The 56,773-nt window shown below is 57.7% G+C and carries 54 protein-coding genes, 1 tRNA gene and 1 pseudogene (2 of these 56 only partly in view); 29 read left to right on the forward strand and 27 right to left on the reverse strand.

Annotation, left to right across the window (positions count from 1 at the left end; genetic code table 11):
* The 3 genes and pseudogenes from K8R57_00545 to K8R57_00555 form a co-directional block, all read left to right on the forward strand.
* Positions 1-17, forward strand: partial view of a DUF2721 domain-containing protein gene (locus tag K8R57_00545; protein ID MCE9586789.1) — the end only. The gene continues 451 nt to the left of window position 1, outside the view; the window shows 17 of its 468 coding nt (coding positions 452-468); the start codon falls outside the window, past its left edge; it ends in the stop codon at positions 15-17.
* Between the two features lie 193 nt (positions 18-210).
* Entirely contained in the window at positions 211-1,548 is a 1,338-nt protein-coding gene (locus tag K8R57_00550; protein MCE9586790.1) for an amino acid permease, read from the forward strand.
* Positions 1,549-2,621: 1,073 nt separating this feature from the next.
* Positions 2,622-2,702: pseudogene (locus K8R57_00555) on the forward strand (energy transducer TonB).
* Between the two features lie 311 nt (positions 2,703-3,013).
* On the opposite strand, the gene ubiA reads toward K8R57_00555, so the two are convergent.
* From ubiA to K8R57_00575, 4 genes are all read right to left on the reverse strand, one after another.
* Positions 3,014-3,898 carry a putative 4-hydroxybenzoate polyprenyltransferase gene (gene ubiA, locus K8R57_00560; GenBank protein ID MCE9586791.1) on the reverse strand — a complete coding sequence of 295 codons (885 nt, stop codon included), beginning with the start codon at positions 3,896-3,898 and terminating at the stop codon, positions 3,014-3,016.
* A gap of 69 nt (positions 3,899-3,967) precedes the next feature.
* On the reverse strand, positions 3,968-4,549 hold the full coding sequence (gene pyrE, locus K8R57_00565; protein MCE9586792.1) for an orotate phosphoribosyltransferase: 582 nt from the start codon (positions 4,547-4,549) through the stop codon (positions 3,968-3,970).
* Between the two features lie 113 nt (positions 4,550-4,662).
* A complete protein-coding gene (locus K8R57_00570; protein ID MCE9586793.1) occupies positions 4,663-5,481 on the reverse strand; it encodes a ParA family protein in 819 nt (272 codons plus the stop codon).
* A gap of 5 nt (positions 5,482-5,486) precedes the next feature.
* On the reverse strand, positions 5,487-6,728 hold the full coding sequence (locus K8R57_00575) for an N-acetylmuramoyl-L-alanine amidase (protein MCE9586794.1): 1,242 nt from the start codon (positions 6,726-6,728) through the stop codon (positions 5,487-5,489).
* Positions 6,729-6,783: 55 nt separating this feature from the next.
* Between K8R57_00575 and K8R57_00580 the strand changes: the two genes are divergently transcribed.
* Both K8R57_00580 and K8R57_00585 read left to right on the forward strand, forming a co-directional pair.
* The gene (locus K8R57_00580) at positions 6,784-7,572 is read left to right on the forward strand and encodes a YmdB family metallophosphoesterase (GenBank protein ID MCE9586795.1); all 789 of its coding nucleotides are present in this window, start codon (positions 6,784-6,786) and stop codon (positions 7,570-7,572) included.
* Between the two features lie 101 nt (positions 7,573-7,673).
* A complete protein-coding gene (locus K8R57_00585) occupies positions 7,674-8,162 on the forward strand; it encodes a peptidylprolyl isomerase (GenBank protein ID MCE9586796.1) in 489 nt (162 codons plus the stop codon).
* 195 nt (positions 8,163-8,357) lie between these two features.
* Here the strand turns inward: K8R57_00585 and katG are convergent, their stop codons facing one another.
* On the reverse strand, positions 8,358-10,544 hold the full coding sequence (gene katG / locus K8R57_00590; protein MCE9586797.1) for a catalase/peroxidase HPI: 2,187 nt from the start codon (positions 10,542-10,544) through the stop codon (positions 8,358-8,360).
* A gap of 167 nt (positions 10,545-10,711) precedes the next feature.
* On the opposite strand from katG, the gene K8R57_00595 reads away from it, so the two are divergent.
* From K8R57_00595 to K8R57_00625, 7 genes are all read left to right on the forward strand, one after another.
* The gene (locus K8R57_00595) at positions 10,712-11,656 is read left to right on the forward strand and encodes a tRNA-dihydrouridine synthase family protein (protein ID MCE9586798.1); all 945 of its coding nucleotides are present in this window, start codon (positions 10,712-10,714) and stop codon (positions 11,654-11,656) included.
* 163 nt (positions 11,657-11,819) lie between these two features.
* Entirely contained in the window at positions 11,820-13,094 is a 1,275-nt protein-coding gene (gene hflX, locus K8R57_00600) for a GTPase HflX (GenBank protein ID MCE9586799.1), read from the forward strand.
* 79 nt (positions 13,095-13,173) lie between these two features.
* Positions 13,174-15,447: a hypothetical protein gene (locus K8R57_00605; protein MCE9586800.1), complete on the forward strand. Its 2,274-nt coding sequence runs from the start codon at positions 13,174-13,176 to the stop codon at positions 15,445-15,447.
* Complete coding sequence (locus K8R57_00610; GenBank protein ID MCE9586801.1) at positions 15,419-16,219, forward strand: methyltransferase; 801 nt, start codon at positions 15,419-15,421, stop codon at positions 16,217-16,219. The genes K8R57_00605 and K8R57_00610 overlap by 29 nt, the downstream gene beginning before the upstream one ends.
* Complete coding sequence (locus K8R57_00615; GenBank protein ID MCE9586802.1) at positions 16,164-16,853, forward strand: methyltransferase domain-containing protein; 690 nt, start codon at positions 16,164-16,166, stop codon at positions 16,851-16,853. Before K8R57_00610 ends, K8R57_00615 begins: the two co-directional genes overlap by 56 nt.
* A gap of 144 nt (positions 16,854-16,997) precedes the next feature.
* Positions 16,998-17,354 carry a four helix bundle protein gene (locus tag K8R57_00620; GenBank protein ID MCE9586803.1) on the forward strand — a complete coding sequence of 119 codons (357 nt, stop codon included), beginning with the start codon at positions 16,998-17,000 and terminating at the stop codon, positions 17,352-17,354.
* 45 nt (positions 17,355-17,399) lie between these two features.
* On the forward strand, positions 17,400-19,556 hold the full coding sequence (locus K8R57_00625) for a copper-translocating P-type ATPase (GenBank protein MCE9586804.1): 2,157 nt from the start codon (positions 17,400-17,402) through the stop codon (positions 19,554-19,556).
* Positions 19,557-19,701: 145 nt separating this feature from the next.
* Here K8R57_00625 and K8R57_00630 read toward each other — a convergent pair whose 3' ends face one another.
* The 8 genes from K8R57_00630 to K8R57_00665 form a co-directional block, all read right to left on the reverse strand.
* Positions 19,702-20,109, reverse strand: a complete 408-nt coding sequence (locus tag K8R57_00630) for a putative toxin-antitoxin system toxin component, PIN family (protein ID MCE9586805.1) — start codon at positions 20,107-20,109, stop codon at positions 19,702-19,704.
* Positions 20,106-20,369, reverse strand: coding sequence for an AbrB/MazE/SpoVT family DNA-binding domain-containing protein (locus K8R57_00635; protein ID MCE9586806.1), 264 nt, complete (start codon positions 20,367-20,369; stop codon positions 20,106-20,108). Before K8R57_00635 ends, K8R57_00630 begins: the two co-directional genes overlap by 4 nt.
* A gap of 395 nt (positions 20,370-20,764) precedes the next feature.
* The gene (locus K8R57_00640) at positions 20,765-21,664 is read right to left on the reverse strand and encodes an HAD-IIA family hydrolase (GenBank protein MCE9586807.1); all 900 of its coding nucleotides are present in this window, start codon (positions 21,662-21,664) and stop codon (positions 20,765-20,767) included.
* A 196-nt stretch (positions 21,665-21,860) separates the two neighbouring features.
* Positions 21,861-22,157: a DUF971 domain-containing protein gene (locus tag K8R57_00645; GenBank protein MCE9586808.1), complete on the reverse strand. Its 297-nt coding sequence runs from the start codon at positions 22,155-22,157 to the stop codon at positions 21,861-21,863.
* 174 nt (positions 22,158-22,331) lie between these two features.
* On the reverse strand, positions 22,332-23,246 hold the full coding sequence (gene argF, locus K8R57_00650; protein ID MCE9586809.1) for an ornithine carbamoyltransferase: 915 nt from the start codon (positions 23,244-23,246) through the stop codon (positions 22,332-22,334).
* A 300-nt stretch (positions 23,247-23,546) separates the two neighbouring features.
* The gene (gene lnt / locus K8R57_00655; GenBank protein ID MCE9586810.1) at positions 23,547-25,232 is read right to left on the reverse strand and encodes an apolipoprotein N-acyltransferase; all 1,686 of its coding nucleotides are present in this window, start codon (positions 25,230-25,232) and stop codon (positions 23,547-23,549) included.
* Positions 25,229-25,762 (reverse strand): hypothetical protein, encoded by a 534-nt coding sequence (locus K8R57_00660; GenBank protein MCE9586811.1) that lies wholly within the window; start codon positions 25,760-25,762, stop codon positions 25,229-25,231. Before K8R57_00660 ends, lnt begins: the two co-directional genes overlap by 4 nt.
* On the reverse strand, positions 25,762-26,355 hold the full coding sequence (locus tag K8R57_00665) for a hypothetical protein (GenBank protein MCE9586812.1): 594 nt from the start codon (positions 26,353-26,355) through the stop codon (positions 25,762-25,764). Before K8R57_00665 ends, K8R57_00660 begins: the two co-directional genes overlap by 1 nt.
* Positions 26,356-26,423: 68 nt before the next feature.
* Between K8R57_00665 and K8R57_00670 the strand changes: the two genes are divergently transcribed.
* Positions 26,424-27,236, forward strand: a complete 813-nt coding sequence (locus K8R57_00670; protein ID MCE9586813.1) for a hypothetical protein — start codon at positions 26,424-26,426, stop codon at positions 27,234-27,236.
* A 98-nt stretch (positions 27,237-27,334) separates the two neighbouring features.
* On the opposite strand, the gene K8R57_00675 is transcribed toward K8R57_00670, so the two are convergent.
* Positions 27,335-27,829: an SRPBCC family protein gene (locus K8R57_00675; protein MCE9586814.1), complete on the reverse strand. Its 495-nt coding sequence runs from the start codon at positions 27,827-27,829 to the stop codon at positions 27,335-27,337.
* 107 nt (positions 27,830-27,936) lie between these two features.
* Between K8R57_00675 and K8R57_00680 the strand changes: the two genes are divergently transcribed.
* The 3 genes from K8R57_00680 to K8R57_00690 all read left to right on the forward strand — a co-directional run bounded on the left by K8R57_00680 (position 27,937) and on the right by K8R57_00690 (position 30,096).
* Positions 27,937-28,182: an acyl carrier protein gene (locus K8R57_00680; protein MCE9586815.1), complete on the forward strand. Its 246-nt coding sequence runs from the start codon at positions 27,937-27,939 to the stop codon at positions 28,180-28,182.
* Between the two features lie 165 nt (positions 28,183-28,347).
* A tRNA-Phe gene (locus K8R57_00685) sits at positions 28,348-28,420 on the forward strand.
* A 41-nt stretch (positions 28,421-28,461) separates the two neighbouring features.
* Positions 28,462-30,096 (forward strand): C39 family peptidase, encoded by a 1,635-nt coding sequence (locus K8R57_00690; protein MCE9586816.1) that lies wholly within the window; start codon positions 28,462-28,464, stop codon positions 30,094-30,096.
* 16 nt (positions 30,097-30,112) lie between these two features.
* Here K8R57_00690 and thiD read toward each other — a convergent pair whose 3' ends face one another.
* The 3 genes from thiD to K8R57_00705 all read right to left on the reverse strand — a co-directional run bounded on the left by thiD (position 30,113) and on the right by K8R57_00705 (position 32,992).
* Positions 30,113-30,901, reverse strand: coding sequence for a bifunctional hydroxymethylpyrimidine kinase/phosphomethylpyrimidine kinase (thiD, locus tag K8R57_00695; GenBank protein MCE9586817.1), 789 nt, complete (start codon positions 30,899-30,901; stop codon positions 30,113-30,115).
* A gap of 150 nt (positions 30,902-31,051) precedes the next feature.
* Positions 31,052-31,735 (reverse strand): zinc metallopeptidase, encoded by a 684-nt coding sequence (locus K8R57_00700; GenBank protein MCE9586818.1) that lies wholly within the window; start codon positions 31,733-31,735, stop codon positions 31,052-31,054.
* A gap of 78 nt (positions 31,736-31,813) precedes the next feature.
* The gene (locus K8R57_00705) at positions 31,814-32,992 is read right to left on the reverse strand and encodes a Xaa-Pro peptidase family protein (protein ID MCE9586819.1); all 1,179 of its coding nucleotides are present in this window, start codon (positions 32,990-32,992) and stop codon (positions 31,814-31,816) included.
* A 118-nt stretch (positions 32,993-33,110) separates the two neighbouring features.
* Between K8R57_00705 and rpsN the strand changes: the two genes are divergently transcribed.
* Entirely contained in the window at positions 33,111-33,380 is a 270-nt protein-coding gene (gene rpsN, locus K8R57_00710; protein ID MCE9586820.1) for a 30S ribosomal protein S14, read from the forward strand.
* A 144-nt stretch (positions 33,381-33,524) separates the two neighbouring features.
* Positions 33,525-34,928, forward strand: a complete 1,404-nt coding sequence (locus K8R57_00715; protein ID MCE9586821.1) for a hemolysin family protein — start codon at positions 33,525-33,527, stop codon at positions 34,926-34,928.
* Positions 34,929-35,255: 327 nt separating this feature from the next.
* Here the strand turns inward: K8R57_00715 and K8R57_00720 are convergent, their stop codons facing one another.
* Both K8R57_00720 and mqnC read right to left on the reverse strand, forming a co-directional pair.
* Positions 35,256-36,293, reverse strand: coding sequence for a serine protease (locus tag K8R57_00720; GenBank protein MCE9586822.1), 1,038 nt, complete (start codon positions 36,291-36,293; stop codon positions 35,256-35,258).
* A 10-nt stretch (positions 36,294-36,303) separates the two neighbouring features.
* The gene (mqnC, locus tag K8R57_00725; GenBank protein MCE9586823.1) at positions 36,304-37,392 is read right to left on the reverse strand and encodes a dehypoxanthine futalosine cyclase; all 1,089 of its coding nucleotides are present in this window, start codon (positions 37,390-37,392) and stop codon (positions 36,304-36,306) included.
* Positions 37,393-37,467: 75 nt separating this feature from the next.
* Here mqnC and K8R57_00730 point away from each other — a divergent pair, with 75 nt between their 5' ends.
* Positions 37,468-38,922 (forward strand): type II secretion system protein GspG, encoded by a 1,455-nt coding sequence (locus K8R57_00730; GenBank protein ID MCE9586824.1) that lies wholly within the window; start codon positions 37,468-37,470, stop codon positions 38,920-38,922.
* A gap of 23 nt (positions 38,923-38,945) precedes the next feature.
* Here the strand turns inward: K8R57_00730 and K8R57_00735 are convergent, their stop codons facing one another.
* Genes K8R57_00735 through K8R57_00750 form a run of 4 tightly spaced genes read right to left on the reverse strand, consistent with a single transcriptional unit; the run spans position 38,946 to position 41,812 of the window.
* The gene (locus K8R57_00735) at positions 38,946-40,118 is read right to left on the reverse strand and encodes a TonB family protein (protein MCE9586825.1); all 1,173 of its coding nucleotides are present in this window, start codon (positions 40,116-40,118) and stop codon (positions 38,946-38,948) included.
* 6 nt (positions 40,119-40,124) lie between these two features.
* Positions 40,125-40,553, reverse strand: a complete 429-nt coding sequence (locus K8R57_00740) for a biopolymer transporter ExbD (GenBank protein MCE9586826.1) — start codon at positions 40,551-40,553, stop codon at positions 40,125-40,127.
* A gap of 20 nt (positions 40,554-40,573) precedes the next feature.
* Complete coding sequence (locus tag K8R57_00745) at positions 40,574-41,308, reverse strand: MotA/TolQ/ExbB proton channel family protein (protein ID MCE9586827.1); 735 nt, start codon at positions 41,306-41,308, stop codon at positions 40,574-40,576.
* Positions 41,309-41,329: 21 nt separating this feature from the next.
* Entirely contained in the window at positions 41,330-41,812 is a 483-nt protein-coding gene (locus K8R57_00750; GenBank protein ID MCE9586828.1) for a cupin domain-containing protein, read from the reverse strand.
* Positions 41,813-41,934: 122 nt separating this feature from the next.
* Here K8R57_00750 and K8R57_00755 point away from each other — a divergent pair, with 122 nt between their 5' ends.
* A complete protein-coding gene (locus K8R57_00755; GenBank protein ID MCE9586829.1) occupies positions 41,935-42,945 on the forward strand; it encodes a hypothetical protein in 1,011 nt (336 codons plus the stop codon).
* A 7-nt stretch (positions 42,946-42,952) separates the two neighbouring features.
* On the opposite strand, the gene K8R57_00760 is transcribed toward K8R57_00755, so the two are convergent.
* Positions 42,953-43,252 carry a hypothetical protein gene (locus K8R57_00760; protein ID MCE9586830.1) on the reverse strand — a complete coding sequence of 100 codons (300 nt, stop codon included), beginning with the start codon at positions 43,250-43,252 and terminating at the stop codon, positions 42,953-42,955.
* Between the two features lie 199 nt (positions 43,253-43,451).
* Between K8R57_00760 and K8R57_00765 the strand changes: the two genes are divergently transcribed.
* Positions 43,452-45,263 carry an ATP-binding cassette domain-containing protein gene (locus K8R57_00765; GenBank protein ID MCE9586831.1) on the forward strand — a complete coding sequence of 604 codons (1,812 nt, stop codon included), beginning with the start codon at positions 43,452-43,454 and terminating at the stop codon, positions 45,261-45,263.
* Between the two features lie 208 nt (positions 45,264-45,471).
* Here K8R57_00765 and pyk read toward each other — a convergent pair whose 3' ends face one another.
* Both pyk and K8R57_00775 read right to left on the reverse strand, forming a co-directional pair.
* Positions 45,472-46,884 (reverse strand): pyruvate kinase, encoded by a 1,413-nt coding sequence (gene pyk, locus K8R57_00770; GenBank protein MCE9586832.1) that lies wholly within the window; start codon positions 46,882-46,884, stop codon positions 45,472-45,474.
* A 123-nt stretch (positions 46,885-47,007) separates the two neighbouring features.
* Positions 47,008-47,724, reverse strand: coding sequence for a DUF4410 domain-containing protein (locus K8R57_00775; GenBank protein MCE9586833.1), 717 nt, complete (start codon positions 47,722-47,724; stop codon positions 47,008-47,010).
* 93 nt (positions 47,725-47,817) lie between these two features.
* Here K8R57_00775 and K8R57_00780 point away from each other — a divergent pair, with 93 nt between their 5' ends.
* The 5 genes from K8R57_00780 (at position 47,818) to K8R57_00800 (ending at position 52,639) form a co-directional block, all read left to right on the forward strand.
* The gene (locus tag K8R57_00780; protein ID MCE9586834.1) at positions 47,818-49,104 is read left to right on the forward strand and encodes a sodium:proton antiporter; all 1,287 of its coding nucleotides are present in this window, start codon (positions 47,818-47,820) and stop codon (positions 49,102-49,104) included.
* A 9-nt stretch (positions 49,105-49,113) separates the two neighbouring features.
* Entirely contained in the window at positions 49,114-49,725 is a 612-nt protein-coding gene (locus tag K8R57_00785; protein ID MCE9586835.1) for a riboflavin synthase, read from the forward strand.
* Between the two features lie 61 nt (positions 49,726-49,786).
* Positions 49,787-50,920: an ABC transporter permease gene (locus K8R57_00790; GenBank protein ID MCE9586836.1), complete on the forward strand. Its 1,134-nt coding sequence runs from the start codon at positions 49,787-49,789 to the stop codon at positions 50,918-50,920.
* The gene (locus K8R57_00795) at positions 50,917-51,654 is read left to right on the forward strand and encodes an ABC transporter ATP-binding protein (GenBank protein MCE9586837.1); all 738 of its coding nucleotides are present in this window, start codon (positions 50,917-50,919) and stop codon (positions 51,652-51,654) included. The genes K8R57_00790 and K8R57_00795 overlap by 4 nt, the downstream gene beginning before the upstream one ends.
* Positions 51,647-52,639: an efflux RND transporter periplasmic adaptor subunit gene (locus K8R57_00800; protein MCE9586838.1), complete on the forward strand. Its 993-nt coding sequence runs from the start codon at positions 51,647-51,649 to the stop codon at positions 52,637-52,639. The genes K8R57_00795 and K8R57_00800 overlap by 8 nt, the downstream gene beginning before the upstream one ends.
* A gap of 40 nt (positions 52,640-52,679) precedes the next feature.
* Here K8R57_00800 and K8R57_00805 read toward each other — a convergent pair whose 3' ends face one another.
* A complete protein-coding gene (locus tag K8R57_00805; protein MCE9586839.1) occupies positions 52,680-54,254 on the reverse strand; it encodes a cryptochrome/photolyase family protein in 1,575 nt (524 codons plus the stop codon).
* Between the two features lie 147 nt (positions 54,255-54,401).
* Between K8R57_00805 and K8R57_00810 the strand changes: the two genes are divergently transcribed.
* The 3 genes in view from K8R57_00810 to K8R57_00820 are tightly spaced (at most 10 nt apart) and all read left to right on the forward strand, a layout consistent with a single transcriptional unit that may run on beyond the window.
* Entirely contained in the window at positions 54,402-55,193 is a 792-nt protein-coding gene (locus tag K8R57_00810; protein MCE9586840.1) for a DUF3050 domain-containing protein, read from the forward strand.
* A 10-nt stretch (positions 55,194-55,203) separates the two neighbouring features.
* On the forward strand, positions 55,204-55,377 hold the full coding sequence (locus K8R57_00815) for a DUF2256 domain-containing protein (GenBank protein MCE9586841.1): 174 nt from the start codon (positions 55,204-55,206) through the stop codon (positions 55,375-55,377).
* A protein-coding gene (locus tag K8R57_00820) for a deoxyribodipyrimidine photo-lyase (GenBank protein MCE9586842.1) crosses the window boundary here: on the forward strand, positions 55,374-56,773 show its 5' portion. The gene runs 25 nt beyond the window's last position; the window shows 1,400 of its 1,425 coding nt (coding positions 1-1,400); it begins with the start codon at positions 55,374-55,376; its stop codon lies off the right edge, out of view. Before K8R57_00815 ends, K8R57_00820 begins: the two co-directional genes overlap by 4 nt.

Here is a 56,773-nt window from a genome sequence, read left to right on the forward strand (position 1 = left end):
CTGACGAAAAGGCCTGATGATTAATATGGAACTCAAAATACCTAGTCTCGGGAGAGCCTGGGACAGACTACCAGAGGTAGCCCCGGAGGGGTGAGACGAGCGGGTGCGAGCGAATCAAACAAAGGAACAACTTTTCTGAGTTGGATTGCCCGGCTGTTGCTTCGCATCCGTTACGGCTGAGTTCCATATACTTTTTGTCTGCTCCCCTCTATGAACAAAAACGATAGCCAGGGAATCAGCCTGCTGACCTGCCTCTCTCTGGTCACGGCAACGATGGTGGGGACCGGCGTTTACACGAGCCTGGGCTTCCAGTTACAGGATCTGAAAAGCGGATTCTCCATCCTGGCGCTTTGGGTTCTTGGCGGACTTATTTCCCTCTGCGGAGCTCTCTCCTACGCGGAAGTTGCGGCACGGATTCCACGCTCTGGTGGCGAATACACCTACCTCTCAGAGATATACCATCCTGCCCTGGGATTCATGGCGGCCTGCGTCTCCCTGATCGCGGGATTCGCAGCGCCCATTTCACTCTCGGCCATCGCTTTCGGCACCTACTTGCACGCGGCACTCCCAGTCTGCCCCATCCGCCTCTCCACCGTGGGAGCTGTGGTGCTGATCTCGCTCGTTCATCTTAGATCGCTCAGAACAAGCTCGCTGCTCCAGAATGGAATGACCGGCATCAAGTTCCTGCTAATCGGCCTCTTTATAGCGATCGGATTCGGAAGTGCGCTACTCCATCCCGCTTGCTTGAAACTCCTGCTGCCACAGCCAGCTTCTCTGGGGGAACTAACCCGACCAAACGCGGGAATCGCACTACTCTTTGTCCTCTATGCCTACTCGGGTTGGAATGCCGTGACCTATCTTGCCGGGGAGGTGAAGAGCCCCCGACGGACTGTCGGTCTCTCGCTTGTGATCGGCACCCTGGCAGTGACTCTCTTCTATGTTGTGCTCAACGCCGTCTTCCTCACGTCGGCCCCGGAGAATGAACTGCGCGGTGTGTTGAATGTGGGGAGCGTGTCGGCTAATCATCTGATCGGCCCCGTAGGCGGACGGATCATGTCGGGCATCATTGCTCTCGGCCTCCTTGCGTCGATCAGTGCCATGATCTGGACAGGCCCCCGGGTGACCCAGCGCGTCGGGGCGGATTACCCGTTCTTTGCCGCACTCGCGAAGACCCGCGATAACATTCCGGTCAGGGCGATCCTACTGCAATTGGCGCTGGTCATGGGACTGATTGCCTTCGACTCCTTTGAAACGGTCCTTGTCTTTGCGCAGATCCCGCTACTGCTCTGCCTGATGCTGGGTGTCATCGGCCTGATCCTTCTTAGACGGAAACGTCATCGGGAGAACCCTCGACTCTCGACCCTCGACCCTCGTCATTCCTTTATCTGCCCCCTCTATCCTCTGCCGCCAATCGTGTTCCTGGTCTGCTCGGGCGCTGGATTGCTTTACTCGGTGATTACAAAGCCGTGGATTGCCCTTGCAGGCGGGGTGCTTATGCTGCTCCCTCTCATCCTTCACCGATGGCTTTCCCCAAGGCGTCTTTCCTGATCCGTCGTAGCGTACTCTTCCTCCTGCTGTGGGGGAGTGCCGTTTCTTTGCTCCATGCCTCTTCGTTGCAGGAGCAGGCGGAGTTTCTGGCTGGAATTCCCCTGCCGCGGCAAAGCGTACTCTATCCCCTCCAGCAGTCACCCGAGTACCGAGATCACCAGAAACAACTTCAGGAACAATGGGCCTTCTGCAGAAGAATCCGTTACGATGTGATGCAGCAATGGAGTCGTGAGCATCTGTCACAGGATCCGGCCAGCCGCGGAGTGCTCCGCTATCTCTTCGGGGGCCCTGACTTTCTGAATGCCTACGCCTTTTTTCCCGATACCCGCGTTATGGTTCTCGGGGGCCTGGAGCCCGTGGGGGACCTTCCGCCGCCCGATGCTCTTGATCCTTCGACGCTCGGCGCTGCATTGAAGAATCTGGATGAGGCCCTCCACACCTCCCTTTTCTGCGGCTACTTCATTACGAGCGAAATGAGGCCACAGTTGGCCAATGGATCCTTTCAGGGCGTGCTTCCCGTCCTCTTTACGGAGCTGGCCCTCACCGGAAACATCGTCGAGTCAGCCCAGATGATACGCCCCTTCGGCTCCCCGGGAGTGCAGATCATCTATCGCCGTCCCGGAGGTCCGGCCCAGACGCTTTATTATTTCAAAGCCGACCTCTCGAATGGCAAAGAGTGCCGCAACTTCCTCTCATGGCTCGGTGATCTTGGTCCGGGAGCCTCCTACCTGAAAGCGGCCTCCTATCTCCTGCCGCTCGATGCCTTTTCCGAGACCCGGAACTTCCTGTTGAACACCTCCCAACTGATCCTTCAGGATGATTCTGGAATCCCCTACCGCAATTTCAAAACCGGTGAGTGGCGCATCCAGCTTTTCGGTGTTTACACCGATCCGCTTGCCATCTTCAAGCGCCGCAGGGAAGCGGAGTTGGAGGCAGCCTACGGGACGACCTACTTCAACGGGTCACTGCCTTTCGGAGCTGGGTATCATGTGAATGCCAACGATGCGAATCTGCTGCTTGCCACGAGGGATCTAGGTAATACCCCTCAGCAACCGATGCCCATCATGCCATTGCCACTACCCGCTGGGATAGCGTTCGCTTCGCCGACGCCCACACCCACACCCACACCCACACCCACACCTAAACCAACCCCGATCAGAATCCGCAGAGCCCTCCCCGTTCCGATCCGCAAGGCGATTCCCGTTAGGACTCCGAAGCCCATTCTGCAAACTGAAGAACCCCAGACTCAGCTCCAATCTCAGTATCAGTCCCCGGCCATGGCTGTTCCCATTGCGATATCCGCAATCGCAACGGCCACCAGCCCACCCGTGATTCCCCAACAAACAGCGGTTACTCCTACTCCTCTACCGGAGCCTCCTGCTGTTCCAACTGCTCCGTCTGCACTGGCTTTGCCAGATCCTGTGCAAACAACCACGAGCGGAAAACCGATCGACTAAAGTTTCAGCTAAAACTTCCAGATTTGCTGGGCCACAACGATCAAAACAAAGAGAAGCCCTATCACGGCATTGGTTTCAAAGAAGGCCTTGTTGATCTTTCCGAGATCGAGCGTCCGTGCAATGCGATGCTCATAGACCAATAGGAAAGGCACGGGTATCAGCCCTAGAAAATAGATCTTCCCGAGATGGGCCGAGAGACCGAATCCGATCAAACCCATCAGCATCAGCAGATGCAGCCAACCGGCTAAACGCAGCACGCCTGGAACACCAAGCCAGACCACCATCGAGTGCAGTCCCTCACGACGATCCGTCTCCACATCCTGCGTGGCATAGATTATATCGAATCCGGCCACCCAGCAGAGAACACCCCCAGCCAGAATGATCGGAGGCCAAGCAAAGGATCCTGTCACGGCGAGCCATGCACCCACCGGCGAGACTGAGAGGGCAAGTCCCAGGAAGAACTGAGCGGCATGAGTGAAACGCTTCGTGAGCGAGTAAAGAAAGATGATCCCGAGAGCCACGGGAGAAAGCAGGAAGCAAAGACGGTTGATAAAAAACGTCGTGCCGACAAAGAGTGCAGCACTGATCAGGCACGTCATGATGGCCGCATACTTGCCAAGAAGTTGATGCCGGCCCGCAGTTCTGGGATTGCGTTTGTCGATTTCCCAGTCAGCAATGCGGTTGAAGGTCATCGCCGCCGTACGGGCAAAGACCATGCAGAGCAGAATAAGAGCGAACAGCCTCCAACCCGGCCAACTCCCGTTAGAGCCAGCGGCAACGATCATCGACCCGAGAGCGAACGGCAGCGCAAAAACCGTATGCGAGAACCTTATGAAGGTGAGAAACCGCACCAAAGGTGCGTTGGTGGGAAGGTGGGAAGGTGGGAAGGTCACGATCTGAACGACTTTAACACCTTGGAACTTTAAACTTTCCAACCTTTCACTCCCTCCGCTTGCGGAGGGTTATTTGCTTCCCGGCTTCACGGCAGCAATACCGATGAGATCCTCGGGTAGCGCATCCGCCGGAAAGGTCTCCGGAGTCATCTGGATCAGACTGACAAAGGGACAGCCGAAATCGGGGAGATTTCCACCACTACGATCGACGATGGAACCTGCTGCCACCACGACGCCGCCTAGCCCACGGACGATGTCGATGGTTTCCTGGACACGGCCGCCGCGGGTCACCACATCCTCGGCGACGATAAAGCGCTCACCGGGTTTGATCTCGAAGCGGCGCATCACAAGGCTGCCATTCCCGTCCTTCTCGACAAAGATATGGCGGGTGCCGAGATGCCGCGCCACTTCCTGCCCGACAATAATGCCACCGACGGCCGGAGAGATCACCGTTGGTTTCTTCCCCTCCACTTCCGTGTGGAAGGGACGCAGTTTTTCAGCCAACTCCTCGCAGACTTCAGCCGCAACGGGGGCATCCTGGAGAAGCAGGGCACATTGAAAAAACTCGCGGCTATGAAGACCGGAACGGAGAATGAAATGACCGTGCAGCAGGGCTCCGGTCTGTTTGAAAAGGGCGAGGACGTCGGGCATTTGGGAAAGTGAATGGTTAAAAAGTGAAAAGTGAAAGGTGGGTGAAGAGAGCGCCTTAAAAATGGGGAAATAGGATAAGGATGATTGGTTCGATTTTTAACTCTTCATCCTTTTTATCCTTCTTCATTCCGCTGCGGCGCTCCGACAAAGGAGATTCCGCGCTTCTGGCGGTCGAGGAATTCCTTGGCAAGGACGCGGTAGGCCGTGGCTCCGGGACCTTTCGGATCATACTCGAGGATGGTTTTTCCAAAGCTCGGCGCCTCGCTGATGCGGACAGATCGTGGAATTGCCGCTTGGAAGACGACCTCCTCGAAGTGGGCGCGGACATCACGCACGACGGCGGCGCTGATGTTGGTGCGAACGTCGAGCATGGTCATGAGAAGTCCGCTCATGGCGAGGGTCGGGTTGGCTCCGGACTCACGGATCTGTTCCATAACGCTGACCAGCTTGCCGAGCCCCTCGAGGGCGTAGTATTCGCACTGGATCGGGATGAGGATCTCGTCGGCGGCGCTCAGGGCATTGGTCATCAGGATGCCGAGCGACGGAGGACAATCCAAAATGATGAACTCGAAGCGGCCCGAGTTGCGCACCGGTTCCAACACACTGCGGAGCTGACCCAGATGTCCCTCCATCCTTGCCACCTCGATCTCTGCGCCGGCAAGGTCGAGGTCGGCAGGAATACCGGCCAGATTCGGAAGACGCGTCTCCTGGATCAGATCCTCCATCGGGGTCTCGCCGATCATCGCGGCATAGAGGCTGCTCCCCTCACCTGTCTCGAGGCCCAAGGCACTGGAGGCATTCCCCTGGGGATCCAGATCGAGTAAGAGGACGGGATGGCCCGACTCCGCGATGGCCGCGGCGAGGTTGACCGAAGTGGTGGTTTTTCCGACGCCACCCTTCTGGTTGGCGATGGCGATGACTTTGGTCTTCATGGGGATCAGTTTGCCGCCCCTCCGTAGTAATCGGCAAGCCCTTGCGCCACCGCATCGGCATATTCCCTGTAAATGCTTGGCAAGGAGAGTCCCCCCACGTTCCGGCGACCCTCGTAATCTCCGAGCTGGACCCTGTTGAAGACAGGATTGCTGTTCATGACATACGGCTCGCAGTAGACCACAGGACACTCGAAGAGCCTGTTGGCCAGAAGATTACGTATCCAGAGGTAGGGGTTGGAGGAGGCCGGGATGGCATTGGCACTATGGTAGATGAAGGGAGGAAGGCCGGTGGCGGCAGTCAAGGAACGGGCGACGCATTCCGAGGCCCCCAACTCCTCGCCGTGGGTCCCGCCGAGCAGTTTCACGAGCATGGTGTAGCGCTCATCCTCATGCAGGAGCTCGTTACCAGATATATCCCCGGAAAGGAGAAGGTGGAGATGGTTCTTGTCAGTCAGGGTGGGTCGCGCGGGATTACCCCATTCCTCGGCATTGAAATGCAGGCAGACGACAAGATCGGGCCGGATCACAGAGTTCACCAGGCGGGCCCGGTTGCGTATTTCGCCGACTCGATAAAACAGCCGCTCTGCCTCGAACTCCAGACGGGTGCTCGAAAGCTGCGCCCCCTCTTCCTGAAGGGAAACCGCCGCCGCTTTCTTGAGTTTGTCCGGCCGCAGAGAGGTCGTAGCTCCGTTTTTGGAGCGGGTTAGCCAGACTTCCGCGCCCATGGCTTCCAGTTTCTTTTTGAGGATCTTGGCCACAATCAACGTCATCTCTCCCTCCTCGACCGACCTCGAGTGACCGATCTGGAACCAACGGGCCTCCATCCGGGCAAACTTCCCGCCGAGATGCCCTGGGTCGATCGCGATCCTCAGTCCCGCCAGAGGCTTGCCTGGTTGAGGGGAACGCTGCCCCCGTTCTTTCCAGAAACGAGGGGGGATCTTGGCGGCACTCCCCGGAGAAGCCAGCGGCAGGATGACGGGTGTCGCCCCGGCATGAGGTGTTATCATTGCCTGAGTCGGGGTCAGCGAGATCCATTGGCGCCAGGAGCCATCTGGCACATAGACCTGCCGGAGCAGGCGCTCGAATTCAGATGCCGTGATAATTCCAGAATAGCGGTGAAGGGTCTTCCAGTCGGGCTGCGGGGCCAACGGACTTAGCAGCGCACCCCTGCCGGAATGCATGGTCAGCAACAAAAGAGGCAGTACCAGGAGACGAAGCAGGCTTGCTTGAGGGAACAGTTTCTTCACGCAGATGCATTTTTACATCGTCCCGGGTGCTTGTTTCGATAAAAACCGCTGAGTGATTAAAATCCTCTTCCTTGGCGATGTGGTTGGAGAGCCAGGTCGTATGGCCGCATGCCGGACCGCCGAGCTCTACCTGAAACGCGGCGATGCCGACTTTATTGTGGTCAATGGGGAGAACGCAGCGGCGGGTCGCGGGATCACCCCGAAGCTGGCGATCGATCTCATGAGGAGCGGCGTGGCGGTTATCACCACCGGCGACCACATCTGGGACCAGAAAGAGATTTATTCCTACATTTCCACCGAACCCAGGCTCCTACGACCGATCAACTATCCCCCCGGCACGCCTGGCGGAGGCAGCATCGTTCTGGATACGGCCCATGGCCCCATCGCCGTCATGAACGTCCAGTGCCGGACCTTCATGAAGAATCCGCTGGAGAATCCCTTCCTGGCAGCCTCAGCCGAGATCCAGCGCCTGCGAAAAGAGACTCCCGTGATCATCGTCGATGTCCACGGCGAGACCACGAGCGAGAAGATCGCCATGGGCCGTCATCTGGATGGCAAGGTCTCGCTGGTCGTCGGAACCCACACCCATGTGCAGACCGCCGACGAGCGGATCTTTCCCGGGGGCACCGGCTTCCTCTGCGATGCAGGGATGTGCGGCCCGGAGGACTCCATCCTGGGCCGCGATTGCGATGCCGTCGTGGGGCAGTTCCTCACCTCGATGCCGGCCAAGTTCCCGGTGGCCCGGGGGCCTGTCATGGCCTGCGGGGTACTAGTCGAGGTCGATCCTGAAACGGGAAAGGCCAAAGCAATCCGCCGTGTCGTGGAACGCTACGGCGCACCTTAGAAAAACTCCCTTAACGAGCTTTTCGCTGGCGTTTGCCATCGGGCAACCTAGTGTGCCGACGCAGTCTCTTTCCCACAAACCAACCTCCTTTTCTTATTCCCATGACGATCACCAAAGGCTCCGTTGTTCTCTTTGACTACACGCTCACCGACGATGACAAGGAGCTCATTGACTCCTCTAAAGACGCGGGTCCTCTCGCCTATCTGCAGGGCGAGGGCCAGATCGTCAAGGGCCTCGAGAACGCTATGGAGGGCAAACGCGCGGGAGATACCTTCAAGATCAGCGTTACTCCCGAGGAGGGCTACGGCGCGATCGATCCTGCGAAGATCGCCGTGGTCGATGCCGATCAGATCGAGGGGGGGGATGAACTTGAGGAGGGAATGCAGTTGGAAGCCTCCCATGATAGCGAGGAGGGCGAACAGGTCGTGGTCGTCGCCAAGATTGAGGGGAATAAAATTACCCTAGATGGCAATCATCCGCTAGCCGGCATGAATCTCCACTTCGACATCAAGATCCGAGAGGTCCGTGCCGCTACCGCCGAGGAAATCGAACACGGCCATGTGCACGGTGACGGCGGCCATCATCACTAATCACGCAGCGTTTTAGATCTCCCGCAGAGGCGCGGAGACGCAGAGAGTTTTTTACTCTGTGTTGTTAAAGGGCTTGGAGACTTGCCCTAAGTGACTGGAAGTTTTGATGCCGCGCTAGGCGCGTGAGCGAAGCTGTAGTGAACTACTGCGAGCGAACAGCAACACCGCGCGGCGCAAAAATCCCAGACACCTCAATTACTTCAGGTCGAAGCGGTCTAGCTCCATGACCTTAGTCCAAGCCGCAACGAACTCTTTCACGAAGAGCGCTTGCGAATCGGAGCAGGCGTAGACTTCCGCCAGGGCCCGGAGTTGGGAATTCGATCCGAAGACCAGATCAGCGATCGTGCCGGTCCACTTGAGCTCGCCTGTCTTCCGGTCACGTCCTTCCAGCACACCCGGGGTGGCAACGGACTTCGTCCATTTCGTCCCCATATCGAGGAGATTCACGAAGAAATCGTTACTCAGGGTTTCGGGCCGTTTGGTGAAGATACCGTGCTCGAAGTGGGCGAAGTTGGTATCCAGAGCCCGGAGACCGCCGATGAGCACCGTCATTTCGGGAGCGGTGAGCGTCAGGAGATTGGCCCGATCGATTAGGAGATCGGCCGCATAGGCATCGTGTCCTTTCCTGAGGTAATTACGGAATCCATCGGCAACCGGCTCCAGGACGGCGAAGGAATGCACGTCGGTCTCTGCTTGAGAGGCATCCATGCGACCGGGAGTGAAGGGAACCTTCGCGTCTTGGCCCGCTTTCTTTGCCGCGGCTTCGACGGCAGCGCAGCCGCCGAGAACGATCAGATCAGCAATTGACACTTTCTTCCCGCTTGTCTGCGCTGCGTTGAACTCCTGCTGGATGGCTTCGAGTGCCTTGAGAACTTTGGCCAGTTGGGCCGGTTGGTTGACTTCCCAATCCTTCTGAGGAGCAAGGCGGAGGCGAGCGCCGTTAGCCCCGCCCCGCTTGTCGCTGCCCCGGAAGGTGGAGGCAGAGGCCCAGGCCGTCGTTACCAGTTCCGAAATCTTCAGCCCAGAAGCAAGGATCCTGTTCTTGAGATCGGCGATCTCGGCTTCTCCGATAAGAGGATGATCGAGCGCCGGAATGGGATCCTGCCAGATCAGCACTTCGGAGGGGACATCCGCCCCCAGATAGCGTGCCCGCGGACCCATGTCGCGGTGGGTGAGTTTGAACCAAGCGCGCGCGAAGGCATCGGCGAACTGATCGGGGTTGGCAAGGAAATGACGTGAGATTTTCTCATACGCGGGATCGAAGCGGAGCGAGAGATCCGTGGTGAGCATGGTCGGCAGGTGCCGCTTCGAGGAGTCGGCAGCATCCGGAATGTTGGCTTCCGCATTCTTGGCCACCCACTGGTTGGCTCCGGCCGGGCTCTTGGTCAGCTCCCAGTCGTAGTTGAAGAGATTCTCGAAGTAATAATTGCTCCATTGGGTCGGAGTCTGGGTCCAGGTGACCTCCAGACCGCTGGAGATCGCGTCGCCGCCCTTGCCGCTGCGGAAGTCGCTGATCCAGCCGAATCCCTGTTCATCGATTCCGGCCGCCTCAGGCTCGGGGCCGACATGAGTGGCTGGGCCTGCTCCGTGGCACTTTCCGAATGTATGGCCACCGGCGATCAGGGCCACCGTCTCCTCGTCATTCATCGCCATGCGAGCAAAGGTTTCGCGGATATCCCTGGCTGCGGCAAGCGGGTCAGGATTGCCATTGGGACCTTCGGGATTCACATAAATAAGACCCATCTGGACGGCGGCGAGGGGGTTCTCGAGCTCACGGTCGCCGCTGTAGCGCTGATCAGCGAGCCACTCCTTCTCAACACCCCAGTAGATCTCCTCCGGCTCCCAGATGTCCGCGCGACCACCGGCGAAACCGAAGGTCTTGAAGCCCATCGACTCGAGGGCGACGTTCCCGGTGAGGATCATCAGATCAGCCCAGGAGAGTTTATTGCCGTATTTCTGCTTAATCGGCCAGAGCAAGCGGCGGGCCTTGTCGAGATTGACGTTGTCGGGCCAGCTATTGAGAGGTGCGAAGCGCTGGCTGCCGTTGCCACCACCGCCACGACCGTCGGCAGTGCGGTAGGTGCCTGCGCTGTGCCAGGCCATGCGGACGAAGAGAGGGCCGTAGTGACCAAAATCGGCGGGCCACCATTCCTGGGAATCCGTCATCAAGGCGGTAAGGTCTTTTTTCACTGCCTCGAGGTCGAGGCTCTTGAACTCCTTCGCATAATCGAATCCCTCTTCCATCGGATTTGTGAGAGGAGACTGTTGGTTCAGAAGCTTGAGGTTGAGCTGATTGGGCCACCAAGCGGCGTTCATCGAAGCTCCGGAGATAGCTTGCTTGGGAGCGCTACCCGAGAACGGGCATAGGGATTCGGTGTTCATGATGATCTCCTGTTTTTGAAATGATGCTGGGTTAGAATTTAATGATAGAGTCATCGACCTATTGTTGAAAATACTTACTTGTTTCCTTTGACCCCCTAGGAATCACCATAATGCCGGATCTTGATCAGCTTCTCTCCTTGCCCGCCCCGGTCCTGGCATTGGCCCCGATGCAGGATGTGACCGACCTGCCGTTCTGGCGTCTGATGACACGCTATGGCGGTGCGGATCTCTACTACACCGAGTATTTCCGCGTTACGGCAACCTCGGGCCTCGACAAGCCGATCCTGGCGTCGATCACGCAGAATCCGACCGGCCGCCCCGTCATCGCTCAGATGATTGGCAACGACATCGCAGCATTGGTTCGCACGGCCAAGGAGCTGTGCCATCATCCCATCGCGGCGATCGATCTGAACCTGGGCTGCCCCGCCCCCGTGGTCTACCGCAAGTGCGCGGGAGGGGGGCTACTGCGCGATCTTCCCCGTATCGATAAAATCCTCGGGGCTTTGAGGGACGCCATCCCGGGGAAGCTCACGGTGAAGACCCGTCTTGGCTTCGACACGGAGAAAACCCTTGAGGCACTTCTCCCTCTCTTTGCAAAACACTCCATTGATCTGGTGACCGTCCATGGGCGGACAGTGCTCCAGATGTACAGCGGAGGGATCCGCCATGACCTGATCCAGATGGCGGCCGAATCACTTTCTTGCCCAGTCCTAGGAAATGGTAATGTCTCCACTCCTGCCGATGCCGAGACTCTCCTGAGGGAAACCAGTGCCCGCGGCCTAATGATCGGACGCGGTGCGGTCCGCAACCCTTGGCTCTTTTCGCAGATTCGGGAGCATTTTGCGGGGAATGCGATTACCTACCCGACAGGCCGCGAAGTCCTGGCCTATATTCACGATCTCTACGAGACGGTCTGTGACCCGAGCATTCCGGATCCCAAAGGGGTTCAGAAGATAAAGAAATACGCGAACTTCATCGGCGAGGGTATCAGCCCGGAGTTCCTGCATGCGGTTCGCCGCGTCGGCAGCAAGGAGGCCTTTTTCGCGCTCTGCCGGGAGCATCTCGATCACGGGGAAGCGATGATGCTCGCGCCTGCGTCGCAAGGCTTTTAGGCTGAAGACTGTTAGGCTGATAGAGGCTGAAATTACTAAATTCAAAAGATGCGAATCGGATCATCTTGGACGATGATTAAACCTCAGAAATTCACCTCCTGAGTTCCTGATGCTTTAGCAGGCAAGCAATTCCATATTTATCTCTTACACCTCTTTATCCCCAATGTTCGAAATCAAACCCCGTGATAAGATAGTCGAGCGCGCCCTTCTGGTCGGCGCCCACACCGTTGGGGAATCGCGTGAGGATGCGGAGGATCTCCTGAACGAATTGGGTGAACTGGTGCGCACGCTGGGCGTGCCCATCGCGGAGAAACAACTGGTGCAGATCCGCGAACCGCAGGCCCGTCTTTTTATTGGCTCGGGCAAGGCGGAGGAACTCTGCGAGCGTGCCCGCGAGCTCGGGTGCGACGTGATCATCTTCGACAATGAGCTGACCCCCGCGCAGCAGCGTAACTGGGAAACCCTCTCCAAGATCACCGTGATCGATCGTCAGGAGATTATTCTCGATATTTTCGGGACGCGCGCCCAAACCCGCGAGGCGAAGATCCAGGTCGACCTCGCGCGCATGTCCTATTCCCTGCCCCGGCTCACCCGGGCCTGGAGCCACCTTGGCAAGCAGGGTGGCGGTATCGGCGCCAAGGGCGAAGGCGAAAGCCAGCTCGAGCAGGATAAACGCAAGATCCGCGGTCAGATGGATCGCCTCAAGCGCGACCTCGTGGAGGTCCGCCGCAACCGCGCCAACCAGCGCAAGGACCGCAAGCGGGCCCCTGTCCCGAATGTCGCCATCGTCGGCTATACCAACGCGGGTAAATCCTCTCTGCTCCGCCGGCTCACCGGCGCGGATGTCCTGGTCGAGGATGCCCTCTTCGCCACGCTCGACACGACCACCCGCAAGATCGATCTCCCGAACAAGCAGCCCCTACTGCTCACCGATACGGTAGGATTCATCCGGAAGCTCCCCCACCAGCTGGTCGAGTCCTTCAACGCCACGCTCGAAGAGGCTGTGATGGCGGACTTCCTTGTCCACCTGCTCGATGCCTCCCATCCGCGCGTACTGGAGTTCTACGGCACCACAATGAAGGTGCTCCATGAACTCGGCGCCGATCACAAGAAGACCCTCACCGTCTTCAACAAGATCGACCGGGTAGATGACCCGATCACGCGCGCGATGCTTCGCAACGCCTACCCCGAAGCCATCTTTATTTCAGTGCACTCCGGCGAAGGGCTCGATCTGCTGGTCGAGCAACTCGGGAATCTCGTTGGCGAGGGGAACAAGGAGGTCGGGTTACTCATCCCGCACAGCCGTCCCGACATGCTGGCCAAACTCCACCGCGAGGGCATCGTGCACGAGACCGCCTACGAAGAGGAGTGCAGCCGCATCCGAGCGACGCTGCCCGAAAGGCTTTCAAATGCCCTTTCCGAATTCATTGTTTCCTGAGCGATCGAAAACTTCGGCATTATTGTTTCTCTTTCGAGCTTCCCCACAGCCATACATCTCATGCTAGCTTCCTGATTCCATGAGCGACGACTCCAAAGCACCTGAAGATCTTTCCACCTTGGGGATCGACCTCTCCGACATGTTCCGTCCCGCGTGGACAACCGAGACCTCCGATAGCTCGGCTCGCCTCGCGGCACAATTCGACGAGGGGGACCGCCCTCAGCGCTTCGAAGGACGCGGCGGGGATCGAGGCAGAGAGAGGGGGCCAGGACGCGACGCCCGCAGCCCAAGACCCGACAGAGGACCACGTCCTGATCGGCCCAATCGTCCGGAAGGTCGTCGTGAGGGACCAGGAGGATCTGGAACTGGATCTGGACAAGGTGCCGGCCAAGGCCGTGGACCCGGGGGAGCTCGTCCAAACACAGGCCCCGGCGCCAGCGGGGGAAAAAGCGCACCACGTGGCGATGGCGGCAGAGATCGCGGTGATCGCAGGGGACCACGCGACGAGCGTGACCGCCGTCCGGAGCCGCCTCCAAAGCCTGCCCTCGAAGGATGGAAGCTCCAGCTGGTTCCAGAATTCGCGGCCATTGAGGGCATCGCCAAGCAGATCCGTTCCCGAGTCAAGGCCTACCCCCTCTTCGAACTCGCCCGCCTGATCGTCCAGCTCTCCGATCGCTACAGCGTCAGACTGCAGGCCGAGAACGAGGAGACGCCTGAGCTCTTTCGGGCGAAGGCCGACGGTTCCGTCTGGCAAACCCGCAAGGAGGCGGCCAGTCACCTCCTCTCCAAGCATCTTGGAAAGTTTTACCGCAAATCCTCCGTCACCTCGGAACCCCCGAAGGGAGCCTTCTCCGTGGTCGCTCAGTGCGGCATGAGCGGCGTGCTCCTCGGCCCACCGAATCATCACGAGTACATGTCGCGCCTGATCTCCCTCCATGCGGAGCGCTTCAGGAACATGCCCTTCGAGGCCTACAAATCTCGCATCAAGATGATGCGCGACGAGGCATTGATCGAACAGTGGAAGACGGAACAGTCCACCAAGACCGTCTATATCCCAGTCACGGAAGAAGTCGCCTCACAGGCGACCGAAGAGATCTTGCCAGCATCAGAACCAGTTGCCGAGACCACTCCTGCAGCTGAAGAGCAAGCGATCGTGGAAGGCGCCGCCGAGATCGCCACGGAGACGCCAGCCGGGGAAAAGACCGAGGGGGCCGCGCCGTCCGAGGAGGTGGTGTCAGAGGCCGTCACGACGACAGAAGAACCAGCTGCCGAAGAAGCCAGCTCCGAGGAAGGGGAAACCGCACCTGCCCTTGATGGCAACCAGAGCAAGTCCGAAGAGGGCCTCACCCTGGAACAGATCACCGTCCATTTCAACGAGCACCATGCCGAGCGTGAAATCGAAGCACTCGGACGTGACATCACCCTAGGGGGTGGAGTCGCCCTTCACGGATCGACCCCTCTCCTCCGTGAGCTCCTCCTCCAGAATCTCCAGGAGATGGACCGCTTCCCGCTTGTGTTGGCCCAGGTGCTCGGAAAGGAACTGACCAACCGCAGCCTCCAACTCTTCAAGTCCCACAAGAAGATCATCAATGTCTCGATGGCCCGCCCACGCTATCTCGACAGGGAGACCACTCCGATCGGGGAGAGTTTCAGGACCATCCTCGATTATCTGGAGGCCCATCCGAATCAGCACCGTGACAAGCAGTGGTCGGCACTCCTCGCGCTCCGCACAGAAAACTCGGAATCAGCTCCTTCAGCTCCGGTTGATACTCAGGTCGCTCCGGCAACAACAACTGCAGAAGAGGCCTCAGAAACCATTGCAGAATCAGTTGTGGTGATTGCTGAAGTCGAAGCATCGACCGAAACAACCGAGGCTCCAATCTCCTTAGAAGTTGTGCCAACAGCTGAAGTCAGGAAAGAAAGGGCTCCCGCTCCGGTTGTTGACGCAGAGACCTTGAAACGGCGTGAGCAGGCACTGGGCGCCGATCTGCTCTGGCTCCTCCATCAGGGACATGTCATCGACTTTGCGATGGGGAATCTTCAGGCCGCCACGCGCCCTGTTCCCAAAGCTCCCCCGACCCCCCCGACCCCCAAGACTCCTAAAACTTCTTCAGCCCCCAAAGCTTCTCCGGCTTCGACCCACAAGGAAGAGACCACCACGGAAGCCGCAGACCTCACTCTCCAGGGTGATGCCGGCGAAGTTCTCGAGGGGGGTGCGGCGACTCACTCCACAGAAGCCAAGCAGGATATTATTCACGAACCTGCGGAGCATCATGAGCCTCTAGAAATCCCGGCGGGCACGATCTTGGAAAGCTCCACTCCGGTTGATCCGGGACAGGCACTTCCTAACTGATCGTTTCCTGATCGTGGCATCGCTCTACGAGTCGCCGAAACTCCTCGGGGAGTATCTCCTGCTTCATTATGGAGGAGCGGAGGAGTTGCGCCATGAGGCGCTTCCCGTTGATCGTGCAATCACGGATATTTCTTTTCCTGTCCGATGTGTGCGGGAACTGCTTGATCCAGAGCTGCTCCCTTCCGGTGCAAGTGCCTTCGAGGCGGGATGCTCCGTCGGGGCTTCTGCTTTCGAGCTCGCACGCTCCTGCCGCCGCGTCGATGCCAGCGACTATTCCGATTCCTTCATCAATGCCGCGAAGAAACTCCAGGCAGAAGGACGGCATGACGGAGTGCGTCTTCTCGAGGGATCAATCACTACGCCGTTTCAGGCCATCGTCCCGCCGGAGATCGACCGGAACAGAGTTTCGTTTTCCGTGCAGGATGCCACTGCTCATCCCCAGGCAATGGGTCCTTACGATGTAGTTCTGGCAGCCAACCTGATCTGCCGCCTTCCCGACCCCGAAGCCTTTCTTGCGCGATTGCCCTCACTCGTGAAACCAGGAGGACAACTCCTGCTCACCACTCCCTTCACCTGGCTGGAGGACTACACGCCGCGAGAGCGCTGGATCGGAGGTGTCGATGCTGATCGCCGCAGCGAGGAGGAACTCATCAAGAGGCTCTCGGGCGAGTTCAAGTTGCATCGGCGCGTCAATCTGCCATTCCTGATACGAGAGCATGAACGTAAATACCAACTCGGCATCGCCCTCGGGACCTCCTGGATCCGCCTCTAATCCGGAATCCAAGCAAGCCGATCCCGTTCTTGATCCCGTTGATTGGGAGGCACGCTACCAACTCGGTGACACTCCTTGGGACGAGGGATATGCGGCACCAGCCCTGACGGAATTCCTTTCCAAGCACCCGATGCAGGGAGAGATCCTCGTGCCGGGATGCGGAACTGGTCACGATGTGAGAGCCATCGCCATGCTCGGGGGAAGAGTTCTAGGCCTCGATCTCTCTGAGACCGCTCTCCGCATGGCGCGCAGTGCACCGCATGTGGCGGAAGAATCTTACGAGCAGGCTAACCTCTTTGACCTTCCGGAATCGTGGACCGGGCGCTTCGACTGGGTGGTGGAGCATACCTGCTTCTGCGCGATCCCTCCGTCACGGCGGAACGACTATCTCCAAGCCATCACCCGCGTACTGAAGCCCAACGGGTACTACTTCGGAGTTTTCTACATGAATCCCTCAGCTCCCCAGGGACCTCCGCATGGTACGACTAGGGAAGAAATCTCTTCACTCTTTGATCCGGGCTTTGAACTGCTTGAGGAATGGACGCCTGACGAGGCTTTTGAAGGACGCGAGGGAAGAGAACTTTGCCAGCTAAGAAGAAAAGGCTTTGAGACTATTAGTCTGTTAGACTGCTAGACTGTTGGGGATGAACCAAGCTCCTGGGGAGGAGCGCGGTAGACTAGGACATAGTCCTAGCCCGCAGGGCGCCACGGCTTCCCGGGAGGAAAGTGGCTTCAATACTATTAGTCTGTTAGACTGTTAGACTGTTAGGAGGGATTTATGCGAGACCACAGAAAACTACGGGCATTCGTCCTGGCAGATGAACTCGCCATCCAGATCTATCAACTGACGCAAAAGTTCCCGAAGGAAGAGATGTATGGTCTCACGTCCCAGATGCGGAGAGCTGCGGTTTCAGTTCCGTCGAATATCGTGGAAGGATGCACCCGCGAAGGTGAAGTGGAATACCTCAGGTTCCTTGAGATATCATTCGGCTCCTTACGGGAGCTTCACTACCAGCTGAGCTTTGCACAGCGGCTCGGGTATTGTGATCCGACCCTCTTTCTACTTTGTGACTCAAAAAGCGAGGAAACTGAAAAAGTGCTCGCCGCACTGATCCGCTCCATCCGCCGAGGCTAATAGTCTAACAGTCTACAGCCTAAAAGCCTATTCCCCCTCCCCCCCATGAGCGACTGCTGCCACCACGATCATTCCACGCATCAGCCGAAGCCTACCAAGCTTGGTGAGACTGCTGAGGGTTCCCTCTACACCTGCCCGATGCACCCCGAGATACTTCGGGACAAGCCGGGCGACTGTCCGAAGTGCGGCATGGCCTTGGAGCCGCTGATCCCGACCGACGATGATTCGGAGTTAAGAAGTCTGGCCCGGAGATTCTGGCTTTCGGTCATCCTTTCTCTCCCGGTTGTGATTCTGGCGATGGCCCCGATGCTGGGGATGACTCTCTTCCATGGCTCCTTCATGTCTCTCTCAGGGCCTCTCTCCGAGTGGCTCCAGCTCCTGCTTTCGCTGCCCGTGGTGCTCTGGTGCGGTGCACCGATCTGGGCTAAGGGTTTGCGCTCATTCGGCTCGGGTCATCTGAACATGTTCTCACTGATCGTTCTGGGGACAGGGACCGCTTTTCTCTACAGCGTCGTGCTGCTACTTTTTCCAAGCCTTCTCACTCATGGCTCAGGTCTTTATTTCGAGGCCTCAGCGGTCATCATGACCCTTGTCCTGATGGGACAGTGGCTGGAGGTAAAGGGACGCTCAAAGGCCGGGATGGCCCTCAGGCAATTGCTGAACCTGACACCGCCGATCGCCCGGCTTGTTGAGGCTTCAGGCGATCGGGATGTGCCTGCCGGTTCGCTGCGTCCTCACGATCGAGTCCGCATCCTTCCCGGGGAAAAACTCCCCTCAGACGGGAAGGTGATCGAGGGATGGAGCACCATCGACGAGTCGATGCTTACCGGCGAGCCCCTGCCGGTGGAAAAATCAGTTGGCTCGATGGTCTCGGCCGGCACTCTGAACACTTCTGGAAGCTTCATCATGAACGTCACACGGACAGGCGCTGAAACGGCCCTCTCCCGGATCATCCAACTAGTAGCCCAGGCGCAGCGGAGCCAGGCACCGATCCAACAGCTCGCCGACCGGGTGGCTGCGGTTTTTGTTCCGGTCGTTCTCTTTATCAGTATCGTCACCTTCGCGGTCTGGATGTTGCTTGGGCCTCAGCCCCGTCTCTTTGCCGCCATCACGGCCGCAGTTTCCGTGATCATGATCGCCTGCCCGTGCGCTCTTGGTCTCGCCACGCCGATGGCCCTGATGGTCGGGATCGGCAGGGCTGCTTCCCACGGCATCCTTGTCCGTTCGGCTGAGGCCCTTCAGCGTCTGGCTACGGTGAATCTCATCGCTCTCGACAAGACGGGCACCCTGACCGAGGGGAGGCCGAGTCTTGTCGCAATCCACGCCTTCGGCACCTTGGATGAACACAGATTACTGATGCTGGCAGCAGGGGCGGAACTCGGGAGCGAGCATCCTCTCGCCAGATCCATCGTGACCCATGCGAGTCAGCAGCAGATTGAGTTTCCCGAGGCCGCCTCCTTCCAGTCTTTCGCAGGCGGAGGAATCGAGGCACTTGTCGAGAAGGAGCGGATCCTAATGGGAACGACGACATTCCTGGCTGAGCAGGGCGTCGACACGACTCCATTTGGCCCGCTGGCTTCCGATATCTCGGGCGGCTTGGTGGCCATGGCGGTTAATGGAATGGCTGCCGGCCTCTTCATCTTTCAGGACACGATCCGTCCTTCTGCAAAAAAGCTGATTGGGGAACTCCGGGATCTCGGTGTCCGGGTCGTCATGCTCACGGGAGATCGGGCAAGCACGGCCGCAGCGGTGGCCAAGGAACTCGGCATTCCCGAGTACAGGGCAGGCCTCTCGCCGGAGGCCAAGGCCCGTGAGTTTGCACAATGGAAAGCCCAGGGCTATCGCACCGCCATGGCCGGAGACGGTATCAACGACTCCCCCTCACTGGCTCTTGCCGATGCCTCGATTGCCATGGGTGCCGGATCAGACATCGCTAAGGAGACGGCAGGGATCATCCTGCTGCGACCCTCGCTCGAGGGGATTGTCTCCTCGATTCAACTCAGCCGAGCAATCCTCAAAATCATCCGTGAGAACCTCATCTTCGCCTTCGCCTACAACATCCTAGGCATCCCAATCGCGGCAGGAGCGCTCTACCCCTTCTTCGGCATCCTGCTAAGCCCGATGATCGCCGCCGCCGCCATGAGCCTCAGCTCCGTCTCGGTGATCGCGAATTCACTGAGATTGCGATCCATTAAAATCTGACCGATCTGGATTTCCCGCAGAGGCGCAGAGACGCAGAGAGGATTAATCAGCCGTAAGGGCTGCGAAGTAACGGCCGGGCTAGCAAATGAATGAGACTGGAGAGGTGTCGTGCCGACGATGAAAGAACCTAACACGCTCTAAGGGATTACTTTCCCAAAAAACGGTCTGCAAAACTTCTGGGAGTGAGCACCTCAATCCCTCGGTATCCCGTGGTCTTGAGTAATGCCTTGTCGCCACTGCAAATCAGCTTTGCTTTGGATGCGATCGCACAGGCTAGGAACTTGTCGTCATCTGGGTCGGTGCAGACCGCTTCAATAAGTGGCTTTGCCGCCACCATGGTTGCCTCGATGGCAAGTAGTTCCAGAAAGGGAGCCACCTCCACACCCGGGAACTTATTCTCCATCTCCTCTCCCACGCGGCGATACTCCTCAAGGATTTCAGGAGAAACAATCAGGTTGACCTTCCCGTCTCGCCAGGCTGTCAGGATGTCGTAGGGAACTCCGGAGAAGAAGATCCCGGAAACCAGCACATTCGTATCTAGAATAACCTTCACAACCCCTTACGAACAGTCGTGACAGCTTTGGAAATATCCAATGGTTTGATCCCCGCAGCCTTGGCCTGCTTGCGGGCCTTTTGGATCAACCCGTCAAAATCCTTCATGGACGGAGCGGCAAGGGTCTTGAAGATGATAGCGTCGCCTTCCCCGATTACCACGAACTGAGATCCCACGGAGAGATGGAGCCTGTCCCTGATTTCTTCTGGAATGACAACTTGTCCCTTGGAGGACATTCGGGTGGTGGCGAGTAGGCTCATTGCGTTATTCTTACTGGTAAGATTGCACTGCCGAATGCGGAGGGCAACAGATTTTTCCCATCCAATCCCCAGAAGTTTACGCTGCGACCGAGGCTATCGAGCCTGTAGCTACACGATGCCACAGACGAAGAGGGAGCCGTCAGCCGGCTGGCCCTGTCATAACTTGCGGTGGTGGTGATTCCATTTCCAGGGTTCGGCCTACGCGCTTCCCATTCCCATCATACCTGAAGGTTGCCATGCTGGTTCCATCCAAAGGCGTAAATACGCGGGACAAACCTATTTTCATTGTTTTGAGGAATATGCAAGCTGACCCCCAGTTTCCTTGGAAATCCTTCCCGTTCAGTGTCACAAGACATTTTGCTTCGGCATGGAATGCAGCCGCCAAGAAAATCGTATTAGCGAGTCATCGCCGGTCGCTGACGGCGTGGGAGAGGAGACTCCGAATGATGCTTGGCGCCGTGAGTTTTCTTCAAGTTGATGCTTCTCAGGGTGGGACTTAAAAGGCGATCCGTACGACCATTCCCCCTGATTTCCTCCAGCAACTCGTCGACGCCGGACATGACGCAGGTCGGCTGGTACACATAATCGCCAATGTCTTCGATCCCGGTTGATCCGGTGAGAACCAGACAGGCTTGGATGCCAATCTCGATCGCGCCGCGGATGTCGGTCTCCATCGTGTCCCCCACCATCATCACCTCGTGGGTCTGACGGTGCAGAAGCCTGCGGGCACGGAAGAACATGTAGGGATTCGGCTTCCCCAGGTAGTAGGCCCTGCGTCCCGTGCTCGCCTCAAGATAAGCTGCCAGAGCGCCAGCTCCGGGACGGGTGACATCGCTTTTCACGGGGCACCAGTAGTCCGGATTCGTCGCGATGAGACGGGCTCCCTTTTCGATGAACTCGTGCGCCTTGACAATCTTCTCGGTCGTCGGCGTCCCCTCCCCAACAATCACATAGCTCGGCGCCAACGAATCGTTCGGAATTCGTGCTTCCTGCAGGGCTGCATTCAACCCGGCCTCCCCAAGGACAAACGCCGTGCATTTTGGATGCATCTCGGCAAGAAAATCGGCGGTATTCATTGCGGAGGTGTAGAAGTGTCTGGCGATTAACCCTCCAATACCGAGTCGCTCCAGCTTCACCACCAGATCGTCCGGAGTCGGAACCGAATTGTTCGTCAGAAACAGGAAGGGGGTTCCCGACTTGAGCAAGTGAGCAATGAGTTCTCCCGCGCCGGGAAGCAGATGGTTCTCCCGGTAAATCACCCCATCCATATCCAGCAGATAGCCTCGTTGATTCATGTCTGTACCGTCCTGGGGAGGGGTTCAGTGTTTCCAATTAACCAGCACTTCCCGTGCCAAGCGGGAGAAATCACCGATCTCTCCCCACCGCGATGATCGCCGCCGCCATGAGCCTCAGCTCCGTCTCCGTGATCGCGAATTCACTGCGGCTACGAAGAATCAGAATCTAATATATCAGGAGATCGCGCGGAGCCTCTTACAAAGAACGAAGTAGGGTGTAGGAGAAAATCCCCGTCGCATGCCCATCCGCCCAACTCAGCTTGAGCCCATAGCCTCCGACAAACTCATATCCCTTCAACTCAAAGCTCCCCGGTTTGTAATTCCTCGAGGGAGCATCACCGCGGCCCATCACATCGGGTTCACCACAGCAGACAGCGCAGGGGCAGGCCCGGCGAAGCATCTCCAGAGCGAGGAACTGCTCCAAACCATCAGACCATGAGAGGGCGAGTTCGTTGCCAAACGGCGCGACAGCAGTGAGTGATAGAGGATTCAAGGGTTCCGTCATCACTGCATTCTTAACAGACTAACGGATTTGACGCCACTTCCCTCCCGGGAAGCCGTGGCGCGCTGCGGGCTACGACTATGTCGTAGTCTACCGCACTCCTCCCCAGGAGCTTGGTTCAGTCATCTTCTCTGCGATCTCTGCGTCTCCGCGCGAGAATTTCTTCTACGACTTCAGGAGGGTCATCACGGCCTTCTGAGCGTGGAGACGATTCTCGGCCTGCTGGAAGATGGCATCGGCGTGGCGCTCGAAGACCTCTGCGGTGATCTCCTTGCCTCGGTAGGCCGGCAGGCAGTGGAGGACATGAGCACCGGGTGCCGCCGCGGCCACAATACTGTCATTGATCTGGTAGGGGCCGAACTGGGCGGCACGATGCTCGGACTCCTCTTCCTTGCCCATGCTGACCCAGACATCGGTGTAGAGGATGTCGGCTCCGCTAGCGGCTTCCTCGGGATTCTCGGTGATCGAGATCAAGCCCCCAGCCGCTTGGGCCCTGGCGATAAGCTCGGCAGGGGGGCAATAGAGCTCGGGGCAGGCGAGGCGCAGCTCGAAACCGAGCCGTGCCGCGGCCCAGATCCAGGAGCGGCCCATATTGCAATCGGCATCACCGATGAAGGCAATCTTCAGTCCGTCGAGTGTTCCCCGGAGTTCCCTGATCGTCTGGAGGTCAGCCAGGATCTGGCAGGGATGCTCCTCGTCTGTGAGGGCATTGATGGTCGGGATGCCGGAGAGCGCGGCGAAGGTCTCGATGTCGGACTGCTTAAAGGTGCGGATCACCGCTCCATGGATCATGCGCCCGAGCACGCGAGCCGTATCCTCGATCGGCTCACCCCGTCCGAGCTGGATTTCGCTCGAGGAGAGGAAGAGGGCATCACCTCCTAGCTCCCGGATGCCGACTTCGAAGCTGACCCGTGTCCGGGTCGATGACTTGGAGAAGAGGAGCCCCCAGCACTCTCCGGCCAATGGTTGATGAAGCTTATGGGTGGAGTTGCCCCGTGTGGACTTGAGCTTGGCGGCGAGATCGAGGATTTCCAGGATCTCGGGTGCGGTCAGCGACTCAATGGAGAGAAGATGCTTCATGAAAGGGATGAGGAAAAAGGTAAATGAGGGAGTTGTGATCTATGGATGAAGTCAGCGGGAATGCCAAGAGTGATGAGAAGATTGGTCAATGAAGAGTTTCCCGCAGAGCAGAGACGCGGAGTTTTTTTGAATTGAAATGCCAGATTTTGCGGAAGCACCCAGATACAACTCATGGAATTGATGTTCGTTATGCGTATCAACACACCCTCTTCCAGCGATGTATTTTATCTCTGCGTCTCTGCGATTGCTTGCCCGGCCGTTGCTTTGCAGCCGTTACGGCTGCGCGAGATCATTTCGGGATCACACCCCTTTTTGAGACCGTCGCCGTGACGTCAGAAAAGCCGCCAGTGAAGCCGCGATCGCGAGGCCGAGGCTGACATGGGCGAAGAGATCGCCATGAAGCGTGTAGAAGGTCTGTTCGGGATGGAGGGGAACTTGCACCTCGGCCTGCAGGATCCCCTCGATAAAGGTGTTCCCGCCGGGACCCGCGAGCATCTCCCGAATCCTGCCGCAACGGTCGATCACACAGCTGATCCCCGTATCGGCCACGCGTACCATGGGCAGTCCTGTCTCCACGGTACGAAGCTGGGCATTGGCGAGGTGCTGTCGGGTCGCCACGGAGTGCTCGAACCATCCGTCGTTGGTCAGGGTCATCAGGAGCTGCGCTCCAAGCTTCGCAGAACGGCGCGTCAGATCTCCCAGCGTATCCTCGAAGCAAACAAGCGGCCCGAGCTTGATCGGCTTCACCGAGAGCTCCAGCAGGGCCGGACCCTTGCCGGGATCAAAGTCGTAGGGGACCTTGTTCCCCACGATCCAGCTGAAGAGAGGAAAGCTGTGACGGAAGGGGACATATTCGCCGAAGGGAACGAGGTGGACCTTGTTGTAGATCTGCGCCGATTCGGCGTGCTTGGTCAGCAGGATGGCGGAGTTGTGATCTCCCCGCGGCTCCTGCTCGTAGTGAACGCTGCCTATCAGGAAGTCGGCCTGCGTGCCGGAGGCCAGGTCCTTCACCTGGTTGTAGATGATCTCGTCCAGCAGGAGCGGGCGCGGCGTGGCCGCCTCGGGCCAGACCACCAGATCGGGATCCCCGGCAAGGGCCTTCCGACTCCCGCTCAGATAGCCTTCCATGATCCGTCCCTCACACTTCACATTCCAGTAGTCGCAGACCGGCACATTTCCCTGAATGCCCGAGATCTTCAGTAAGGTGCTTGCAGGCGGTTGGATGCTGATCTTCTTAACCCCGTAGCCGAAGAGCAGTACCACGAGGAAGATAGCGGCAAAGAAATCGACATGCGGCCGTGGTCTGCCGGAGCGGATCTCCCGGCGCAGGCGCTCGAGGGTGATGGCGGCGATGGCCGAGCCCAGCACGCAGAGGAAGGTCAGCCCTGCTGTCCCGGTGATGCCGGCGATCTGGATCAGCGGAATGCAGTTGCGCAGGGCAACACCGAGTTGATTCCAACCAAAGCCGGTGAAGAGTGTACCCCGGAGCCACTCGACGGCCACCCAGCCGGCGGCAGCGAGCAGTGCAACGATGATATTCCGCACGTTGCCAAGCCAGGCCTTGGAGAGATCTCCGTTTTTTTCATTCTCTCCACCCTTCCCTCCTTCCCCCCCATTACCGATGGGACGGAGGACGACACCGGCAAAGAGTCCCCAGAGGCCATGGTAAAGTCCGACCACTAGTGAGAGCAGGATCCAGCCGAGACCGGTGACTGTCGTGATCCAGAAGAGGGAGATCAGGAAGGAGACGGTTCCGCAAAGCCAGCCGAGCAGGAAGGCTTGGCGAGCCCACAGCTTGGACGAGGCAGGCCGGGGAGAAATCCAGAGCGCCCAGCAGAGAGGCGCAAGCGCGACCCAGGGAAGCCAGCTGAGGCCGCTACATTCAAAGGGAGGAAAACACCCGCCGACCATGAGTCCGGAGAGCAGGGCTAGTCCCCAGGGAAGCCAAGTCAACTGGGCCCGTTGAGGCTGAATTTCCCCAGTCATTTCGCTCCGGAAGGTTCTACATTATCAGAGGGGATCGTGTCAGAGGGGATCGTGGTGTCGATGGTGACACCGCAGGGCGCGCCGACAGGCAGAAAGTGACGAGTCTTTCCTCCATGAATAACCCCGGCGGCATCTCCTGCGTTACCTGCATCTTCCGCATCTTCTAGCAGACGGACAATCACCGTCGCATTCTTTGCTCCGGATGACGGCGACGAGACGGAGACCACCTCCCCCTTGAGGGCATGTAGATTGCTCTGATCTCTCTGCTCATCCCCAGTACTCTCCATAGTCACAAGGGCATGGTGACCAGGAACAATCCTGGAGGCATCAGCGAGAGGCATCACCACCGAGATCCTGCTCTCCGGCCATTGATTCTCGAGGACAATACCTCGCGCGCTGGAGAAGACATGCTGCTTGTAATTATGCGCCGTCAGCCAGGTGCCGGTGACGCAGAGCAGGAGTAGGCCTGTCACGAGAATCCATCCGGATGCGAGACCCGAGGACTTGGCCGGTCGCATTTCCTTTTTCATCACTGGACCGGAGCGGATGCTCCGCTGAGATCGGATGCTTTCGGAGGCAGCATGATATTGGCGGGGGCGAAGGGTTGTTTCTTCTTTTTCTGGTTCTTGCTGTTCTCCTGACCCATGAGAGGGAATGCATTCACCAGACGTGCTTCCTCGGCCATGGTCATGCCCGAGGGGATCACGAAGATGCCATCGCGGACTGCTTTGTCCACGATCAGATCGGTGACCTGGCGGCCATTTATCATGACCGCAAGGATATTGCTGCGCCCCATCCTCTCGATGGAATACTCGGTGAGCAGGTTCGCACCGTGACCATCCAGACGCAGATAGGCACCCCCGGTGTTATCGGGAGCCTTGAACGGGTAGACCGACTTAATGTCGTGCTCGCTAAGAAGAGGCATGATCGAGAGTGTTGTCTTCCTGTGATCGACTACTAACTCTACCGGAACCGAGAATTTCTCCCCATCCTCGGGACTAGCCTCGCCGTGAATCCGGATTGTGAAAACATCCTTCTTCTTGTCTGATGCGCCCGCGCGGAGCTGTATCCCCGTGGCCAGTAGCAGGCAGGTGACTCCGAGCAGCAGAGGGATGCGTTTCATGAACTTGGATCCTATGCCGCTGGGATAACATTTGCAACCGATGGCCCTGTCGGGTTACGCCTCATGGGATGTCACCGAACGCCTTAGTCCGTTTTCTCGTTGCAAGTCTGATGCTGGGATTAGTCACCGCCCATGCCTACGCCCAGAGTGACGGCAACGACGCGGCCTTCCTGACCAATGCTCCCACTGACCCCAACTCCCTGATTCCCCCGCCTCTCCCAAAGACTGCTGATGCTCCTAGTGCGACCGAGGCTCCCAAAGACACTTTCAAGGGCACTTTCAAAACACCGAGCGACCAGACAGTCAGCAAGACCGAGATCAAGGATATGTCGCTGAAGGGGCCCGATGCCGATAGCCCCTTCTTCACGGAGCGCCAGGAGGCCAAGGCCGCCATGGCCGAGGCGGGACGCGAGGGATTCGGCATGTATGTTCCGAAGCCGCCCCACCCTCCGATCCAGCAACAGATGAAAAAATTCTTCAATGGGATGTTCGGATCGGGCAAGGCCGGCAAACACGAGGCCACCCCGATGATCCTGACCCTCTCTCCCTCTGATATCTCGCTCTCCCAGACCAGTGAACTGGATGTCACTCTGAAGCTCTCCAATGCCCAAAAGCAGGAGCTGGAAATCCTCTATCCCGATAACCAGCGCCTCGAGATCCTGACCAAGGACTCCTCGGGGAATATCGTCAACCGCTGGTCTCAAGACAGGGCTTTTGAGCACACCAAGGGGTTTGTCGCCGTGAATCCCCAGGAGTTCATTACCTACACGGAAAAGATCGCAACCACGGGGATGAAGGCGGGAGAGACCTACACAATCGAGGTTTCCCTAGCCAATCAGCAGGGCTTTGTGGCCAGCACTAAGGTAACGCCGCAGCCGTAAAAACAGGGACTCGGTGGTGGGTAATGGGTGATAGGGAGGGAATATGGTTAATCGCCTCTCACCGATAGCCCATTCCCGATTACCGATCCCCCTATTCCCTATACCCCAGAAGTTTTTCCCTTGGTGAAAAACTTCTTTGTCGCCCGGTGACGCGCGATGAACATCAGGGTGAAGACAACTCTCATCACCGTCAGGTCCAGCAGCAGCCCGATCACACCGAATGGCAGGGCATACTCCACTCGGTCGGTCATTATTGTCCCATTGATCCCGCCGTTGATATCAGCGACATCGGCCTGGAAGAGGTGATGATGGCGCCAATGCCGGAAGGGGCTCTTCTTCGCTCCATCCACGAGCCGCTCGTTCGGCACAGCTTCCTCCCAGAAGCCGATCCACTCTAGAGGAAGGCCGAATTGCCTGATACGCAGGAGGAACTCGTCGCCGACACAAGCAGGAACCTTGCACTCCACCCGCTCGACCTTGAGCGAAGGTGGCGAGATCTTCGTGATATTACGCGGATCCTCGTGGAAGGCATAGACCTCGGCGGGCGAAGCATCGAGCCGGACACTGCGTTCAAAGAGTGAAAAATCAGCCATGATGCACGCAGGGGAACACATCGACAGCGAATTGGGTAGGGAGAAAATTATTGCCAAGACCCTCTGCGCTCTTTACTCGTTCACCAGTATCCGTTAACCACATCACCATGTCTGAAAAAACCATCGAAGAAAAAGTCCGCGACATCATCGTCGAACAGCTCGGAGTGACCGCTGAACAGGTCACCATCAACGCCTCCTTCATCGAGGATCTCGGAGCCGATTCCCTCGACACCGTCGAGCTCGTCATGGCCTTCGAAGAAGAATTCGGAGTCGAAGTTCCCGACGAGGACGCTGAGAAGCTCCAGAAGGTCGGCGATGTTGTGAAGTACATCGAGGGGAAGCAGGCCAAGTAAGCCGCTTTTCAGAATCCCTTTTCAAAAACGCCGCATCCCTCAGGATGCGGCGTTTTTCTTTTACTGGATCATGTCGCAATAATTCCGCGTAAGAAGAGACTTGCCCATCGTGGCGGAATGAGGGATTTTTACTCCCCCGCGTTAGAAACGGTTTTTGGAATTCATGGCTAAGTAGCTCAGTTGGTAGAGCAGAGGACTGAAAATCCTCGTGTCGGGGGTTCGATTCCCTCCTTAGCCACATCCCTTTCTATGGGCCTGGGCGGGATCCCCTCACACGTCATGATCCACCACTTGCTGGCCGCGGTTCTCTTCCTCTTCCTTGTTTCTCCCAGGGCCTCTGCTCTGGTGGCGATGACTACGGACAAAGGCACCTTGGTGAAGGAAGCCAGGATGGCTATCCTTGCCGACGGACACCCGATCGGCTTTGCGAAGATTCCTCCTGGCACCAGGGTCTTGATCCTTTCGACAAACACTGCGGGTGAACTCGTGGTCAAGCGCTCCCAGGCGGAGAGTCCCTTTGTCGTGCCGCAGGATGCCGTCGCCATCGATGCACCCTCAGGGCCGTCCCCCTCCTCACCACCAGCACCACCATTGGTTACGCCCACCGCTACTCCACCTCAATCATCGACTCCTCAATCCACTCTCTCTCCCTCCGCCGCGCCATCGACTCCGCCTGCGATTTCCGGAATCAAAGTTCCGACCGCCCAGGAGGTGAATAAGGCCCTAGGCATTTCCCTCTTTGAAAGCGGTCCTCTGTGGGAAGAGAATGATGCAATGGTTGCGGGCCGACTCGATTGGCCGGCGGAGTCCAGAACCTCTTATGAGACGGGCTACAGATGGTATCCTTACTCGGATAATTCCGCGACCACAGTTCTCGGAGCCCGCGCTCTAAGCCTCTTTCTCCAGGGAATCAACAACAAGGTAGCCAAGGTCTCCGTGCTCTTTGCCAACAAGGGGGATGTCGCATTCTACAGCTCCGCGCAGGAAGCAAAAGCGCAGTCCGCCATTCCCAATCAACCGCTGATGGTGACCGACCATATGCTCAAGGGCTGTCAGGATGCGATGAGGCATGACAAGGCCACAGTGGAATCAGCTTTGAAAGCCCTCTTCGGGGAATCAAAACCGGCCAGAATGGGACGCTTCGCCTCCACGACGGAATCAGGCCAGCGTTGGGACTGGAACGGCCACGCCTTCGTGCTGGTCGCGCCTCCGAATGAGTATGTTGCTCTGCGAATCCTTCCTACCTCATCGATTGACGATACTGATGCGGACAGGAAGGCTTTTGCCGTAGCCAAGGCAAACCTTTCTCAACGTGTGAAGCATAAGGAAAACGGGGATGTGGTTATTACGGATCTCCCGATGATCGATCAGGGGCGCAAGGGATACTGTGTCCCGGCGACCTTCGAGAGAATCCTGCGCTACTACGGACTCTCGGAGGACATGAACATTCTCGCCATGGCCGGCCAGACCAAGGCTGGCGGAGGGACCAGCGTGAGCGGCATCGAGGGAGCCACCTACACCACGCTCCGGGATGCGGGAGCTATCATCACCAAAAAAAACTTTTCCGGGAGTATCCAGGAGATCAAGCCCATGATCGATGCGGGAAAACCACTACTCTTCACCCACTACAGCACGGAGGAGTTCAATAAGCGGGTCAATGAACGGATGACGCATCGCATCGCCGTGACGAACTGGGATGACTGGAGCACCCGATTCCTCCCCTCACTCAAAAAGACCATCCCGCTGAAGCCCGATCCCGAATACGGCCATATTTGCCTCATCATCGGCTACAATGAGAAGACCCGCGAAATCGCCATTTCAGACTCGTGGGGACGTGCGGCGAAAGAACGTTGGATGACGGAGGAGGAGGCCAAGCAGATTAAGCAGCCCGGCTCCCTCTCGGTCATCGAATGACCCGCGCACAATGCGTTCAGCGCTGGACTTGATCGAGGGCCGACACCTTTCCCCACTTGAGAGAATCGGCAATGGCACGGGTAACGAATTTCTTGGCGAGACCGATAGCCTTCGGAAGCGGCAAACCCTTTGCTAATCCGGCAACGATCGCTGCCGAGTAGGTACAGCCGGTACCGTGGGTCTCCACCCCCTTGATAAAGGGAGCGCTGTATTCCTGCTCCTCCCAATCAGGGGTCAGGAGGATGTCTGTGGCCGTCCGCCCCTTCAGATGCCCTCCCTTAAGCAAGACGGCTGCACCTGTCGCGGCGGTGAGCCTTTTCCCGGCAGACCTCATCTCCGCCTGGGATTCTGGCCTCAGCCCGGTGAGCAAACCAAGCTCATCCAGATTCGGCGTGATCAACGTCGCCAAGGGAAAGAGATGTTTCTCGTAGGCAGTAAGCGAGCCCTGTTTGAGCAGAGGCGCACCGCTTGAGGCAACCATGACCGGATCAATCACCAGAGGTGGCAGGTTCTTAAGCGATGCCAGCACCTCGGCAATAACACGGATGATCGGTGTGGAGAAAAGCATCCCAGTCTTGATCGCAGCGATGGGGTAGGCCTCCAGTAGTAGTTCCAGTTGATCACGAACGATCTCCGGCTTCACCGCTTGGATCGAGCGGACGTTCCCGGGTATTTCCGCAACGATACAAGTGATCGCTGTGAGGCCATGACAACCAAGCGCGGAAAAGGTCTTGAGGTCGGCTTGGGCACCGGCGCCGCAGGAGGAATCGGATCCGGCTATGGTGAGGACGACGGGAAGGGACATGGGGAAACGAAGGTTGAAACTGGAGACCTGAAACCTGAAGGGATCCAAAGAAATCGGAAAGCCTGAACAAGAGGAATTCCCCGATCAGGGGAAGCGCCCTCAGGCACCCTATTACTCAGGTTTCAGCTTTCAGGTTTCATCCCTCAAAAGCTACCTCTCATCATGGTTCCTCGCGAGGAACAGGTAGATCAGGTTGCCGAGAGCGGCGACGAAGGCGGCGACATACGTGAGGGCGGCCGCATTCAGGACGGCATTCACGCCGGCGGCTTCCTCTCCGGGGCGGATGATCCCCATCTGCTGCAGGATCGCCTTGGCGCGATTGGAAGCGTCGAACTCCACCGGGAGGGTGATAAGCTGGAAGACCATCAGGACCGCGTAGCAGGCGATGCCGAGGTTGATCAGGTGCGTCATGTGGAAGAAGAAGCCGCCCATGATCACGAAGGGGAGGATCTGCGAGGCGAACTGCGTGGCTGGAACGATCTGCATCCGGAGGTTGAGCGGGCCGTAGTTGAGCTTGTGCTGCAGCGCGTGGCCACATTCGTGCGCGGCGATGCCGACCGAGGCGATCGAAGCGCCGTTGTAGACTTCGGTGGAGAGGCAGAGGCGCTTGGCGGAGGGATCGTAATGGTCGCCGAGCATGTCGTTGATCTCCTCGACCCGGACATCGTGGATCCCCGCATCGGCAAGGATGCGCCGCGCAGCATCAGCCCCGGTCACCCCCGAGGCGGCAGGGATCTCCTTGTAGGTCTTGAAGGCCGAGGAGACTCGGAACTGCGCCCAGAGGGCCAATGCCAGAGGCGCACCGATCAGGAGGATGTAGAGCTCGAAGGTCATGGATGTTACAGCCGCATCATACCAGACAGCCGCTACCGGAAAATGTTCAACCTAAAAGTTGCATTAAGGAACCGCTGATTAAATCTCCAAGGGCTTCGGACACCGGCTCAATAGCTTGTGTCCCGTTTTTGTGATCAGGGCGACATCCTCATGGCGCACCCCACCCAGTCCCGGGATATAAAGCCCGGGCTCGATCGTGAAGACCTGGCCCGCCTTGAGCTTCCCGGCACCGAAGCGCGGTGCCTCGTGGAGATCGAGTCCCAAGCCGTGGCCGGTTCCGTGGAAAAATCCGCTCCAACGACCTCCCGATCCATCCTTCCCGACCCCTACTCTTTCTGTGGGATACCCGTTGTCGGCAAAGAATTGAGTCACCTCACTGTGAATGACGCCACCATCCGCTCCTGAACGCAGGGATCCGAGCGCTAGCTTCTGACCCAGCAGGCAGATCTCCCAGAGACGCGTCTGGGCCTCAGTGGCTTTCCCCCTCACCACGGTCCTGGTCAGATCACCGTAGTAGCCGCTTGCGGCCGCCCTGGGGAAAAGATCCAGAATGATCAGCTGGTGGGCCTTCAGCGGGCCATGGCCCCGCTCATGGGGATCACAGGCCTGTTCACCGCAAGCCACGATCGAGTTTCCAGCCGGGATCCCGCCAGCCCTCAGGATCGTTGACTCAATTTCTATTCGCAGACGCTCGGCGGTGAGAGTGTTGCCCCCCCAGCGGAGAATATTCCGAGGACCAATGCTGGACGCTCGGAGCACTTCAAAAGCCCTCTTCATGCCCTCCTCGGTGATCCGAGTGGAACGGGTCATGAGATGGACTTCCTCGGCAGTCTTGATTTGACGTTCGGGACGGAACATCCCTTCGACCGGGGTTACCTTGATGCCACACTCCTCAAGCTCGCAGGCGAGTCCCAACGGAAAATCCGCAGGGACAAGAGGGCGACTCCCTCCGCGCGCTTTCAAAAAGCGTGCAGTCACTTCGGCGGGCGAAGGCTTTCTACCAAGGGACTTTTCCAAGCTCGCCGACAACTCACTCTGCGAGACCACCTCGTCCACAGTTGCCTCGCGCCTCCCGCGATCGAACTCGAGATCACTGAGCAGTATCGCCGTGCGCCCACGACTCTCCAGGTAGACAAAAGAATCAGGCGCCCTGAATCCCGTGGCATGCAGCATGTCGGCTCCCGACTCGCTCTCGGAGATGATCAGGCGAGCAGGCGCTTTTTTCTGTGCCGGTTTTGCTGTGGACGTTGTTGCCATCAGCTATCCTTGGCGTGAAGTCACCCTCCCCGACAACCAGAAAGGAGAGAGCGGCGGGGAGATGTCTTGAAAAAAGATCTTGCACAGGCACGGATTTTCCATACGCTCTCCCGTCCCTATGGCAAAGACTTCATGGCTTGAAAGAGATAAACGCAAACGCGAGACCGTCGCTAAGTGGGCGGAACTTCGTGCCGAGCTCAAGGCAAAGAAAGATTATATCGGCCTCAGCCAGCTTCCCCGCAATGCGAGCCCTGTCCGTCTGGTAAATCGCTGCCAGATCTCGGGACGTCGCCGCGCCTTCCTGCGCCGCTTCAAGCTCTCGCGTATCACATTCCGCGAATTGGCCACCAACGGAATGATTCCGGGCGTGACCAAGTCGAGCTGGTAATTCGAATCTGTTTTACCCTCTCTCTCGAGAGGGTATCCTTGAATTGATCAAGAAGAGTATGAATCCCAAGATGCTTTCACAGGATTCTAATTCTTCAACCCCCGCACGCATCGGTTTTTGCCATCTCGCTAACTGAGATCACCCATGGTGTTCGTTGCTGCCATTCTGGCGGTGGCGGCAGGGGATCCCGCCCATCTGCCAGCCATCCTACCCCCGGCCTCCCAATGGGAATCCGGCGAGATGATTTTTCTGCGACTGCTGGTTCTTTTTCTCCTGGTCCTGCTGAACGGTTTTTTTGTCGCCTCCGAGTTGGCCATCGTCAAGATCCGCGGCAGCCAGCTCGACACCCTCATCGAGCAGGGTGATGCCCGTGCCAAGCTGACCAAGCATATCACCATGCATCTGGAGGCTTACATTTCCGCCACCCAGCTTGGCATCACCCTAGCGAGTCTAGGCCTGGGTTGGTTGGGCGAGCCTTTCCTGGCGCATATGATCGAGCCGGCATTCCATCTTGCTGGCATCAATGCGCCCGCCGTGGTTACGACCGTTTCCTTCATCCTGGCATTCTCACTGATCACCTTCCTCCACATCGTGCTTGGAGAACTGGCACCCAAGTCGCTGGCCATCCGCAAGCCTGTCGAGCTGGCCCTCTGGCTCAGCCCGCCGCTCAGTTTCTTCTACACGTTGTTCCGGCCGATCATCGGCTTTCTCAACCGCTCGGCGAATTTCCTGCTGAGGCACGTTTTCAAGGTCGAACCACCGGAGGATTCCGAACGCGCCCTCACCAACGAGGAGCTTCGGGTGATTCTGACAGAGAGCCGCGAAGCCGAAGAGGTCTCCATTCTTGGCGAGCAACTGGCCGTCAATGCGTTAGATCTACGCCACCGGGTTGTGCGTGATATCATGACCCCCCGCAGCGACGTTATCCTGCTGGATCTGGAAGAACCGTTCGACGCAGAACTGAAAAAAGCCATCGACTCGCGCCATACGCGCTTCCCTCTTTGCGACGGGGCGTTGGACGACTCCGTCGGCCTAGTCCACATCAAGGATCTGCTCCGCATGGTCCACTCCGGAAAAAAAGACCTGAAGGGCATCCAAAGGCCCATCCATCATGTCTCCGAAATGATGCCTCTCGAGAAGCTCCTGAACTATTTTCTCGGAAAGCATGCCCATCTGGCCATTGCCGTCGATGAATACGGCGGCGCGGTCGGCATCGTCACCCTGGACAATGTCCTTGAGGAACTTGTCGGCTCCATCCATGACGAGTTCGATACTCAGGAGGAGGAGATCACAAATATCCGCGACGGGGAATTCAACGCGGAGGGAACCTTGGCCTTGCATGATCTGGCGGAGGAAGCAGACCTCAAGTTCGAGGAGACCGAAGTCAGCACCATCGGCGGCTATGTGACCCAGATGCTGGGACATCTCCCCGTTCGCGGCGAAAGCGTGAAGATTGGCGACTATGTGGTCACCGTGACCGAGACGGACGGACGCCGTATCCTGATGCTGAATTTCAAGCGTCCCGTCCACCCTCCGGGCAAAGACTGAGCCTTTGGGATTTTCTTGCCCGCACCTCAAATAAAGTCCTGCCCGTTAGACGGATAGTTTCGTCTTAAGCATTTTCCCGCTGAGGCGGAGAGGCGGAGAGGCGCGGAGTTTTTTGGTATGAATCAATGGATGGACGAGACATCCGCGTACATTCAAATAATTCGATAGAAGGGGTTTTGCGAAGATTGCCCTGTCTGAATTGGATTAGGCATTATCACAATACGCAATACGCCGTTTCCCGGAACCCATTGTTATTTAACTCTGCGTCCCTGCGCCTCTGCGGGAGAATTATTTTGGTTTTTTCAGGTAGAATAAATCGACTTTGCGCTAGCGAGCCCTGGGTGTGGGTGTAGATGCTGGCAAGGATTGGGATTTTGGAGCGCGGTGTTTCGGTTTCGGCATCGGCGTGGGCGTGGGAAGAGGCACCGGTTCGTTTTCACCAGGCTTCGTAAGCACCAACAGCTCTTCGGTCGCGGTGCAGGTCCTAGCCGAAACGATCCCATTGACCGCCTTGCCATCGCGCGATGTGAAGCCGTCATAGTTGTTGATGCTGGAAACCTGAGCGATGACGTTACCCTCGGCGTCGGTCACCGCTCCGCCGCTAGAGCCTGGGCAGTACTCAGCCGTCACCTCGACATGGAGCGCCGGCTGATGCTTCTCATCGTAGCGGTCGCGACTGATCCGGGCGACTTGTCCGCCCGTGAACATGAAGGAGAATCCATCCGGATGACTCATGCACCAAACCGCTTCACCCGGACGCACTCCCACCCGAAGCGGCAGGGCCGGGAGCATCAGGCCGGGAACCTTGATCAGGCAGGTGTCGGCGCGGTCGCTTGAGGCGATGATCTCAGTGACGGGAAAAACCTTCCCTTCCTCCGTCACCGCCACGGCCTGAGCCTCTCGCATCAAAGTCGGGTCGATCGTCATCACGTGCAGCGACGTGGAGAGCGTCTCAGGCGCCACGGCGAAGGCGGTGGCGCCAATCATGAAACGCCACTTCTTTGAGTGGGGCTCTTGGTAGCGCAAACCCATAGCCACCGTGCTGTGGCGGAGTGTTTCCGCTAGCTCGGTGGGTGAGTGAGGGCTCCCGGCCACTGCCGGAAGCGCCAACTCGGCACGGCTCTTAGGCAGGCTCTTGGCAAGCTGCGTGTAGGTGACGAGTTTGCCCTCCTTGGCAAGCTGGTCGGTCGCCTTGCCGGCATCACTCTCGAAATGCTCATCCTCCACGATATAGCGCGGATCCTTCGCCGGAGTAGTACTGGGAGGAACGGCAGCATTGTTCGTCCCGTTCGTCCCGTTCGTCCCATTCGGATTCTGGGCCGGCAAACCCGCACAGAGCAGGAAGAAGAGGAACAGCGGCTTCACAAGGCGCCGGTCAATCGACCAGCTGGTACCAGTTGTTCCTACGTCGTGGAGTGTATCCGGCCTCTCGGATGAGCGTCTCGATCTCCTGGGACTCGAGTCGGAAACTGGTGCCGGCCTTGCTCACGACATTCTCTTCCATCATGACACTGCCGAAGTCGTTCGCTCCGTAGCGCAGCGCCACCTGGCCGATCTTGGGTCCTTGAGTGACCCAGGAGCTCTGCACATTTGTAATATTGTCTAGGAAGATGCGGGAGAGGGCCTGCATCCGGAGATATTCCGCAGAGCCGACCGGTTCAGCACGGAGCTTTGTATTGTCGGGCTGGAAAGTCCAACAGATGAAAGCCGTGAAACCACCAGTCTCGTCCTGCTGGGCACGAAGACGTCCGAGATGCTCGATCCGGTCCTCGAGCGTCTCGACATGGCCGAACATCATCGTGGCACTGGAACTCAAGCCCATGTTGTGAGCTATCTCCATCACCTTGAGCCACTGGTCGCTGTTGGCCTTGAGCGGCGCGATCCGGTTACGAACGCTGTCGACCAGGATCTCGCCTCCCCCGCCGGGAATCGAGCCGAGGCCAGCCTGCTTGAAGAGACGGATGACCTCCTCAAGCGGCATCTTGAAGACTTCGGCAAAGTGATTGAACTCCGGCGGGCTGAACCCGTGGATGTTCACATGGGGATACTTCTCCCGAATATGGGAGAGCAGGTCGATATACCAATCAATCGTAAGAGAGGGATGGTGCCCCCCCTGCATCAGGATCTGAATGCCTCCAGCGGCCGTAAGTTCGTCGAGCTTCTGGTCGATCTCCTCATGGGTGATCACATAGGAATCGGAATCCTTCTCGGTCCGGTAAAAAGCGCAGAACTTGCAATAAACATTGCAGATGTTCGTGTAGTTGATGTTCCGGTCGATGATGTAGGTCACCACATCATTTCCCGCTCCGTCATAGGCCTCCGTCAGAGCGAGCTTTCTGCGGTGATCGGCTAAGGCACCAAGCTCCTCCAGCGGTAGCCGATAGAGCTCCAGAGCATCGGCGGGCGAAATGCGCTCCCCCTCGATCACGCGGTCGATCAGACTTTCGGCTACGGCTGCTGGCATAAGGGAAGCTTAAAACCGCCGGGATGAAATTAAAAGGATGAACCCAGATCCGCGCTTCCCTAGCATTATACGCTGATGAAGCGCTTCCTGAAATGGCTTGGCATCGGTTGCTTGGTTGTAGTGTTGCTTTTCTTTGTTGCCCTTCCGGTGTGCGCACAGTTGGGAATGGCGGGATGGTGCGCCCGCGTCTCCAGCAATCTCGCATGGAAACAGACCGAATCATCCCTCAAGTCAAAAGGTGAAAAGCTGACCTTCGAGGAATTGGTCGCTCCCCCTCCCGAAGATGCCGCGAACTTCTTTGCAGCCCCTCTTTGGCTTGAACTTTTCTATTCCGGACTCCCCAAGGAACAATGTCAGATCAATCAATGGAAGGTGCCGCTTGCAGGTGAGGAAACGGATCGACTGATGACGATTCTGCCTGAGCGGAAATCTCCTCCGGAAGATCGGTCCAAAGCACTGATGGCCCTGAAGAAGAGCTTGGGAGCATCATCTGATCCGAAAAGTTCCCCGGCAGTCGCGAAGCTGACCTTGGATTTGGCCGAACCTGCAACTCCCACACTCCGGATGATTGCAGAGTTATCCAAGAGGCCCGGAGCCTCGCTCCCTATAAGATACCAGGACGGTTTTACAGCCGCCATGCCCCATCTGACCCCGATTCTTGGATTGGGACAGGTGCTGGGTGCGAGGTGTCACGCCAATCTCGCACTGGGAGATTCACCAAACGCCGCCGCGGATATCGCAGGACTACTTGCCCTGCAGAAGTCACTTGAGAATGAACCGGTCGTGATGCCTTTCCTGGTCAGGCAGGCCCTGATAACGATCGCCCTCGAGGCAATCAATCGTGGGATTTCCCTCCACGGATGGAGCAAAACCCAGCTTTCCGGCTTCGAGCAAAACCTTCGGGAAATTCAGCTTCAGCGGAATCTTGCGATCTGTCTGAGAGGCGAGCGGGCCTGTGTGAACACACTGCTCCGGAATCCAAACCAAACAATCGTCGAGGGGAGTCGAAAACTTCCCGGCCGTTCGATTCTCCCGCTCCAAGTTGCATCGTTCAACCGGATCATGCAGCACACGCTGGAGAATCTCGAACAGCCGCCGGGGAAACCATGGAACAGCAGCGTGCCCGTGTTTCCCGAGATTCAAGCCTTGAAGCAATCCCCTCGCTGGATACAGGCAGTGAACGTCCTGGCTCTGCTTTGCCTGCCTGCATTGGACGGAAGCGTGATCAAGGCCGCCCAAGGACAAACCCAAGTTAATCAGACCATCATCGCCTGCGCGCTGGAGCGCTATCGGATCGGGGAAGGCTCCTACCCCTCTTCCCTCGATGCCTTGGTGCCCGGGTATCTCGCCTCACTCCCAACGGCCCCCACCACGGGCAAACCGATGCACTATCGCCTCCAACCTAACGGAACCTTTCTCCTGTGGGCCCCGGCCTGGAATCTGAAAACCCTCGACGGCCAACCGGGAGAGTTCCGCGGAGAAGGCGACATCGTCTGGAACCTGTCTCTTCCGATGAAAACGAAACCGTGACCCTCAAAGGGCTTGAAGGCTGGCTATTCGAGCTCGAAATTAATGTTAATCGTGTATCCGCCTGAATTGCCCATTTTCTCGGGAACCGGGGCGATCTTGATGACCTTGCGGGCGGCTTCTAGGACCGACTGATCCATGACGGGGTTGCCGCTCGGTTTTGCCAACGAGAAGTCGCTGATCGTGCCGTCGCGCTGGATGGTGATCTTCAGGACGGTGGCAAAGTCGTGGCGATGCTCGGTCGATATCGAGGTCGGCTGCTCCCACTGGCTGTAGAAGCGGTCGTGGATCAGGCTGTGATAGGCGTCGACGGTGCCGGGATCGGCACCGTTACCACCCGACCCACCCGTACCGGTTCCCCCACCCTTGGAGGCAAGGAAGGCCGACTTGGCATCAGAGTTGCCTGAGCCTTCACCCTTTGCCGTGGAGGATTTCTTGGTGTCGCTGGAGCTCTTCTTGGAGCCTTCAGAGGATTTCTCAGCACTTTGGGAGGAGGCCTTTTTGGCGGGGTGATCCTCGTTATCATTCTCCAACTTCTCTGATTTCTGAGCTTTCTCTACTTTGGGAGAGGGCTTCGGCGTTGGCTTGGCTTTTGATTCAGGCGAAGGTGTGGGCTTCGGCTTGGCGGGTGTATGATGAGGGGAGGCCTTCGGTGTTGGCTTGGGAGATGGTTTGGGCGTTGGCTCGGGAGTGGGTTTTTCCTCCGGCGTGGGAGTCGGCTTTGGAGTCTCTTTAGGAGTTGGCGTGGGAGTAGGGGTCGGCTTCGGAGTCGGTTTTGGTGTTGGCTTGGGGGTAGGCTTGGGCGTCGGTTTCGGTGTGGGAGTGGGCGTGGGGGTCGCTATGGGCGTTGGCGTGGGAGTAGGGGTCGGCGTGGCCAAAGAGATCTCAGAAGGTGGCTCTGGTGTTTGGGGGGCCTGTTTCTCGTTCTCCTGGAGAGGAATGGGCGTGGGATGCGATTTAGTAAAGAGGGGCTGCTCTGGCTCTTCTTTTTCCTCTTGTTTTTCCAATGGAGACTTGATGACAGGCGCAGCGGTAGTTTCCTGAGGAGCAGAAAAAGAGCCCGTCTCCATCCAAGTGAGCTGACCGGAGGGTTTCTTGATCGGCCTGTTGAAGAACCAGAGGAGTCCGCCGATCAGGATGACATGGATTAGGCCGACGACGATAAGCGCCCTGCGGAAGCGGGGTTCTTGCACACTCATCGGAGGCTATTGCTTGGATCCCTGAGCCTCGGGCCGAGTCATCACACCAACTTTCGAAATGCCGGCCTTATGAAGCAGGTCCATGACACGGACGAAATTCTGGACAGGCAGGTCCTTGTCGGGCCGCACGACGACAGCAAGGTTCGGCTGCTCCCGCTTGAGTGAGGCCAGACGACTCTGGAGATCGGCCGCGGGAACGATCTGCTCGTTCAGCTTGATGACATCATTCCTATCCACAGAAAGGGTCTGAATCTGCGAGGGGTTCACTTCCGACTTCGCCGTCGAGCTGCTCGGTACGATCAGGTCCATGCTGTTCTCCATGAGCGGTGTGGTGATCATGAAGATGATCAGCAGCACGAACGCCAAGTCGAGCAGCGGCGTCACATTCAGCTCACTGAGTGTGTGCAGTGCGTTGCGGTCCGAGAATCTGCGCATGGGATTTCTTCAGCGGTTTCCTAACCGTTGCGGCTCCCGTGGGTGACGTAGCGATGCTCGATCTCGCTGGAGAGTTCCGCGGCAAAGTTGTCGCAGGAGACAATCATCCCGCGGACGCTGGTTACTAAAAAGTTGTATCCGAACATGGCCGGGATCGCGACGAGCAGGCCGGTCACCGTGGTGATCAGGGCTCCTGAGACGCCGGGCGCCATGGCCGCAAGGCTGGCACTTCCCGAGGCGGCAATTCCGCCGAAGGCATCCATGACACCCCAGACAGTTCCGAGCAGACCGACAAAGGGAGCGCCGCTGACCGCAGTGGAGAGAATGATCATCTGGGATTCCAGCTTGAGCGATGATTCCCCGACGGCGCGCTCCATGGCAGCCTGAACTGAGCGCATCTGTGCAGGCGTGATGCGCTCCGCGTATTTCAGACGCGACTGGAACGTCTCGTCGACCTCGATCGATCCGAGCACCTGGAAGCAGAGCTCCTCGCAACCGGCCTGATAGATCTCAAAGAGGGGAGATCCCTCGAACTCCAGACTGGTCTCGAAAATATTCAGTGGCTCCCGATCCCGATGGAACAGGGCCATAAAACGCTCAGATTGCTTCTTAGCAAATCCAAGGACTCGTATCTTGGTGATCATCACCGACCAGCTGAAAATCGAACCAACGAAGAGCACAAGCAGGACCGCCTTTCCCTCGGGTGTCGACTCGAGAAAGGCATAGACGATTCCGCTACCGAGCAATAAAGGCATAGTTCCAAGAATCACGGTTTCCTAGGGATAGGTAAACTCCAGAATCACCGCCGCATGGATTGGAAATAGCTCCAGCAGAACCGGACGGGAGGGCATCTCGAAATCCGCAAAGTCAAATCCTGGAGCCACCGTGCATCCCGCCAGTGCGGAGCCACCGTCCAGAGGCCTAGTCGCCTGCCACCATCCCGACGGCACGACATGCTGGGGGCGCTGTCCAGCCTTGAGATCAGGGCCAAGAGTAACCCGCTCCAGGGAGCCTTTGGGGGAGATCATCACCAACTCGAGTGGGGCTCCCCCATAGTGGTGCCAGCACTCGTCACCCGCCACGCGGTGAAGGGCTGAAAAAGCACCCTCCGGGAGCAGGAAATAGATGGCCGTGCCGGCAGAGCGCTGCCTTCCATCGGAGAGCATAACGCTCTCCAAGGAACGGAAAGTTTCGGCATAATACCCACCCTCGGGATGAGGTTTCAGCCCGAGTCGTGTGATGACTTCCTCGATATTCAGCTTGCTGGACACCTTTCTATCATCCTCGTACTCCCCGGCAGAACAAGGGTGAAGTCGGCGTTTGGCCGGCTACCCTTGATTGCAGCTTTGCCATGAGGTGGGGAGACCGTTATCAAGAGGGGATGCTCCGTCCAGTCTTACAAGCCACTTTTCTAGCTCAGCTGCTAGCCGTTGCCTGTCTCTCAGTTTCCCTTCGCGCCGCAGATCCAAAAGCGGATCCTCAATCGGATTCACAAGCAGCTCCCGGCAATGCGGCAATGCGGCCTTCGACCAATACAACAATAGCAACGTCGGCAACTTCATCTTCAGTACCCGCATCGTCAGCACCAGCTCCCTCGGAGAACCGCTACGACATCCTCTCCAAGATGATCACCCCCATGGCGGCCGTTCTCCTAGGGGGAAGCGAGTCCGTAGATCGCGCTCTGACGCTGAGAGCTACTGTTGATCAGGTGGCTGGCCGCCTTCCGCAGGCGATCAAGGGGGCGACCTTCACTGCTAAGATCCAGTATCCCGGCAGGATCCGTGTCGAGGCCCCGGTAATGGGGGAGACATTGACGGTCTGTCGTGACGGCAACCAGGTCTGGGCTGTGCCCGGTGCTAAAATCCAGTTCCTGCTGAGTCAGTTTAAGCAGAAGCCCCATCTCCAACAGAAGAACAGCTCCCCTCTTCAGCTTCCCTTCACAGCCCAGCAGGCGGTTCTGCTTCCCGCGCTCTTTCAACTCGACCAATCCCAGGAGATCGCCGATGTCGGCGGCAGTTCCTGCCGTATCATCTCGGGCGGCCTGATCCCCGAAGTGGCGAAGGGTGCCAACGCGGAGGATTTCTCAGCCAAGCTCTGGATCTGCTCCGAGTACACCCCGAAGCGGATCGACATCCGGCGAAGCGATTTCGCCATGTCCTTTCTTATCGGAGAGCTTTCTTATGCTCCTGGATTCCCAGTTTCCACCTGGCAACCACCCGCAGGAGCGAAAGACGTCTACCGATGCGATGCGGCTCAGCTGGAACAGCTCCTCTATGTCCTGATGAACTCCCTGCAAATGGGTGCTCAGGACAAGCCCTGGCTGAACGAGCCGGCAACAAGCGCTCCAAGCATGCCCAGACTGCCATCGGCGAACGGGCCCTTGAACCACTAATCCAAGGCTATAGCGCTTCGGGAAGCACTGAATAAATCGCATAGAGGCCGTTGCGGGAGGCCGTTGCGGATGCGAAGCAACGACCGGGCAAGCCATGGGCCGCAGGCAAGACGGCTTCGCGCGCGCATCCCCATGCGGTCTGTAAGCGCGAAGCCAACACAGCCTCCGGCTCTATTATCTCCGCAACCCCTTGGGCTGAGACCATTTGGCCGTTTTCCTGCGTTGCTTGCTTGGGCAAGACCGCAAGGGTATTGCCGCTGCGCTGCACGCCTTGGAAAACAATCAAATCCTCTTCAGCGGCCATCATGGGATTTATTCAGTGCTTCCTAAGGTTAAAGGCTGTTAGGTTCCTGCACCCAAGACAAAAAGCCCCCAGCAATTTTTGTCTGCTGATCTTCGGAGTTCTCGGCTTACGCCTGGAATAACATCGCCTTGGCGAAACAAGCAAAGCCCCTTCGGAGGCGCCTTTTCATTCTTCATAATTCAACCTTCATCCTTTCTGCCCAATGCCTCTTCTCCAACTCCAGCAGGTCACCCTCCGCTACACAGACCTTCCGCTTCTCGACAAAGTCGACCTGCAGATCGATCCCGGTGAGCGCGTCTGCCTAGTGGGACGCAACGGCACCGGCAAGACCAGCATCATGCGGGTCATCTCCGGCGAGGAAAAACCGCAGTCGGGAGACATCACCAAGCCCAATGGAGTCGTACTGACAAGACTCCCTCAGGAAGTGCCGGACGGCATCCTTGGGACGGTCTACGAAGTGATCCATAGTGGCCTCCGGATCGGTGGTACTGAGGAAGACTGGGAAGCAGACGTACGCGTCGAGGATTTGATGGATGAGATGAAACTTCCTGCCGAAAAAGAATTCCAGAGTCTCTCCGGAGGCATGAAGCGCCGAGTGCTACTCGCCCGCGCCCTTGTGGGACAGCCCGATGTCTTGCTGCTCGACGAGCCGACCAACCATCTCGACCTCGAGTCGATCCTCTGGCTCGAGAACTTCCTGTTGAAGGTCCGGCCGACCCTTTTCTTTGTGACCCACGACCGCGCATTCCTCCGGAAGCTCTCCACCCGCATCGTCGAGCTCGACCGCGGGAGTCTTACCAGCTGGGCCTGCGACTACGACACCTACCTTGTGCGCAAGGGGGCCTTCCTCGATGCCGAGGAGAAGCAATGGGCCGCTTTCGACAAGAAACTTGCCCAAGAAGAAGCATGGATCCGTCAAGGCGTGAAGGCTCGGCGAACCCGGAACGAAGGCCGCGTGCACGCCTTAAAATCTCTGCGCGCAGAACGAGGCAAACGCCGCGAGCGTGTCGGTTCGGCCAAGATCGAGATTCAGGAAGCCGGCTCCTCGGGCCAGAAGGTCATCGAGGCAAAGAACATCACCTTTCATTACGGAGATCACCCCATTGTCAGTGACTTCACCGCAACCCTCTGGAAAGGGGATAAGATCGGGATCATCGGCCCCAACGGAGCAGGCAAGACGACACTCCTGAAAATGCTGCTCGGCAAACTGGAGCCTACAGAGGGATCCGTGAAGCTGGGCACCAAGCTCCAGGTCGTCTATCTCGATCAGCTCCGCGACCAGATCGACGGAGAGAAGAGCCTGGGCCAGAACGTAGCGGGCGATGCTGAGACCGTGACCTTCCAGGGAAGGCCTGTCCATATCCATACCTATCTGAAGGATTTCCTGTTCCCCTCCGATCGTATTCGGATGCCCGCCAAGATGCTCTCCGGCGGTGAGAGAAACCGCCTTCTGCTGGCGCGCCTCTTTCTGCAACCAGCAAATGTCCTCGTGCTCGATGAGCCGACTAACGACCTCGATGCCGAGACCCTGGAGCTGCTCGAGGAGCTCCTGGTCGGCTACGAGGGAACACTCATGGTCGTCTCCCATGACCGCGCCTTCCTAGACAATGTGGTGACCAGCACCTATGTCTTCGAGGGAGAGGGTCGCATCACCGAGTACACCGGAGGCTACGAAGACTGGGTCAATCAGCGCCGCGAATTGGATCGCGTTGCATCGCTGCCCATCGCTTCGACACCGGTTATCAATGCACCGAAGGCTGGAAAGACGGAGAAAGGACGCAAGTTCCTGAATCGCGAACAGAAAGAGCTCGATGACCTTCCAGCAAAGCTTGAGGAACTGGAGGCCAAGCAGTCAGAACTTTCCGAAAGACTGGCCGATCCGGCTCTCTACCAAAGCAAAGGCGGCGAATTCCAAAAGGTCGAAGGGGAACTCCATCAGCTTCACCAGACCATCGAGAAAGCGATGGCCCGCTGGGAGGAGCTGGAAAAGCTCAGGGTGGAGCTGGGCAGCTAGAATAAAGACTAAGGACTTTTAGGCACTGCAAAATCTCCCGCTGAGGCGCAGAGAAAGATGACTCTGATGATTCTATTAGAGTTAGGAAGTTTGAATGGTGCACCAGGCGAGAGAGGGAAGGCGTAGTTCTCCTACGCCGAACGAGCAGCAACACAGCACGGCGCGAAAATCCCAAGCCCCCAACTAAGGCCCTTTACCAGATTACCGCCTAGATCTTGCGGAGCTGAATGGAATCAAACTTCTCGTCCCCCTCGATGATGTCGCTCATCACGATGAGTTGATCTCCTTTATTGAGGAGGCCTCGGGAAAGAAGCAGCTCTTCGGCCTTTTTGACGGACTCCTCGGGAGTCGCCCCAAATGGCATCACGATCGGCATCACGCCCCAGTTTAGCGTGAGATGGCGAGCCGTCACTTCCGATGGAGTAATGGCATAGATGGTGGCGTGCTCGGGACGGATGTGGCTGGTGTAGTCGGCCATATCGCCGTGGCGGGTCAGGACGGCAATGCTTGCATTGGCAAACGAGTTGGCCAGCACGACACCCGAGTAAGCGGTCTTCTGGCGGGGCGTAAGCAGTGAGGTCTGTTCGGCGAAGTGGGCGCTGCCACTGCGCTCGATGCGCCGGGCGATCCGGTCGAGAACCTTGACGCAGTCGATAGGATATTTGCCAACCGTGGTCTCTCCGCTGAGCATGATCGCATCGGCCTGTTCGAAGACTGCATTGGCGACATCGGTGACCTCGGCGCGGGTTGGGACGGGGTTTTCGATCATCGACTCCAGCATGTGCGTGGCGACGATGACTTGTTTGCCGATCTTCAGGGCTATTTTAAGAATCTTGCGCTGGATGATGGGCAATTCCTCCATCGGGCATTCGATGCCAAGATCTCCGCGGGCAATCATGACGGCATCAGTCTCCTTGATGATCTCGGCGATCAGCTTGACGGCGCTCTGATCCTCGATCTTTGCGATGACCCGGGCCTTGCTGTTATGGAGGGCCAGAACACGACGCATTTCGACAATGTCAGAAGGTTCGCGGCAGAAGCTCAGGGCTACAAAGTCGACACCGACTTCGGTCCCGACGGCAATATCAGCCATGTCTTTTTCCGTGAGAGGGGGCAGATTGACCTTCACGCCTGGCAGATTGATATGACGGCGGGAGCCAAGCGCTCCGGGTGTGAGCACCTCGCAGCGGATGCGGTTATTGATCTTGGAAAGAACCTTGAGATGAATAACTCCGTTGTCCACGAGGACAACGTCACCCTCATTGATGTCGTCGATCAGGCCGTCGTAGTTGACGTTGACCGAATAGATTTCCTCGCTGCGGGCACCGCGGACGGTGAACTCCATGATGTCGCCCACCTTGAGATCGAGTTTTGTGGGGAGGTCACCGGTGCGGACAGCAGGCCCCTGAGTGTCGAGCAGGATGCCAACCGGCATGTCGAGCTCGGCGGCGATCCCGCGGATGGTCGGGACGATCTGGCGCACCCAATCATGCTGGGCGTGGCTCATGTTGAGCCGGAAGATATTGGCTCCAGCCAGGATCATCTCGCGGAGGCGCTCCGGTGACTCGGTCGCAGGGCCCAAGGTGCAGATGATTTTAGTTTTACGGAGAGTGGTGGTCATAAAAATGGGTTGGGTTGGAAGTGAAGGCTCGGCGGGATCCGAGTAACCCAAGGAGCCAATCAGAGAGCCGTGCTCTTGAAAAGGATCACTTCAAAAAGACGCTGAAGACTTGTGCTGCGGTTGCTACAATCCGCTTTTCGGAACGACGAAATCAGGGCGCTGGAAAAAGGGCAATTCGCCGAGTTTTTTAGGTCGGCGGGTCTTCCGTTCTGGAACCAAGCCGTGCTGAAAACAATACTCCGAAATCGTGGCAGCGATCTCGCGCGCCGTCCTCTTCCGGTCAATCGAAAGTCCTCCTAGTGAGGCGCCTCCTGCATTTGCCACCGCACCCGGCACAGAGAAGGCTCCTGCAGGCGTGAAGGCCGCCCACGCGCCGGGTGCTAGGCCGGACCCCCCCGAAGTGAGGAGAGAGAGGAATTGTGAAGGTTTCTTCCCGGAAACAGAGAAAACCTGAACGCGAGTCTCAAGCTTGGTTCCCCCGGCTCCGAAGCCAACAATCGTTCTTAAGGCGCGACTTCCCTGATTCACACGGTCGTAGATCCCGGTTACGAGCCAGTAGTTTCCTCGAGGCGGCTCCTTATCCGCCGCAAGGATTTCGGCTGGAGCAACATACTTGTTCAGTTGAGCAACGATCTCTTGGGCGAGGGCGAGTTTCTCGGCAGTGATAAAGGTCGTCAGGTCTTTGCCCCCACGATCCACGCGGAAGCTGTCATGCGGCGTTTTGAATTCCTGGACATAAATCCTGGCGGGAAGTTTTTTTGGAGCTTCTCCCTTGGAAAAAACATTGCCGACTCCCACCGAGGCGCATCCCGAAAAGGTCAGCAATGAGGCGGCAAACAAAAAACAGCGAGCGAAGAAACCGGAATGGAATAAATTCAAGGGAGATGAATTTGCTCGCGAAACCCGTGATGTCCATGAAAAAGACTGGGTGCCATGACAGCTGCCGAAGTCCCTCATTATCTCCCAGGGCATCTGCTCCTGCTCCCCTTTCTCCTTCAGTTGCTGGCTATCGCCGTGATGCCTTTCCTAGCTCATCACTGGTGGGAGCGTCATTACCCAAAGGTTTCGGTGATCCTTGGTGGAAGCACAGCGCTTTATTACCTGCTGATTCTTGGAAGAGGCGGGCGCCTGCTCGAGCCTCTGCATGAGTACATCAGCTTTGTTGTCATCATGGCTGCCCTTTTCATCGTAGCGGGGGGTATCCATATCAGGGTCTCTGGTGAGGCCACGCCATGGAAGAACGTCCTCTTTCTCTTGATTGGTTCGGTTTTGGCCAGTGTTATCGGCACCACGGGAGCCTCCATGCTGCTCATCCGCCCGTGGGTGCGGATGAATCGATACCGCATCACCGGCTTCCACACGGCCTTCTTCATCTTCCTTATCTCCAATGTCGGCGGCGGCCTCACGCCCATCGGCGATCCCCCACTCTTCCTGGGCTTCCTTAAGGGAATCCCCTTCTGGTGGACGCTGGAGCATCTCTGGCGGCCGTGGCTGTTGGTCGTCGGCCTGCTGATCGGGATTTTTTATCTTATCGACCGGGAGAATTTCCTGCGCGCTCCCCGCGCTATCCGAGAGGAGGAGACTGCCGAAGAGCGTTGGGCCTTTGAAGGATTTTGGAACTTGCTTCCCATGGCAGCCATTATCGGCGCGGTGTTCCTTCCCAGCCCCTGGAGAGAAATCATGATGGCGGTGGCTGCGCTACTTTCGTGGCATCTCACTCCGCGACTCACGCACGCGAGGAATGACTTCAGCTTCGCTCCGATCAAGGAAGTGGCGTGGCTCTTTCTGGGTATTTTTGCCACAATGGTACCTGCCCTTGATTATCTGGAGCATCACGCCCCGCAGTTGGCCGGGTCGATGGGAATGGGTTCGGCTCACTTCTATTACCTGACCGGCATCCTATCCTCGTTCCTCGACAATGCGCCCACCTACTTGGCCTTCCTCTCCGTGGAACTGGGTCTGCAGGGCGGGACGCTGGGCAATCCCCAAGATGTACTTCGTATTGCCACCCAAGACCCCAAACACCTGATCGCCATTTCCATGGGGGCCGTCTTTTTCGGCGCAATGACCTATATCGGCAACGGCCCTAATTTCATGGTCAAGAGCGTCGTCGCACAGTTCGGCGCAAGGCCTCCCGACTTCTTCGGATACATCGTCCGCTACGCACTCCCAATTCTGCTCCCGGTGCTAGCGCTGGCCGGTTGGTTGTTTCTCGGGTAGTATCTCGCTATGTTCACGGGACTAGTCGAATCACTCGGGACTGTTCGCTCGCTCGAGAAGCGCGGTGATGCTGCCCGCCTGATTCTCGAAACACCCTTGGCGGTCGAGCTCTCTCTGGGAGAAAGCCTGGCGGTCAATGGTTGCTGCCTCACCGTCACCACCAAGGATGCCGCTTCAGCAAGTTTCGATCTCCTGGGAGAGACCCTTACACGAACCAATCTCGGTCATCTGGCTCCCGGATCACGGGTGAATCTGGAACGCGCCCTGCGCGCTGACGGGCGCTTCGGCGGACACTTTGTCCAAGGTCATATCGATACCAAGGCCGAGGTGATCTCGGCGGAGCACCAAGGTTCTGATCTCAACCTTCAGATCGAGCTTCCCCCGGCGGGAGCCCGTTACTTCATCGAAAAGGGATCGATAGCCGTGAATGGAGTTTCGCTTACGGTCTCTTCGCTAGATGAAGGTCACTTCGGCCTCTGGATCATCCCTCACACCCTTCAGGAAACAAACCTCGGAGACCTCCGCGCCGGGAGCTTTGTGAATCTTGAGTACGACATGCTCGCCAAGTATGCCGAGCGACAAATTGGTAATAGGTTCTCGGGCATGGGTGATAGGGACTGAAGATCTTGGCTGTTGTTCTATCCCCCATAGCCCATCCCCGATTCCCCATCACCCAACCCCCATGCTCCGCATAGCTCTCCTAATGCTCTTCCGGGATCGGGCGAAGTACATGATGCTCATCGTGGGGCTGACTTTCTGCTCCTTGCTGATGACCCAGCAGGCCTCGGTTTTCTGCGGCCTCATGCTTTGGACCTCCGCGACAGTCCGCAACATTGGAGCAAAAGTATGGGTCTTTGATGCCAAGGTGGAACAGGTCAACGAAGTCATCCCGCTTCGGGAAATCGATGTCACAAGGGTCCGCGGTATACCTGGAGTCGAATGGGCCGTTCCCCTCTATATCGGCATCGAGCAGGCCCGACTCAGCGACGGATCATTCCAGAACGTTCAGTTGGTGGGACTCGACACGGCGACTTTTGTCGGACGCCCCATGGAAATCACCAAGGGTAGGATCGAGGACCTGCGCATGCCGGACGCCGTCATCATCGATCAGGTCGGCGTTGATAAATTCCGAAAAAAGGGAATCACGATCGATATCGGAACCACCTTCGAGATCAACGATAAGACCGCGCGGGTGGTGGCTCTCTGCCATGCCAACCGCAGCTTCCTCGGCCAGCCCTACGTCTACACCACCTATGACCGGGCCCTGCAGTTCGCAAAGCCCCAGCGGAAAATGATGAGCTGCGTGCTGGCTGAGCCCAAGCCGGAAGTCTCTGCAAAGGAGCTGGCGGATCGTATCAGCAAGCTGCCAGGACTAAAGGCGTTTGAGAGGGACGATCTCTTCTGGAACACGATCTGGTGGTACATCAAGAACACCGGCATCCCGATTTCCTTCGGCACAGTGGTTCTGATGGGAGTGATCGTCGGCATCGCGATCGCTGGGCAGACCTTCTATCTCTTCATCCTCGATAATCTCCGCTACCTCGCAGCCCTAAAGGCCATGGGAGCGCGCATGCCGATCCTGGCGGCAATGGTCTTTCTCCAATCCTTTTCCGTAGGATTTGTCGGCTTCGGTCTTGGTGTAGGGTTGACGTCGATCTTCGGATACAAAGTCCTCAAAATCGAACAGCCACCTTTTTTCATGCCATGGCAGGTGCCGGCCTTTGTGGCCGTCATCATCATACTCATCTGCTGTTTTTCGGCTGCAATTGGCCTCCGCCAGATCGCAAAGCTGGAGCCGGCCGTGGTCTTCAAATGAGCCCTATCGATTCATCGAAAGTTTGTAAGGGCTCCGTTGCCGTTGCCGTCGATAAGGTCACGAAGATCTTTCCAAACGGCGACACTCCGACCTATGCCCTGCGCGAAGTCTCCTTCCAGGCGCGTTGCGGCGAGCTCACGATGATTGTAGGCCCCTCGGGTTGCGGGAAGACCACCCTGCTGAGCGTGATCTGCGGAACTTTGGCCATAGACTCGGGCAGCATCGAGGTCTTTGGGAAAAACCTGGGCTCCATGAGTCCCTCGGAGGTGACCGGGTTCCGCAGCAAGAACGTGGGATTCATCTTTCAGCAGTTCAACCTGATCCCCACCCTCACCGTGGTGGAGAATGTTTCCATCCCGCTCATCCTACAGGGTTGGAACTACCGCAAGGCCGAGGAAAAGGCTGCAGCGATCCTTGAAGATGTGGGTCTGGGCGGGCGGATTCGATCGTTTCCAAAACAGCTCTCAGGGGGGCAGCAGCAACGCGTTGCAATCTCCCGTGCCCTAGTCCATGACCCCAAACTCATCATCTGTGACGAGCCCACCGCCTCACTGGATGCCAAGACCGGTCATCATGCTCTGGAACTTCTCAAGAGGAGTGCCTGTGCCCCCGACCGCTGCGTGATCGTCGTCACTCATGACAGTCGCATTTTTTCCTTCGCAGATTGGATTGCGGAGATGGAAGATGGCAGAGTGGTGAAGAGCTGTCGCGCCGCCGAATATCATCATGCTTAAACGTCTCAGTATCTTCCTGGCCCTTGCGGGGATCGTCGCAGTCACCCTGCTCGTGTTCCGGCTGAAGAAAGCCCCCCCAACACCAACCCCCTTGGTTGAACCGTCACGGGCACCCTATGCCGACTCCATCGGAGCTCGCGGGATCGTTGAGGCGGTCAATGAGAACGTCATCGTTGCACCGATTTTGCCGGGATTGATCACGGATATCTACGTACGCGTCGGAGACTTGGTGAAAAAGGGCGCCCCCCTATTCCGACAGGATACCCGTGATGCTGGGGCTAAGGTCACCGCTCAGCAGGCCCAAGTCGCACTCTTGGAAGCGCGCGTCAAGGAATCCGAGGTGAGGGTAGCTGACAAGCAGGATGATCTGGCCCGTGCCGACCGACTGCTCTCCCAGAGGGTGATTAGCGACGATGTGCAGAAGAGGAAGTATTTCGATTTTAAGTCGGCCGAGTCCGTCCTTGATTCCGCACGCGCAGAACTCCTCCTAGCCCGCGCCCAGTTGACTCAGGCGGAAGTGACGCTCGATCTGCTCACCGTCCGCGCACCGCGGGATGGTGAGATTCTCAGGCAGAACATGCACGAGGGCGAATACGCGGGGGTTGCTTCTTCGGATCCGAAAGAGCCTTCCCTTCTGCTTGGGGAAACCACCCACCTACAACTCCGCGCCGACGTGGATGAGGATAGTGCTTCGCGTGTCCAGACAGGTGCTGTTGCCGTCGCCTACATCAAGGGAATGCACTCTGATCCCATCCCTCTCCGCTTCGTCCGGATCGAACCCTACATCAGCGTGAAGAAGTCGCTCACCGGCGACAGCAGCGAACGCGTCGACACCCGCGTTCTGCAGGTCATCTACCAGTTCGATCACTCCATTATCCCTGTATACGTCGGCCAACAAATGGATGTCTTTATCGAGGGTAAAGCCCCGCAGCATTTGCAACCCGAGAACGACAAAAAGATCCTTCTCACGCCCAAGTCACCCTGAATCCTGGGCTTTTTGGTCGGGACGAAAGGCGACACCAGATTCAAGAGAGACTCTCTTGATGATGGCTCAAGGAGTCTAAAAAGCTCTCCGCCTCGGCGACGATGTTGAGACGCACCTTGGCATCGCGTTTTTGCCATGACCGGACAGGCATCGCAGTCCTTGGATTTCGGAGTAAGAGATCCTGATGCGTATCAAAGAAGTTCCAATAGAGTAAATTCAATGGGCAGGCTCCCTTGCCGCTCTTGATGTTGGGACTGAATGAACAGGCGCTGCAATAGTTGCTCATTTTGCTGATGTAGGCGCCGCTAGCCGCATACGGCTTGGTAGCCATGAATCCACCGTCCGCGTGGAGGGCCATGCCGAGGACATTTGCAGCCATTACCCAATCATGGGCATCGACATACATCTCATTGAACCATCGGAGAGCTTCCTGAGGATTAACCCCTGCCATTAGTAAAAAATTTCCCAGAACCATGAGCCGCTGGATGTGGTGATTAAAACCCTTATCAAGCGTTTCCCTCAGGGCTTTGGACAAGCAGTTCATCGAGGTCTCTCCGGAGTAGAAAAACTGTGGCAGCGCTCGTGTTGCATTGAGACCGTTCACCAAGGAATACGCAGGCATTTTCAGCCAGTAGACACCGTTTACAAACTCCCGCCAGCCGATCACTTGCCTGATAAATCCCTCCACGGCATGGAGGGGAGCCTTCCCTTCTTTGAAGGCCTTCTCTGCTGCCTGCGCGCACTCCATTGGTTCTAGCAGGCCGATGTTGAGCATTGGTGAGAGGATGGAATGAAAGAGATCCCCATCTTCCGACACCATCAAGTCCTGCCAAGTCCCGAATTCCGGCAAGCGAGATTCGATAAACTCGCGGAGAGACTCGAGCGAATCCAACCTCGTGACCGGCAATGAAAAGTCGGCGGCTTTTCCCGGAGCATCGGGATAGATCGTATCAAGCTCGCGAGCGACTTCCCGAGTGATTTCATCCTGCTTAATTCGATGCGACCTTTTCGGTCGAGGCATGCCCGCCTTCTTCCAGTCGGCAAAGGTAGCCCGATTCTCCTGATCGTAGTTCCACTGCCCTCCGAGTGGCTTGGAAACATCATCAGCCTCCATAAGCAGTCCCGTGCGACGACGCATCTCGCGATAAAAGGTCTCCATGAGAAGCCGCTTCTTATCTCCTGCTATCTCCAGAAAGTCTTCCCGGGAGCACAAAAACTGAGTGGTGGGGATGATCGTCAGGGGAACAGGCAACTTCGCTCCCAATATCTTCAGCGCCAGCTGCTCGTCATAATTATTCGGCTGGGTAACAAGAACGGATGCGGGCTTTTGATCCCTGCAATGCGTTTCCAAAACGGATCGCATATCAGCTGCATTCTCCAACCGATGGTACTCCACATCCCACCCGTCGGCTTTCCGTTCCTCTGCGTAATGTCGCATGGCAGAAAGCAAAAGCATGAGACGATGCCGATGGTAGGGCAACTTGCCGAATGTCTGCCTCGACTCAACAAAGAGGAGCCGATCCCTTCCCTTTCGGGCCGATACGAGGGCCGCATTACGCTCCGAGAGCTGATCCGGAAGAATCAAGATGGAGTGCTTTTCAGAAGAAATGGGCATTGGAGTTTAGGAAAAGTTTACCCCTGCCGTGAGCGATTGAAGACGCAAATATAGGAGTATCTCGAAAGTTTTTTACGATCTTGGAACCAACACTTTAGCAAAGTGGCATGAATGACGCCAAATTGACGTCCCTGCTAAGATTCATTTATGGACATTAATCTTTCGACCACAGAGGAACATCTTGCGGAAACGCTTAGTCCTGACTTGCAGACTATTGAGTCACATCCGGTTTTTGGTTCAGTTCAATCGGAAGCCCAACTTCGCCTCTTCATGGAAAATCATGTTTTCCCCGTCTGGGACTTCATGTCCCTGCTGAAGTTCCTTCAGGCCGAACTGGCACCGGCCACTTGGCCCTGGATGCCCCGACCTCATGGTGACCTGGTGCGGTTGATCAATGATATTGTCACTGGGGAAGAGTCCGACAAGCTTCCGAAGTCGCACCGGTCGCAGAGCACCCACGCGAGTCACTTCGACCTCTACCTCATGGCGATGCGCGAAGTCGGGGCCGACACCGCCCCGATCACCGCCTTCCTGGAGGTCGTCCGATCTCAGGGACTCGATGCCGCACTCGAGGCGCCGATGGTGCCCGAACCCTCGCGGGCCTTCATGAGGGATACCTTTGCCCTGCTACGCGAAGGGAAAGCCCACTGCGTCGCGGCCTCGTTCTCCTTCGGCCGCGAGAACGTCATCCCCGGCATGTTCAACTCACTCCTGGCCAAACTCGGCATTGGCGTGGAGCGGGCCCCGATCTTCCATTATTATCTCAAGCGGCATGCCGAACTCGACGGCGACGAGCATGGGCCAGCCGCGCTCCGTCTGGTAGCCACGCTCTGCGGCGATGATCCGGCAAAGCTTGCGGAAGCCATCGAGGCCGCAAAGGCCGCCCTTGCGAGCCGCGCCCGTCTCTGGGACCGCGTCCTGGGAACACTGAAAGCCTGATCCCGTCGTCATGCGCCGCGAAGGAAAAGCGGTCCGCAAGTCCGATCTTCCGGAGAAGATCTGCCTGCACTGCAACCGGCCCTTCGCATGGCGCAAGAAATGGGAGCGCGACTGGGAGTCCATCACCTGCTGCAGCGAAGCCTGCAAGGCTGCGGTGAAGCGAAACCGTCACGGGCAATCATGAGCACTCGGGAGCGGGTTCATCTGGTCTGGCTGAAGAGGGATCTGCGCCTCCACGATCATGCCCCACTGGCCGAGGCTTCGCGGCGGTGTGCTGCAGGAGAAAAAGCCCTCGCTCTCTATGTCCGCGAGACGGACTACTGGGCCACCGACAAGGCCTCGCCGGATCAATGGGGATTTGTCGCGGAATGCCTGCAGGACCTTGCTACGAACCTCGAAACAATCAACTGCCCGTTGCTGATCGCGGAGGCGCCCTCCGCGGAGATCGTGTTGGAATCCCTCTTTGATCACTACCGGGTTGCAGAACTCCTCTGCCATCAGGAGACGGGGAACGGCTGGACCTTTGAGCGGGATAAGCGTGTGCATTGGCTTTGCAGGGAACGAGGCATCCCGGTGCGGGAATTTCTTCAGAACGCCGTGGTCCGTGGCCGGAAGAGGCCGCCGGAGAAGCCGGAGCATCAGTCGTTCTGGAGAGAGTGGATTTCGGACGTGCAGGCCACGACCCCTCGGTTCTGGAGCGCCCCTTCCACCCTGCCGCCGGAGTTCACCGCCCCCGATCTCTCGACACCGGCGACCATCACGCGTCAATGTGGCGGCGAGGGTCTGGCTCTCGGGCTGCTGGAGAGTTTCCTGAACGAGCGTTGTCTCCTGCACGCCGGATACCGCGTGGAAATGGGAAGCCCTCTCCATGCCCACGAGTCCTGCTCCCGACTCTCCCCACATCTCACCTGGGGCAGTCTCTCGACAAAACGGGCCGCCCAGGCGGCGATGGCCCGTGAGCCCCGTCCTCCGCACGGAAGCATGATGCACCGAAACAGCTTCCACCGGCGTCTTCGTTGGCGGGATCATTTCCTGCAAAAATTCGAGTCGCTGCCGTGGATGGAATTCCGCTGCATCAATCCCTCGAGGGAGACCCTGCACGGATGGGATGAGGTCGCTTATGAGCGCTGGGTCTCGGGCATGACGGGCTATCCCTTCGTCGATGCCTGCATGCGCTCGCTCAATGAGACAAAATGGATCAACTTCCGTGCTCGGGCGATGCTCGTCTCCTTTGCATCCTACGCGCTGAACCTCGACTGGCGTCGCTTCGCCCCGCATCTGGCGCGCACCTTTCTGGATTATGAACCGGGCATCCATTACAGCCAGCTCCAGATGCAGTCGGGCACCACTTACGGCTCCCCTCCACGGATCTACAATCCGATCAAGCAGTCGCTCGAGAAGGATCCCTCCGGGGAATTTATTCGCAGGTGGGTTCCTGAACTTCGCAACCTTTCCGGAGACGCGATCCATCTACCAGCGGAGATAAGCCGCCACGGCTATCCCGCCGCCATCGTCCCGCCCGGATCACTCTGGCGGATCATGCGATCGAACGGGCCGAAGAGCGCCGTGAAACCGGCCGA

This window comes from Verrucomicrobiota bacterium, from assembly GCA_021413925.1.
GTDB lineage: Bacteria > Verrucomicrobiota > Verrucomicrobiia > Chthoniobacterales > UBA6821 > UBA6821.

Excerpts from the sequence above, each read along its gene's own strand:
- K8R57_00805 (MCE9586839.1), bottom strand. The coding sequence starts at position 54,254 with ATGCCCATTTCTTCTGAAAAGCACTCCATCTTGATTCTTCCGGATCAG.
- thiD (MCE9586817.1), bottom strand. The coding sequence starts at position 30,901 with ATGTCCCTTCCCGTCGTCCTCACCATAGCCGGATCCGATTCCTCCTGC.
- K8R57_00705 (MCE9586819.1), bottom strand. The coding sequence starts at position 32,992 with ATGGCAACAACGTCCACAGCAAAACCGGCACAGAAAAAAGCGCCTGCT.
- K8R57_00760 (MCE9586830.1), bottom strand. The coding sequence starts at position 43,252 with ATGATGGCCGCTGAAGAGGATTTGATTGTTTTCCAAGGCGTGCAGCGC.
- K8R57_00570 (MCE9586793.1), bottom strand. The coding sequence starts at position 5,481 with ATGAAGACCAAAGTCATCGCCATCGCCAACCAGAAGGGTGGCGTCGGA.
- K8R57_00785 (MCE9586835.1), top strand. The coding sequence starts at position 49,114 with ATGTTCACGGGACTAGTCGAATCACTCGGGACTGTTCGCTCGCTCGAG.
- K8R57_00640 (MCE9586807.1), bottom strand. The coding sequence starts at position 21,664 with ATGAATCAACGAGGCTATCTGCTGGATATGGATGGGGTGATTTACCGG.
- K8R57_00795 (MCE9586837.1), top strand. The coding sequence starts at position 50,917 with ATGAGCCCTATCGATTCATCGAAAGTTTGTAAGGGCTCCGTTGCCGTT.
- K8R57_00800 (MCE9586838.1), top strand. The coding sequence starts at position 51,647 with ATGCTTAAACGTCTCAGTATCTTCCTGGCCCTTGCGGGGATCGTCGCA.
- mqnC (MCE9586823.1), bottom strand. The coding sequence starts at position 37,392 with ATGCCAGCAGCCGTAGCCGAAAGTCTGATCGACCGCGTGATCGAGGGG.
- pyrE (MCE9586792.1), bottom strand. The coding sequence starts at position 4,549 with ATGCCCGACGTCCTCGCCCTTTTCAAACAGACCGGAGCCCTGCTGCAC.
- K8R57_00680 (MCE9586815.1), top strand. The coding sequence starts at position 27,937 with ATGTCTGAAAAAACCATCGAAGAAAAAGTCCGCGACATCATCGTCGAA.
- K8R57_00670 (MCE9586813.1), top strand. The coding sequence starts at position 26,424 with ATGTCACCGAACGCCTTAGTCCGTTTTCTCGTTGCAAGTCTGATGCTG.
- K8R57_00740 (MCE9586826.1), bottom strand. The coding sequence starts at position 40,553 with ATGCGCAGATTCTCGGACCGCAACGCACTGCACACACTCAGTGAGCTG.
- K8R57_00635 (MCE9586806.1), bottom strand. The coding sequence starts at position 20,369 with ATGAGCCTACTCGCCACCACCCGAATGTCCTCCAAGGGACAAGTTGTC.
- K8R57_00745 (MCE9586827.1), bottom strand. The coding sequence starts at position 41,308 with ATGCCTTTATTGCTCGGTAGCGGAATCGTCTATGCCTTTCTCGAGTCG.
- K8R57_00755 (MCE9586829.1), top strand. The coding sequence starts at position 41,935 with ATGCTCCGTCCAGTCTTACAAGCCACTTTTCTAGCTCAGCTGCTAGCC.
- rpsN (MCE9586820.1), top strand. The coding sequence starts at position 33,111 with ATGGCAAAGACTTCATGGCTTGAAAGAGATAAACGCAAACGCGAGACC.
- K8R57_00625 (MCE9586804.1), top strand. The coding sequence starts at position 17,400 with ATGAGCGACTGCTGCCACCACGATCATTCCACGCATCAGCCGAAGCCT.
- K8R57_00550 (MCE9586790.1), top strand. The coding sequence starts at position 211 with ATGAACAAAAACGATAGCCAGGGAATCAGCCTGCTGACCTGCCTCTCT.
- lnt (MCE9586810.1), bottom strand. The coding sequence starts at position 25,232 with ATGACTGGGGAAATTCAGCCTCAACGGGCCCAGTTGACTTGGCTTCCC.
- K8R57_00810 (MCE9586840.1), top strand. The coding sequence starts at position 54,402 with ATGGACATTAATCTTTCGACCACAGAGGAACATCTTGCGGAAACGCTT.
- K8R57_00595 (MCE9586798.1), top strand. The coding sequence starts at position 10,712 with ATGCAGGATGTGACCGACCTGCCGTTCTGGCGTCTGATGACACGCTAT.
- K8R57_00690 (MCE9586816.1), top strand. The coding sequence starts at position 28,462 with ATGATCCACCACTTGCTGGCCGCGGTTCTCTTCCTCTTCCTTGTTTCT.
- K8R57_00765 (MCE9586831.1), top strand. The coding sequence starts at position 43,452 with ATGCCTCTTCTCCAACTCCAGCAGGTCACCCTCCGCTACACAGACCTT.
- K8R57_00780 (MCE9586834.1), top strand. The coding sequence starts at position 47,818 with ATGACAGCTGCCGAAGTCCCTCATTATCTCCCAGGGCATCTGCTCCTG.
- pyk (MCE9586832.1), bottom strand. The coding sequence starts at position 46,884 with ATGACCACCACTCTCCGTAAAACTAAAATCATCTGCACCTTGGGCCCT.
- K8R57_00615 (MCE9586802.1), top strand. The coding sequence starts at position 16,164 with ATGAACGTAAATACCAACTCGGCATCGCCCTCGGGACCTCCTGGATCC.
- K8R57_00735 (MCE9586825.1), bottom strand. The coding sequence starts at position 40,118 with ATGAGTGTGCAAGAACCCCGCTTCCGCAGGGCGCTTATCGTCGTCGGC.
- K8R57_00665 (MCE9586812.1), bottom strand. The coding sequence starts at position 26,355 with ATGAAACGCATCCCTCTGCTGCTCGGAGTCACCTGCCTGCTACTGGCC.
- K8R57_00700 (MCE9586818.1), bottom strand. The coding sequence starts at position 31,735 with ATGACCTTCGAGCTCTACATCCTCCTGATCGGTGCGCCTCTGGCATTG.
- K8R57_00585 (MCE9586796.1), top strand. The coding sequence starts at position 7,674 with ATGACGATCACCAAAGGCTCCGTTGTTCTCTTTGACTACACGCTCACC.
- K8R57_00730 (MCE9586824.1), top strand. The coding sequence starts at position 37,468 with ATGAAGCGCTTCCTGAAATGGCTTGGCATCGGTTGCTTGGTTGTAGTG.
- K8R57_00790 (MCE9586836.1), top strand. The coding sequence starts at position 49,787 with ATGCTCCGCATAGCTCTCCTAATGCTCTTCCGGGATCGGGCGAAGTAC.
- K8R57_00620 (MCE9586803.1), top strand. The coding sequence starts at position 16,998 with ATGCGAGACCACAGAAAACTACGGGCATTCGTCCTGGCAGATGAACTC.
- K8R57_00605 (MCE9586800.1), top strand. The coding sequence starts at position 13,174 with ATGAGCGACGACTCCAAAGCACCTGAAGATCTTTCCACCTTGGGGATC.
- K8R57_00815 (MCE9586841.1), top strand. The coding sequence starts at position 55,204 with ATGCGCCGCGAAGGAAAAGCGGTCCGCAAGTCCGATCTTCCGGAGAAG.
- hflX (MCE9586799.1), top strand. The coding sequence starts at position 11,820 with ATGTTCGAAATCAAACCCCGTGATAAGATAGTCGAGCGCGCCCTTCTG.
- katG (MCE9586797.1), bottom strand. The coding sequence starts at position 10,544 with ATGAACACCGAATCCCTATGCCCGTTCTCGGGTAGCGCTCCCAAGCAA.
- K8R57_00660 (MCE9586811.1), bottom strand. The coding sequence starts at position 25,762 with ATGAAAAAGGAAATGCGACCGGCCAAGTCCTCGGGTCTCGCATCCGGA.
- K8R57_00675 (MCE9586814.1), bottom strand. The coding sequence starts at position 27,829 with ATGGCTGATTTTTCACTCTTTGAACGCAGTGTCCGGCTCGATGCTTCG.
- argF (MCE9586809.1), bottom strand. The coding sequence starts at position 23,246 with ATGAAGCATCTTCTCTCCATTGAGTCGCTGACCGCACCCGAGATCCTG.
- K8R57_00715 (MCE9586821.1), top strand. The coding sequence starts at position 33,525 with ATGGTGTTCGTTGCTGCCATTCTGGCGGTGGCGGCAGGGGATCCCGCC.